59 protein-coding genes and 1 other RNA gene (1 of these 60 cut by a window edge) are annotated in these 56,236 nt (G+C 60.9%); 22 read left to right on the top strand and 38 right to left on the bottom strand.

The genetic code is table 11. The annotated features are described in order from the left end of the window. Nucleotides 1–145: 145 nt before the first annotated feature. The 6 genes from tapB (at nt 146) to yacG (ending at nt 5,772) form a co-directional block, all read left to right on the top strand. Nucleotides 146–1,852 (top strand): PilB family type IVa pilus assembly ATPase TapB, encoded by a 1,707-nt coding sequence (gene tapB, locus J9892_RS05270; RefSeq protein ID WP_041213997.1) that lies wholly within the window; start codon nt 146–148, stop codon nt 1,850–1,852. A 127-nt stretch (nt 1,853–1,979) separates the two neighbouring features. Beyond that, entirely contained in the window at nt 1,980–3,221 is a 1,242-nt protein-coding gene (locus tag J9892_RS05275; protein ID WP_210538041.1) for a type II secretion system F family protein, read from the top strand. 77 nt (nt 3,222–3,298) lie between these two features. Further along, entirely contained in the window at nt 3,299–4,174 is an 876-nt protein-coding gene (locus tag J9892_RS05280) for an A24 family peptidase (protein ID WP_052814465.1), read from the top strand. An 18-nt stretch (nt 4,175–4,192) separates the two neighbouring features. Next, nucleotides 4,193–4,807, top strand: a complete 615-nt coding sequence (gene coaE / locus J9892_RS05285; RefSeq protein WP_052814464.1) for a dephospho-CoA kinase — start codon at nt 4,193–4,195, stop codon at nt 4,805–4,807. 37 nt (nt 4,808–4,844) lie between these two features. Further along, the gene (gene zapD, locus J9892_RS05290; RefSeq protein ID WP_010675825.1) at nt 4,845–5,567 is read left to right on the top strand and encodes a cell division protein ZapD; all 723 of its coding nucleotides are present in this window, start codon (nt 4,845–4,847) and stop codon (nt 5,565–5,567) included. Between the two features lie 10 nt (nt 5,568–5,577). Beyond that, nucleotides 5,578–5,772 carry a DNA gyrase inhibitor YacG gene (gene yacG / locus J9892_RS05295; RefSeq protein ID WP_103858092.1) on the top strand — a complete coding sequence of 65 codons (195 nt, stop codon included), beginning with the start codon at nt 5,578–5,580 and terminating at the stop codon, nt 5,770–5,772. A gap of 57 nt (nt 5,773–5,829) precedes the next feature. Here the strand turns inward: yacG and mutT are convergent, their stop codons facing one another. The 21 genes from mutT to rsmI form a co-directional block, all read right to left on the bottom strand. Further along, entirely contained in the window at nt 5,830–6,234 is a 405-nt protein-coding gene (mutT, locus tag J9892_RS05300) for an 8-oxo-dGTP diphosphatase MutT (RefSeq protein WP_171864957.1), read from the bottom strand. A gap of 8 nt (nt 6,235–6,242) precedes the next feature. Then, on the bottom strand, nt 6,243–7,427 hold the full coding sequence (locus tag J9892_RS05305; protein WP_103858093.1) for a tetratricopeptide repeat protein: 1,185 nt from the start codon (nt 7,425–7,427) through the stop codon (nt 6,243–6,245). Between the two features lie 65 nt (nt 7,428–7,492). Further along, nucleotides 7,493–10,213 carry a preprotein translocase subunit SecA gene (gene secA, locus J9892_RS05310; RefSeq protein ID WP_103261558.1) on the bottom strand — a complete coding sequence of 907 codons (2,721 nt, stop codon included), beginning with the start codon at nt 10,211–10,213 and terminating at the stop codon, nt 7,493–7,495. 57 nt (nt 10,214–10,270) lie between these two features. Then, on the bottom strand, nt 10,271–11,176 hold the full coding sequence (locus J9892_RS05315; protein ID WP_039040495.1) for a M23 family metallopeptidase: 906 nt from the start codon (nt 11,174–11,176) through the stop codon (nt 10,271–10,273). A 140-nt stretch (nt 11,177–11,316) separates the two neighbouring features. Next, complete coding sequence (lpxC, locus tag J9892_RS05320) at nt 11,317–12,240, bottom strand: UDP-3-O-acyl-N-acetylglucosamine deacetylase (RefSeq protein WP_010675831.1); 924 nt, start codon at nt 12,238–12,240, stop codon at nt 11,317–11,319. Between the two features lie 102 nt (nt 12,241–12,342). Then, nucleotides 12,343–13,494, bottom strand: coding sequence for a cell division protein FtsZ (gene ftsZ / locus J9892_RS05325; RefSeq protein ID WP_005305686.1), 1,152 nt, complete (start codon nt 13,492–13,494; stop codon nt 12,343–12,345). A gap of 39 nt (nt 13,495–13,533) precedes the next feature. After that, entirely contained in the window at nt 13,534–14,793 is a 1,260-nt protein-coding gene (gene ftsA, locus J9892_RS05330) for a cell division protein FtsA (RefSeq protein ID WP_010675832.1), read from the bottom strand. Continuing rightward, on the bottom strand, nt 14,774–15,526 hold the full coding sequence (locus J9892_RS05335; RefSeq protein WP_029314839.1) for a cell division protein FtsQ/DivIB: 753 nt from the start codon (nt 15,524–15,526) through the stop codon (nt 14,774–14,776). The genes ftsA and J9892_RS05335 overlap by 20 nt, the downstream gene beginning before the upstream one ends. Nucleotides 15,527–15,623: 97 nt before the next feature. Continuing rightward, nucleotides 15,624–17,078 (bottom strand): UDP-N-acetylmuramate--L-alanine ligase, encoded by a 1,455-nt coding sequence (gene murC, locus J9892_RS05340; RefSeq protein ID WP_041211792.1) that lies wholly within the window; start codon nt 17,076–17,078, stop codon nt 15,624–15,626. 110 nt (nt 17,079–17,188) lie between these two features. Next, nucleotides 17,189–18,256: an undecaprenyldiphospho-muramoylpentapeptide beta-N-acetylglucosaminyltransferase gene (gene murG, locus J9892_RS05345; protein ID WP_010675835.1), complete on the bottom strand. Its 1,068-nt coding sequence runs from the start codon at nt 18,254–18,256 to the stop codon at nt 17,189–17,191. Next, nucleotides 18,253–19,437: a cell division protein FtsW gene (gene ftsW, locus J9892_RS05350; RefSeq protein WP_182721735.1), complete on the bottom strand. Its 1,185-nt coding sequence runs from the start codon at nt 19,435–19,437 to the stop codon at nt 18,253–18,255. The genes murG and ftsW overlap by 4 nt, the downstream gene beginning before the upstream one ends. After that, nucleotides 19,434–20,717 (bottom strand): UDP-N-acetylmuramoyl-L-alanine--D-glutamate ligase, encoded by a 1,284-nt coding sequence (murD, locus tag J9892_RS05355; RefSeq protein WP_052814461.1) that lies wholly within the window; start codon nt 20,715–20,717, stop codon nt 19,434–19,436. Before murD ends, ftsW begins: the two co-directional genes overlap by 4 nt. A 3-nt stretch (nt 20,718–20,720) precedes the next feature. Next, complete coding sequence (gene mraY / locus J9892_RS05360; protein WP_010675838.1) at nt 20,721–21,803, bottom strand: phospho-N-acetylmuramoyl-pentapeptide-transferase; 1,083 nt, start codon at nt 21,801–21,803, stop codon at nt 20,721–20,723. Then, nucleotides 21,797–23,152 carry a UDP-N-acetylmuramoyl-tripeptide--D-alanyl-D-alanine ligase gene (murF, locus tag J9892_RS05365; RefSeq protein WP_052814460.1) on the bottom strand — a complete coding sequence of 452 codons (1,356 nt, stop codon included), beginning with the start codon at nt 23,150–23,152 and terminating at the stop codon, nt 21,797–21,799. The genes mraY and murF overlap by 7 nt, the downstream gene beginning before the upstream one ends. Continuing rightward, entirely contained in the window at nt 23,149–24,633 is a 1,485-nt protein-coding gene (gene murE, locus J9892_RS05370; RefSeq protein ID WP_182721734.1) for a UDP-N-acetylmuramoyl-L-alanyl-D-glutamate--2,6-diaminopimelate ligase, read from the bottom strand. The genes murF and murE overlap by 4 nt, the downstream gene beginning before the upstream one ends. A gap of 95 nt (nt 24,634–24,728) precedes the next feature. Further along, complete coding sequence (locus J9892_RS05375; RefSeq protein ID WP_010675841.1) at nt 24,729–26,495, bottom strand: peptidoglycan glycosyltransferase FtsI; 1,767 nt, start codon at nt 26,493–26,495, stop codon at nt 24,729–24,731. After that, entirely contained in the window at nt 26,492–26,806 is a 315-nt protein-coding gene (gene ftsL, locus J9892_RS05380; RefSeq protein WP_010675842.1) for a cell division protein FtsL, read from the bottom strand. The genes J9892_RS05375 and ftsL overlap by 4 nt, the downstream gene beginning before the upstream one ends. A gap of 3 nt (nt 26,807–26,809) precedes the next feature. Beyond that, nucleotides 26,810–27,748, bottom strand: a complete 939-nt coding sequence (gene rsmH, locus J9892_RS05385; protein ID WP_109421765.1) for a 16S rRNA (cytosine(1402)-N(4))-methyltransferase RsmH — start codon at nt 27,746–27,748, stop codon at nt 26,810–26,812. Continuing rightward, the gene (gene mraZ / locus J9892_RS05390) at nt 27,749–28,207 is read right to left on the bottom strand and encodes a division/cell wall cluster transcriptional repressor MraZ (RefSeq protein WP_039040489.1); all 459 of its coding nucleotides are present in this window, start codon (nt 28,205–28,207) and stop codon (nt 27,749–27,751) included. A 447-nt stretch (nt 28,208–28,654) separates the two neighbouring features. Then, nucleotides 28,655–29,041, bottom strand: an RNA gene (gene rnpB, locus J9892_RS05395) — RNase P RNA component class A. 62 nt (nt 29,042–29,103) lie between these two features. Continuing rightward, on the bottom strand, nt 29,104–29,937 hold the full coding sequence (rsmI, locus tag J9892_RS05400) for a 16S rRNA (cytidine(1402)-2'-O)-methyltransferase (RefSeq protein WP_103244152.1): 834 nt from the start codon (nt 29,935–29,937) through the stop codon (nt 29,104–29,106). A gap of 199 nt (nt 29,938–30,136) precedes the next feature. Here rsmI and J9892_RS05405 point away from each other — a divergent pair, with 199 nt between their 5' ends. The 4 genes from J9892_RS05405 to dolP are packed head-to-tail and all read left to right on the top strand — an operon-like array spanning nt 30,137 to nt 33,423. Further along, nucleotides 30,137–31,927, top strand: coding sequence for a penicillin-binding protein activator (locus J9892_RS05405; RefSeq protein ID WP_223952598.1), 1,791 nt, complete (start codon nt 30,137–30,139; stop codon nt 31,925–31,927). Next, complete coding sequence (locus J9892_RS05410) at nt 31,845–32,240, top strand: YraN family protein (RefSeq protein ID WP_080770042.1); 396 nt, start codon at nt 31,845–31,847, stop codon at nt 32,238–32,240. Before J9892_RS05405 ends, J9892_RS05410 begins: the two co-directional genes overlap by 83 nt. A 9-nt stretch (nt 32,241–32,249) precedes the next feature. Further along, on the top strand, nt 32,250–32,840 hold the full coding sequence (locus J9892_RS05415; RefSeq protein ID WP_010675848.1) for an SIS domain-containing protein: 591 nt from the start codon (nt 32,250–32,252) through the stop codon (nt 32,838–32,840). A gap of 4 nt (nt 32,841–32,844) precedes the next feature. Continuing rightward, a complete protein-coding gene (gene dolP, locus J9892_RS05420) occupies nt 32,845–33,423 on the top strand; it encodes a division/outer membrane stress-associated lipid-binding lipoprotein (protein ID WP_103858098.1) in 579 nt (192 codons plus the stop codon). A gap of 43 nt (nt 33,424–33,466) precedes the next feature. Here dolP and J9892_RS05425 read toward each other — a convergent pair whose 3' ends face one another. From J9892_RS05425 to zapE, 8 genes are all read right to left on the bottom strand, one after another. Next, entirely contained in the window at nt 33,467–33,898 is a 432-nt protein-coding gene (locus J9892_RS05425) for a ClpXP protease specificity-enhancing factor (protein ID WP_185367287.1), read from the bottom strand. After that, entirely contained in the window at nt 33,895–34,524 is a 630-nt protein-coding gene (gene sspA / locus J9892_RS05430) for a stringent starvation protein SspA (RefSeq protein ID WP_039040485.1), read from the bottom strand. Before sspA ends, J9892_RS05425 begins: the two co-directional genes overlap by 4 nt. Nucleotides 34,525–34,611: 87 nt before the next feature. Next, the gene (locus J9892_RS05435; RefSeq protein ID WP_201872170.1) at nt 34,612–35,346 is read right to left on the bottom strand and encodes a cytochrome c1; all 735 of its coding nucleotides are present in this window, start codon (nt 35,344–35,346) and stop codon (nt 34,612–34,614) included. Beyond that, nucleotides 35,343–36,560, bottom strand: a complete 1,218-nt coding sequence (locus J9892_RS05440) for a cytochrome bc complex cytochrome b subunit (protein WP_010675853.1) — start codon at nt 36,558–36,560, stop codon at nt 35,343–35,345. Before J9892_RS05440 ends, J9892_RS05435 begins: the two co-directional genes overlap by 4 nt. A 2-nt stretch (nt 36,561–36,562) precedes the next feature. Continuing rightward, nucleotides 36,563–37,153 (bottom strand): ubiquinol-cytochrome c reductase iron-sulfur subunit, encoded by a 591-nt coding sequence (gene petA / locus J9892_RS05445; protein ID WP_010675854.1) that lies wholly within the window; start codon nt 37,151–37,153, stop codon nt 36,563–36,565. A gap of 299 nt (nt 37,154–37,452) precedes the next feature. Beyond that, nucleotides 37,453–37,845, bottom strand: a complete 393-nt coding sequence (gene rpsI / locus J9892_RS05450) for a 30S ribosomal protein S9 (RefSeq protein WP_005336286.1) — start codon at nt 37,843–37,845, stop codon at nt 37,453–37,455. Nucleotides 37,846–37,859: 14 nt separating this feature from the next. Then, complete coding sequence (gene rplM, locus J9892_RS05455) at nt 37,860–38,288, bottom strand: 50S ribosomal protein L13 (RefSeq protein WP_005336289.1); 429 nt, start codon at nt 38,286–38,288, stop codon at nt 37,860–37,862. Between the two features lie 266 nt (nt 38,289–38,554). Next, nucleotides 38,555–39,649 carry a cell division protein ZapE gene (gene zapE / locus J9892_RS05460; RefSeq protein WP_210538042.1) on the bottom strand — a complete coding sequence of 365 codons (1,095 nt, stop codon included), beginning with the start codon at nt 39,647–39,649 and terminating at the stop codon, nt 38,555–38,557. 139 nt (nt 39,650–39,788) lie between these two features. Here zapE and J9892_RS05465 point away from each other — a divergent pair, with 139 nt between their 5' ends. From J9892_RS05465 to J9892_RS05520, 12 genes are all read left to right on the top strand, one after another. Then, nucleotides 39,789–40,169, top strand: a complete 381-nt coding sequence (locus tag J9892_RS05465) for a YhcB family protein (RefSeq protein WP_010675856.1) — start codon at nt 39,789–39,791, stop codon at nt 40,167–40,169. An 81-nt stretch (nt 40,170–40,250) separates the two neighbouring features. Continuing rightward, the gene (locus tag J9892_RS05470) at nt 40,251–41,609 is read left to right on the top strand and encodes a Do family serine endopeptidase (protein ID WP_042015057.1); all 1,359 of its coding nucleotides are present in this window, start codon (nt 40,251–40,253) and stop codon (nt 41,607–41,609) included. Nucleotides 41,610–41,698: 89 nt separating this feature from the next. Next, a complete protein-coding gene (gene degS / locus J9892_RS05475; protein ID WP_161469869.1) occupies nt 41,699–42,826 on the top strand; it encodes an outer membrane-stress sensor serine endopeptidase DegS in 1,128 nt (375 codons plus the stop codon). 308 nt (nt 42,827–43,134) lie between these two features. Continuing rightward, a complete protein-coding gene (locus J9892_RS05480; protein ID WP_210538043.1) occupies nt 43,135–43,497 on the top strand; it encodes a transcriptional regulator in 363 nt (120 codons plus the stop codon). Then, nucleotides 43,498–43,863 (top strand): SFCGS family glycine-rich protein, encoded by a 366-nt coding sequence (locus J9892_RS05485; RefSeq protein ID WP_049637185.1) that lies wholly within the window; start codon nt 43,498–43,500, stop codon nt 43,861–43,863. Beyond that, nucleotides 43,863–44,159 carry a DUF4312 family protein gene (locus J9892_RS05490; RefSeq protein WP_069785536.1) on the top strand — a complete coding sequence of 99 codons (297 nt, stop codon included), beginning with the start codon at nt 43,863–43,865 and terminating at the stop codon, nt 44,157–44,159. The genes J9892_RS05485 and J9892_RS05490 overlap by 1 nt, the downstream gene beginning before the upstream one ends. 25 nt (nt 44,160–44,184) lie before the next feature. Further along, nucleotides 44,185–44,961, top strand: coding sequence for a DUF4311 domain-containing protein (locus J9892_RS05495; RefSeq protein ID WP_010675862.1), 777 nt, complete (start codon nt 44,185–44,187; stop codon nt 44,959–44,961). 11 nt (nt 44,962–44,972) lie between these two features. Next, on the top strand, nt 44,973–45,623 hold the full coding sequence (locus tag J9892_RS05500) for a DUF4310 family protein (RefSeq protein ID WP_041214029.1): 651 nt from the start codon (nt 44,973–44,975) through the stop codon (nt 45,621–45,623). Nucleotides 45,624–45,824: 201 nt separating this feature from the next. Further along, nucleotides 45,825–46,964, top strand: coding sequence for an amidohydrolase/deacetylase family metallohydrolase (locus J9892_RS05505; RefSeq protein WP_201872166.1), 1,140 nt, complete (start codon nt 45,825–45,827; stop codon nt 46,962–46,964). After that, complete coding sequence (locus tag J9892_RS05510; RefSeq protein ID WP_201872164.1) at nt 46,948–48,063, top strand: DgaE family pyridoxal phosphate-dependent ammonia lyase; 1,116 nt, start codon at nt 46,948–46,950, stop codon at nt 48,061–48,063. The genes J9892_RS05505 and J9892_RS05510 overlap by 17 nt, the downstream gene beginning before the upstream one ends. Continuing rightward, on the top strand, nt 48,063–48,803 hold the full coding sequence (locus tag J9892_RS05515) for a KDGP aldolase family protein (RefSeq protein ID WP_171864964.1): 741 nt from the start codon (nt 48,063–48,065) through the stop codon (nt 48,801–48,803). Before J9892_RS05510 ends, J9892_RS05515 begins: the two co-directional genes overlap by 1 nt. A gap of 103 nt (nt 48,804–48,906) precedes the next feature. Beyond that, entirely contained in the window at nt 48,907–50,811 is a 1,905-nt protein-coding gene (locus J9892_RS05520) for an HTH domain-containing protein (protein WP_201872162.1), read from the top strand. A gap of 15 nt (nt 50,812–50,826) precedes the next feature. Here J9892_RS05520 and npr read toward each other — a convergent pair whose 3' ends face one another. The 9 genes from npr to kdsC form a co-directional block, all read right to left on the bottom strand. Continuing rightward, a complete protein-coding gene (gene npr, locus J9892_RS05525) occupies nt 50,827–51,099 on the bottom strand; it encodes a PTS phosphocarrier protein NPr (protein ID WP_010675868.1) in 273 nt (90 codons plus the stop codon). A gap of 20 nt (nt 51,100–51,119) precedes the next feature. Then, nucleotides 51,120–51,986 carry an RNase adapter RapZ gene (rapZ, locus tag J9892_RS05530; RefSeq protein ID WP_010675869.1) on the bottom strand — a complete coding sequence of 289 codons (867 nt, stop codon included), beginning with the start codon at nt 51,984–51,986 and terminating at the stop codon, nt 51,120–51,122. Between the two features lie 40 nt (nt 51,987–52,026). Continuing rightward, nucleotides 52,027–52,473 carry a PTS IIA-like nitrogen regulatory protein PtsN gene (ptsN, locus tag J9892_RS05535; RefSeq protein ID WP_010675870.1) on the bottom strand — a complete coding sequence of 149 codons (447 nt, stop codon included), beginning with the start codon at nt 52,471–52,473 and terminating at the stop codon, nt 52,027–52,029. A gap of 2 nt (nt 52,474–52,475) precedes the next feature. Then, nucleotides 52,476–52,763 carry a ribosome hibernation promoting factor gene (hpf, locus tag J9892_RS05540; RefSeq protein ID WP_005305957.1) on the bottom strand — a complete coding sequence of 96 codons (288 nt, stop codon included), beginning with the start codon at nt 52,761–52,763 and terminating at the stop codon, nt 52,476–52,478. Between the two features lie 20 nt (nt 52,764–52,783). Next, complete coding sequence (locus J9892_RS05545; protein ID WP_113978266.1) at nt 52,784–54,223, bottom strand: RNA polymerase factor sigma-54; 1,440 nt, start codon at nt 54,221–54,223, stop codon at nt 52,784–52,786. A 65-nt stretch (nt 54,224–54,288) separates the two neighbouring features. After that, on the bottom strand, nt 54,289–55,014 hold the full coding sequence (gene lptB / locus J9892_RS05550) for an LPS export ABC transporter ATP-binding protein (RefSeq protein WP_010675872.1): 726 nt from the start codon (nt 55,012–55,014) through the stop codon (nt 54,289–54,291). 12 nt (nt 55,015–55,026) lie between these two features. Continuing rightward, complete coding sequence (lptA, locus tag J9892_RS05555) at nt 55,027–55,545, bottom strand: lipopolysaccharide transport periplasmic protein LptA (RefSeq protein WP_010675873.1); 519 nt, start codon at nt 55,543–55,545, stop codon at nt 55,027–55,029. Then, entirely contained in the window at nt 55,532–56,092 is a 561-nt protein-coding gene (gene lptC, locus J9892_RS05560) for an LPS export ABC transporter periplasmic protein LptC (RefSeq protein ID WP_069785530.1), read from the bottom strand. The genes lptA and lptC overlap by 14 nt, the downstream gene beginning before the upstream one ends. Next, nucleotides 56,089–56,236, bottom strand: partial view of a 3-deoxy-manno-octulosonate-8-phosphatase KdsC gene (gene kdsC, locus J9892_RS05565; RefSeq protein WP_041211851.1) — the end only. It continues 407 nt past the right edge of the window; 148 of the gene's 555 nt are visible here — the last part of the coding sequence; its start codon lies beyond the right edge, outside the window; it ends in the stop codon at nt 56,089–56,091. Before kdsC ends, lptC begins: the two co-directional genes overlap by 4 nt.

A 56,236-nucleotide genomic window follows, 5' to 3' on the forward strand; every position in this document is an offset into this window, starting at 1 on the left:
CAGGAGTTGCTCCAGATAGTGATTAGCATTAATAATGGTCATAGGCTTCGCGCGTGTTGATTTTGTTTGGCGATAAAATTAGATCACAAACGAAGCCTTTTTTATATCTATTTCAATTGGTTGGCGCTAAAGATCCTGTACATGAATGACCTCTAGCCTCAATAGCGGCCTGGCCACCAGCCTGGCCGCTTCTTCCCTCCTCAGTGAGCCAGACTCACAGCGCTATCTGAGCCAGGCCAAGGCGCAGCGCAAGCCCTTTGTCACCTTCCTGATTGAAAACGACATCCTCGACAGCAAAGCCCTCGCCGATTTCTGCGAGCTGGAATATGGGGTACCTCTGCTGGATCTGGCGGCCTTCGATCTCGCCGAGATCCCGCAGAAATACCTCAATCAAAAGCTGATTGAAAAGCACCATGTCCTGCCCATCTACACCCAGGGGCATACCCTCTATATCGCCATGTCCGATCCGACCAATGTGTCGGCTCTGGAAGATTTTGGCTTCAGCTTCGGCCTGCATACAGAAGCCCTGCTGGTTGAAGAGAGCAAGCTGACCGCCGCCATCGGCAAGCTGATGGAGAGCGAGCAGGATACCCTGGGCATGGATCATATCGACGAGGCCGAGATCTCCGAACTCGAGGTCTCCGACGAGAGTTCCCGCCTCGACGAGAGCGTCAACACCGCGGACGATGACGCCCCCATCGTCAAATACATCCACAAGATCATGATGGATGCCATCAAGCGCGGGGCCTCCGACCTGCATTTCGAACCCTACGAGACCAAGTACCGGATCCGCTTTCGGGTAGACGGCATACTGCACGAAGTCGCCACGCCGCCGGTCAACCTGGCCAACCGCTTCGCGGCTCGCCTCAAGGTGATGGCGCGGCTCGACATTGCCGAACGGCGCCTGCCCCAGGATGGCCGGATCAAGCTCAAGATCTCACGCAACAGATCCATGGACATGCGGGTCAACACCCTGCCCACCATGTGGGGCGAAAAGATCGTGATCCGGTTGCTGGACTCCTCGGCCGCCCGGCTCAATATCGATCAGCTCGGCTTTGACGACCGGCAGAAGACGCAATACCTGCACGCCCTCTCCAAACCTCAGGGCATGATCCTGGTGACCGGCCCGACGGGGTCAGGCAAGACGGTGTCACTCTATACCGGCCTCAACATCCTCAACACCAGCGAGGTCAATATCTCCACCGCCGAAGATCCGGTCGAGATCAACCTGCCCGGCGTCAACCAGGTGCAGATCAATCCCAAAGCAGGGCTCACCTTCGCCAGCGCCCTGCGCTCCTTCCTGCGCCAAGATCCCGACATCGTTATGGTAGGGGAGATACGGGATCTGGAAACCGCCGAGATCGCCATCAAGGCCGCCCAGACCGGTCACCTGGTGCTCTCCACCCTGCACACCAACTCGGCGGCAGAAACGCTTACCCGGATGATGAACATGGGGGTGCCGGCCTTCAACATCGCCTCTTCGGTCACCCTCATCATGGCCCAGCGCCTTGCCCGCAAACTCTGCGATCACTGCAAGGCGCCGGAAGTGGTGCCGGAAGCCGAGTTGCTGGAGCTGGGCTTCACCCAGCAGCAACTGGCCGCCGGGTTGCGGCTGTTCAAGCCCGTGGGATGCAAGGAGTGCTCGGGAGGCTACAGAGGCCGGGTCGGCATCTATGAGATCATGCTGATGTCCGACAACATCGCCAAACTCATCATGCAGGGAGCCAACTCGCTGCAGATTGCCGCGATAGCCCAAAAAGAAGGGATGCGCACCCTGCGTACATCCGGCCTCGAGAAAGCGCGTCTTGGCGTCACCAGCCTGGCCGAAATCAACAGGATCACCACCAACTGAGTTCGCAGTGCCCGAGTCATCTCGCCGGGTGAAGCCGCTGCCATCACCCCGATGACCTTCTTCAAGCCAAGATGAGCCGGACAGGCAGCAGCATCCGGCCACCGTCGCCCAATTGCAGGATGCAGTGATGGCCACATTAGCTCAAAAACGCAACGCACCGAAAAAAGTCTTCTCCTACCGCTGGCACGGCGTCAACCGCAAGGGACAGAAGGTCTCCGGCGAGCTGCAAGCCGACAGCATCACCACCGTCAAGGCCGAGCTGCGCAAGCAGGGCGTCAATGTCACCAAGGTCAGCAAGCAGGGGCAGGGGCTGTTCTCCAAGGGCGGCGCCCGGATCAAGCCGATGGACATCGCCGTCATCTCCCGCCAGATCACCACCATGCTCTCCGCCGGCGTGCCCCTGGTACAGAGCCTGCAGATCATCGCACGCGGCCATGAAAAGGCGGCGGTGCGCGAACTGATCGGCCAGATCGCCGCCGATGTGGAGACAGGTACCCCGCTGTCCGAGGCGTTGCACCGTCACCCCCGTTACTTCGACGATCTCTATTGCGACCTGGTCGAGGCCGGGGAGCAATCCGGTGCCCTGGAGACCATCTACGACCGTATCGCCATCTACCGCGAGAAGAACGAAGCCCTCAAATCCAAGATCAAGAAGGCCATGTTCTATCCGTCCATGGTCATTCTGGTGGCCATCGTCGTCACCTCCATCCTGCTGCTCTTCGTCATTCCCCAGTTCGAGGATATCTTCAAGAGCTTCGGTGCCGAGCTGCCCGCCTTTACCCGGTTCGTCATCGCCATCTCCCGCTTTATGCAGGAGTGGTGGTACGCCATCTTTGGCGGCGCGGCTCTCGCCGTCTTCCTCTATGTGCGGGCCTGGCGAAAATCCCAGAAGGTCAGGGACAACACGGACAAGTTCATCCTCACCATTCCCGTGGTGGGCAACATACTGCACAAGGCGGCCATGGCCCGTTTTGCACGCACCCTCTCCACCACCTTCTCCGCCGGTATCCCACTGGTGGATGCCCTGGTCTCGGCGGCCGGAGCATCGGGCAACTATGTCTATCGCACTGCGACCATGGCCATTCGCAACGAGGTGGTGGCCGGCATGCAGATCAACGTCGCCATGCGCACCGTGGATCTTTTCCCCGACATGGTGACCCAGATGGTGATGATCGGTGAGGAATCCGGCGCCATCGACGACATGCTCTCCAAGGTCGCCGCCATTTTCGAACAGGAGGTGGACGACATGGTCGACGGCCTCACCAGCCTGCTCGAACCCATCATCATGGTGGTGCTCGGGGTGCTGGTCGGCGGCATGGTCGTGGCCATGTACCTCCCCATTTTCAAGCTGGGCTCTGTGATACACTGACCCCCTCGACAGAGGGCCGGGCGGTGCATTTCCCCCGGCCATCTGTCATCCCCGTTCCCGACACAAGCGATTGATCTATGGTGCCTTTGATCGAACTGGCCCAGGGCTTGCCCTGGCTCTATCTCTCCTTGATTTTCCTTTTCTCCCTGATGGTGGGCAGCTTCCTGAACGTGGTGATCCATCGCCTGCCCATCATGATGGAGCGGGCCTGGCATGCCGAATACAGCGACTATTTCGGTGACGGTGAAGAGACTCCTCCTGCAACCGGACGATACAACCTCATGGTACCTCGCTCCCGCTGCCCCCACTGCGACCACCCCATAGGGGCGCTGGAGAACATTCCCCTACTGAGCTGGCTATGGCTCAGGGGGCGCTGCCGCAACTGCCACGCCCCCATTTCGGCTCGCTATCCCCTGGTCGAGCTGCTCACCGCCCTGCTGTCGGTCTCGGTAGCAGCCGCGCTTTCCCCCGGCTGGGGCACCCTTGCCGCTTTGTTGCTCACCTGGACATTGGTCGCACTGACCTTCATCGACCTGGACAAGATGCTCTTGCCGGATCAGCTCACCCTGCCCCTGCTCTGGGGTGGCCTGCTGTTCAATCTGGCGGGCGGTTTCGTGCCCCTGGCCGATGGGGTGGTCGGCGCCATGGCGGGTTACCTGGTGCTCTGGAGCCTCTACTGGACCTTCAAGCTGCTGACCGGCAAGGAAGGGATGGGGTACGGGGATTTCAAACTGCTGGCGGCGCTGGGCGCCTGGCTCGGCTGGCAAGCCTTGCCCATCGTGCTGCTGCTCTCTTCGCTGGCGGGCGCCATCATCGGCATCGGTCTCATCCTGCTGCGCAACCACCACCAGGGCAAACCCATTCCCTTTGGCCCCTATCTCACCATCGCGGGCTGGATAACGCTGCTGTGGGGCGATAGCATCACCCGCTGGTATCTTGATGTCGTGCTCTAGCAAAAGGATCTCTGACCCATGTATGTAGTCGCAATCACAGGGGGAATCGGCAGCGGCAAGACCACGGTTGCCAACCGCTTTGCCGAGCTGGGCATCGAGGTGGTGGATGCGGACATCATCGCCCGCGAGGTAGTGGAGCCCGGCACCCCTGCTCTGGCTGCCATCGCCGCCCATTTTGGCCCGGATGTCGTTGCCCCCGATGGCCAGCTCGATCGCCGCCGGCTGCGAGAGCGGATCTTCACCGATTCGCAGGCCAAGGAGTGGCTCAATGCCCTGCTCCATCCCCTCATCCGCACCGAGATGCTGCGCCAGTGTGCGGCAACCCGCTCCCCCTACTGCCTGCTGGTCGTCCCCTTGCTGGTGGAAAACAGGCTCACTTCCCTCGCCGATCGGGTACTGGTGATCGATGTGGACGAAGCGACGCAAATCGAGCGTACCTGCCGCCGCGATGGCGTCACTCGGGAACAGGCCCAGGCGATACTGGCGTCCCAGGCGAGCCGCAGCGAGCGCCTGGCGATGGCCGACGACGTCCTGGACAACCAGAGTGGTACGAGTGAGACCATCTGGCAGCGAATTTTCGCCCTGCACCAGACATATCTGGCATTTGCCTCTCAACAAGCCCACCAACTGTGAGTACACTAGGCCGGTTTATGGCTGGCCAGGATTAGGCATGATTTACGATTTTCCCCTCAATGAAAAAAGCCGGACCTATCTTCGTCTGGAGTCCCTGTTTTCCCAGATCCGCGACAATCTGGAGAGTGACCAGTCCTGGGCACATATCGCCTTCTTCAAGGGGTTGTTCGATTTGCAGGAGTTGCTGGAGCGTGGTGACCTGCGTGCCGATCTGATCAAGGATCTGGAGCGCCTCGGCCAACGCCTGAGCCACTGGGCCAGTCTGCCTGACGTCGATCTCGAGCAGATCCAGCGGATGCAGCAGGAGAGTACCCAGCTCTCCCGCAACCTGCTAAACTCCCCGCGCCCCGGCGCCCGTCTGAAAGAGGATCGCCTGCTCGGCTCCATTCGTCAGCGCTTCTCCATTCCGGGAGGTCTGTGCGCCTTCGATGTGCCGCAACTGCACCACTGGCTGGCGACCCCGGCCGTCACCCGCCACCAGCAGATGCAGCAATGGCTGAGTGACATCACCCTGCTGATGAACGCCATCTCCCTGTTGCTGCGCCTGTGGCGCGAGTCGGGCAACTTCAGCGACCAGGTGGCCACCAACGGCTTCTTCCAGGATACCGCCGAAGGGGCTGAACTGATCCGCATCCGTCTGGCGGGCACCCAGCCCTGCTATCCGACCCTGAGCGGCCACAAGAACCGCTTCGCCCTGCGCTTCCTGCCGACGACGGAACAGCAGATAGGCGACGTCTCCTTCCAGCTCGCCTGTTGTTGAGGAGCGCCCCATGGTGACCAAGGTAAAGTGCCCGACCTGTCAGAGCGAGATCGAATGGGGTCCGCAGAGCCCGTTTCGCCCCTTCTGCAGCAAGCGCTGCCAGCTGATCGACCTCGGCGAGTGGGCGGATGAACAGAAGCGCATCCCGGGCGAGATCAACCCGGATCTGCTGCCCGATTCGGAACAGGGCGATCCCTGGCAATAAACACTTCACGATCAAAAAAGGGCCCTCAGGCCCTTTTTCGTTGGTATCGATTCCCTTTCAGGCAAGCGAGGCCTGCAACCGCGCGACGATGGGGCCGTTGGCATCCGGGAAGCGGTATTCGTGCAGCGAGGCCAGTGGCACCCAGCGACACTCCTGCCCCTCCTTGCCAAAGGGCTCGCCGTGGAAGCGGGTCACCTTCCAGATATCCAGCAAGACCTGCTTGTCGGGGTAATCGTGGTGCAGCTCCATGAAGGGGGCACAATCCTGCACCCGGATCCCGATCTCTTCCCACAATTCCCTGTCCAGCGCGGTGAGCAGATCCTCCCCCGACTCCACCTTGCCACCAGGAAACTCCCAGCGATCCCCCTGATGGCGATCGGCTGAGCGTTTGGCGATGAAGATATCGCCCCGTTCGTTCTCGATGACGCCCACCGCCACCCAGATCCGTTTCTTCTGTTCCATCATTGTCCTCAGCGTAAACACGGCAAACGGGCGATCCAGGGGGCAAGCCGAATGGCCTGCTGATCCCCCCGGGCCCTGAAGAGATCCTGCCCGACATGCTCATTGCCCGGCGGCGCAACCTGCGGCCAGGGCACCGCACCGGGCGGAGTGAAACAACGATCGTGTACCCGCGCGCTCTGGCGCAGATAGCGCCATAAACAGTCTCGCAAGAACCACTGGTCGATGTTCGGTGTTTCCATGGTACTGGGCTGATAGCTCGCCATCAGCGGCGCAAGGGGAGGCAGCACACCGGCCACACCGCCCCACATGCCGGCCAGCACCAGATCGGTGTGGCTCCACCAGTCACGCATGATATGGAACCAGCGCCCCGATGCAAGCCAGTCATCGACCGCCAGCCGCTCCCGCAGATTCATCACGGAGTCCGCATCGCGCACAAGAAAGCGCCCCACGCCGGGATCATTGGCGACCTGGAAGCGCCAGCAGAGGCGCTGACGCTGGGATTGGCCATCGGGCTGCACCTTTATCTCGGCGCCATGTTCCTGCAGGCAGGCCAGAAACCCCTGAGGGACACTGCCATCCACATAGAAGCGCACCCGCCAGCCAGGATAGAGGTAAGCTGCGGCCAGCACATTGTCGAGCGCTCCCCGCAAATAGCGAGGCTGTGCTCCCCACAAGGAGAAGGCGATGACTGCCTGCTTCTCCCCCTGCTCCGCGAGCCAGTCATCCGGCCCCTCTATCGGCAGCACCCACCCTGCGACAGGCTGCGAGACGGCCTCATCCTTGAGAGTCAGGGCACGGGTTCCCGCTTGTGCCGCTTCTTCATGGCGTCCTAGCTTGGCAAGGGAAGTGCAAAGCCCGTCATGGACCAGATAATCATCCGGCTCGCGCCGCACCAGTTCGACCAGGTGCATCACGGCCCGCTCATGTTGATCGGAGCGCGAGAGGCAGACACAGAGATTGCGCAGCACCTCAGTGTTATCGGGCGCGGATCGGTACGCCAGCGTCAGCACCTGGGCCGCCGAGGCGGGATCGCCGGACAAAAAGAGGTAATAGGCAAACTGCAGTTGCAGGGGAACAGATTTGTTCGTCTCTGCGTTCAGCCTGCTCAGCACACAACGGATCGCCTCCTGGCGTCTCTCCTGCAGCCAGTGCCCATGTGCCTCCCCATCCCATCCCGCCGGCAATCTGCTCATCGTCCCCTCCTTGGTCCGAAAATGAATACACCGCCCGAAGGCGGTGTATTCATCATGGCAGGGTGTCAGGTCAGCTGACCGTGACAGTGCTTGTATTTTTTACCCGAACCACAGGGGCAGGGATCATTGCGCCCGATCTTCTGCTCGTCGCGCACGAAGGTGGTATGGCCCTCGGCCCCACCCGTATCCTCGTCAGCCAGCTGGTTTTCGGCCGTGGCATGGGTGTAGGTACGGGGAGCGGCTTCGGCCTGCTGGCGCTGCTGCTCTTCCATCGCCTCCACATCCCGCTCCTGCACCTGTACCCGGCTCAGGATGCTGACCACGTCGCGCTTGAGGGTTTCCAGCATCTGGGTGAACAGATCGAAGGATTCGCGCTTGTACTCCTGCTTGGGGTTCTTCTGGGCGTAGCCGCGCAGATGGATGCCCTGACGCAGGTGATCCATGGCCGCCAGGTGCTCTTTCCACAGGCCGTCCAGGGTTTGCAGCATCACCGCCTTCTCGAAGTTGCGCAGCACCTCCTTGCCGACCAGCTCTTCCTTGTGGGCATAGAGCTTGGTGGCTTCATCCAGGATGCGTTCGCGCAGCTTCTCTTCATACAGCTTGTCGTCTTCCGCCAGCCACTGCTGCAGCGGCAGATCCAGGGCGAAATCGGACTTCAGACGCGCTTCCAGACCCGGCACGTCCCACATTTCTTCCAGGGACTGGGGCGGGATGTACTCGTCGATGATGGCGCCGTAGACGTCGTCACGGATGACGTGAATGGTCTCGGAGATGTCGTTGGTGTCCAGCAGTTCGTTGCGCTGCTCGTAGACCACCTTGCGCTGATCGTTGGCCACGTCGTCGAACTCGAGCAGGTTTTTACGGATGTCGAAGTTGCGACCTTCCACCTTGCGCTGGGCATTCTCGATGGCCTTGGTCACCCAGGGATGCTCGATGGCTTCGCCCTCTTCCATGCCCAGCTTCTTCATCATGCCGGTCACGCGGTCGGAGGCGAAGATCCGCATCAGGGTATCTTCCATGGAGAGGTAGAAGCGGGAGGAACCCGGATCACCCTGACGACCGGAACGGCCGCGCAGCTGGTTGTCGATACGACGGGATTCGTGACGCTCGGTACCGATGATGTGCAGGCCACCGGCCGCCAGCACTTCGTCATGACGCACCTGCCAGGCCGCTTTCAGCCCGGCAATCTGCTCGCTTGACGGGTTTTCCAGCTGGGCGATCTCCGCCTGCCAGTTGCCGCCCAGCACGATGTCGGTACCACGACCGGCCATGTTGGTGGCGATGGTGACGGCGCCGGTCTGGCCGGCCTGGGCGACGATCTCCGCTTCCATGGCATGGAACTTGGCGTTCAGTACCTTGTGCGGGATATTTTCCTTGGTCAGGATGCCGGAGAGCAGCTCGGAGTTCTCGATGGAGACGGTACCGACCAGCACGGGCTGGCCGCGCTTCACGCACTCGCGAATGTCCTGCACGATGGCCGCGTATTTCTCCTGGGCGGTCAGGTAGACGAGATCGCCCATGTCCTTGCGCACCATCGGCTTGTTGGTCGGGATGACCACGGTATCCAGGCCATAGATCTGCTGGAATTCAAAGGCTTCGGTATCCGCAGTACCGGTCATGCCCGCCAGCTTGTCGTACAGACGGAAGTAGTTCTGGAAGGTGATGGAGGCCAGGGTCTGGTTCTCGTTCTGGATCTTGACCCCTTCCTTCGCCTCAACCGCCTGGTGCAGACCGTCTGACCAGCGACGACCCGGCATGGTGCGGCCGGTGTGCTCGTCGACGATGACGATCTCGTCCTTCTGGACGATATAGTCGACGTTGCGCTCGAACAGGGTGTGCGCGCGCAGGCCGGCATTGACGTGATGCAGCAGGCTGATGTTGGTGGCGGAGAACAGGGAGTCATCCTCGGCCAGCAGTCCCTCTTTCTTGAGCAGCTCTTCCACGAAGATCTGGCCGTTCTCGGTCAGCAGCGCCTGGCGGTTCTTTTCGTCCACCGTGTAGTGGCCGTCGCCGGTGTACTCCTCGGAGTCTTCCTTGTCCTGCTTGACCAGCAGGGGGATCAACTTGTTGATCTGGGTGTACATGGCGGAGCTGTCTTCCGCCGGACCGGAGATGATGAGCGGGGTGCGGGCTTCATCGATGAGCACCGAGTCCACCTCATCCACCAGCGCGTAGTTGAGCGGACGCTGTACACGCTGCTCCGGCGAGAATGCCATGTTGTCGCGCAGGTAGTCGAAACCGAATTCGTTGTTGGTACCGTAGGTGATGTCGGCAGCGTAGGCATCGCGCTTCTGGGACGCATCCATGCCGGGCACGTTGCAGTCCACCGTCATGCCGAGGAAGGCGAACAGCGGGCGGTTGGCTTCCGCATCACGCTTGGCCAGATAGTCGTTCACCGTCACGACGTGCACACCGCGGCCGGTCAGGGCGTTCAGGTAGGCCGGCAGGGTGGCCGTCAGGGTTTTACCTTCACCTGTCTTCATTTCGGCGATGCGGTTGGAGTTCAGCACCATGCCGCCGATCAGCTGGACGTCGAAGTGACGCATGCCGAACACACGGCGGGAGGCTTCACGGACGGTGGCGAACGCCTCCGGCAGCAACTGCTCCAGTGTTTCGCCCTGCTCCAGACGTTGACGGTACTCGGCGGTCTTCGCCTGCAGTTCCTGATCGGACAGTGCCTCGAACTGAGGCTCCATCGCATTGATTTGTTTTACAATTTTGCGCAAAGCCTTGAGCGTTCTGTCATTCCGGCTGCCGATAATCTTGGTGAGCAGTGTGCTAATCATGGGTACCAACTGTTTTGGTTATATAAGCGTTCCGTCACTGGAACCTGAAGAAAAAACCTAACCCCGTCTGGCATTCAGAAAGCGCGCGGGGTTGACCTGACGACCATCTTTCAACACTTCGTAATGCAAATGAACTCCGGTTGCACGACCGGTTCGCCCCATCAGGGCAATCTTCTGGCCCTCATCGACCAGGGTGCCCACATCCACCAGCAACTTGGAATTGTGGGCATAGCGGGTGACCAGACCATTGCCATGGTCAATCTCCACCATGTTGCCAAACTCCGGATGGCGCCCTGCCCAGCTGACAATCCCCTTGCCTGTCGCCAGGATGGGGGTGCCGGGCCTGCCGCGGAAATCCACCCCTTTGTGCATCTTGGCGCGACCGTTGAACGGATCGACCCGCCCACCGAAGCCGGAGGAGATCCAGACACGCTCCTGCTTGACCGGTGAGCCGGGGATGAAACCCGCATCGGTGATATGGTGGTTCATGATGAAGGATTCAAGTACCGACAGCTGTTCTTCGCGGCTGCTGAGCTGACGGCTGAGGTGTTCCATGGAATCTTGCAGTTCACCCAGGCTGACTTCCAGGTCTGCATCGTAGGAAGGGCCGCCCATCGGGGGCAGCTCCTTGAAGTTGAACTCCTCGGGATCGAGGTCCGCCTTCTCGGTCAGGCGCTCGCCGAGGGCGTTGAGGCGACCAAGTTGTCCCTGCATGGTGCCCACCTGGGCGGCCAGCATGGCAAGCTGTTCGCGGGCTTCATCGGCCCCTTGCGTGGATTTTTGCTGCTGCGCCAGGGTCAGCGCCACTTCCAGCGCCTCCATTTTCTGCTGCCAGCTCTGCCAGAGCCAGCCGCCCCCCAAGGCCAATACAGTGAAGAGAATACCGCCGACCCAAGCCAGACGTTGTTTGGGTAAGTGCAACCTGCGGCGCTGCTTACCGTGGAGGATCAGGGTAATACTCATAGAAATCTGTCTTCTCGGTCAGGTGAGGCCAAGGGCCTGCACGGGCAATAAAACCGGGAGATAATCGGTATTAAAGGATGGAATAAACAAATGACAGGACGTCGGTGCGGAGAGATGACCGACGTCCTGTTGCACAGCTATCAGGCCAGAACCAGACCGTTGTCGTAGTAAGCGATAGGCGCTTTGTCGCCCTCACCCTCGAAGGTCACCAGTTCCCAGGCCTCCTGCTGGGCCAGCAGGGCACGCAGCAGCTTGTTGTTCAGGGCATGGCCCGTCTTGTAGGCACGGAATTCACCGATGATACTGCGATTGCACATGTACAGATCGCCGATGGCATCCAGCATCTTGTGCTTCACGAACTCGTCTTCGTAGCGCAGACCATCTTCGTTCAGCACCCGGTAGTCATCCAGCACCACGGCGTTTTCCAGGCTGCCGCCCAGTGCCAGGTTCTGGGAACGCAGGTACTCGATATCACGCATGAAGCCGAAGGTACGGGCACGGCTGATCTCTTTCACGAAGGAGCTGCCGGAGAAGTCCAGCACGCAACGCTGGTTGCGGCCTTCAAACACCGGATGTTGGAAATCGATCTCGAGATCCATCTTGAAGCCGTTGCGATAGGGGTGGAATTCCGCCCACTTGTCGCCGTCTTCAACCCGGATGCTCTGCTTGATCCGCACGAACTGCTTGGGCGCGTTCTGTTCACGAATACCCACTTCCTGCAGCAGATAGATGAACGGATGCGCACTGCCGTCCATTACCGGGATCTCGGGGGCATCAACCTCGACATAGAGGTTGTCGATCCCCATCCCGGCCAGAGCGGCAGACAGATGTTCGATGGTCGACACGCGAACACCGGCTTCGTTCACCAGAGCGGTACAAAGCACAGTATCACGCACCTGATCGGCGTTGGCTGGCAGCGCGACCACAGGATTCAGATCGGTACGCAAGTAAACGATCCCTGTGTTAACAGGCGCCGGACGGAACGTCATAGTGACTTTCCGGCCCGAATGCAGGCCCACACCGGTGGCCTGGACACTCGTTTTCAAGGTTCTTTGTCTAATCATGGGCGTATCCGCTTTAACAGCTCAAATTCCTGACCAGATGGTCGTTGCCGGGCCATCTTAGCACAATCCTTAAGCAACAAACAAACCAGAGCCATCAGAGGCTTAGTCTGCCTGCTTGCGCAGGAACGCAGGAATATCGAGATAATCCGGTTCGCGACGAGCTTGCGGCTCGGCGTTCACCACCTTGGCCGGGGCCTCTTCCATCACGCGAGACTGCAGGGCTTCGCTGATCAGGGGCTGACGGGCCGGACGCTCTTGAACCATGTTGTTCTTGACCAGGGTGATGTCGGGCTTGCGCTCGGCACCGATACCGGTCGCTACTACGGTAACGCGCAGTTCGTCGTGCATTTCCGGGTCGATTACGGTACCCACCACCACGGTGGCGTTCTCGGACGCGAAGGCCTTGACCGCGTTACCCACGGTCTCGAACTCTTCGATGGTCATGTCCATGCCGGCAGTGATGTTGACCAGGATGCCGCGGGCACCGGCCAGATCCACATCTTCCAGCAGCGGGCTGGAGATGGCCTTCTCGGCCGCTTCTTCGGCACGGTCGTCACCGGAGGCGGAGCCGGTACCCATCATGGCGGTACCCATCTCGCGCATCACGGTACGCACGTCCGCGAAGTCGACGTTGATGAGGCCCGGGCGGGTGATCAGCTCGGCGATGCCCTGTACTGCACCCAGCAGCACGTCGTTGGCCGCCTTGAAGGCGTCCAGCAGGGAGATGCCGCGACCCAGCACCTTCAGCAACTTATCGTTGGGGATGGTGATCAGGGAGTCGACGTTCTTGGAGAGCTCTTCGATGCCGTGAGCGGCGAAGCCCATCCGCTTCTTCCCTTCGAAGGAGAACGGCTTGGTCACGACGGCAACGGTCAGGATACCCATCTCGCGGGCCACTTCGGCCACGATCGGTGCAGCACCTGTACCAGTACCACCACCCATGCCGGCAGCGATGAACACCATGTCGGAACCGGTCAGCAGCTCGCGCAGCGCTTCCCTGTCTTCCATGGCGGCGTCACGACCCACTTCCGGGTTGGCCCCGGCACCCAGCCCCTTGGTGATGCCACCGCCGATCTGCAAGGTGGTATTGGCACTGGAGTTGCGCAGTGCCTGGGCGTCGGTGTTCACGGTGATGAACTCGACACCTTCGATGTTTTGACGAACCATGTGCTCGACTGCGTTGCCGCCGCCGCCACCCACACCTATCACCTTGATGACGGCTTCGTCAGTGTGGCTATCCATAAATTCAAACATGTTGTCTCTCCGCTTTATTTGCCTGACTCAGCAAAATCTTTAGAACTCGCCACGCAACCAGTTGCTGACCCGTTTGACCAGCCCACCTACGCTTGCCTTGGCGGCATATTCCTTGTTACTGCCGGTGGATTGGTTGGTGCGGCCGTACTGCAACAACCCGACCGCAGTCGAGTACACCGGTGCCTGTACGTAGTCACTCAATCCCCGGATATTCATGGGCTCGCCTACCCGGACCTGGCTCTGGAAGATCTGCTCTGCGCACTCCACAATGCCTTCGATCTGGGCCGCGCCACCGGTCAAGACCACACCGGCGGCCAGCTGATGCTTGACCCCCTGTGCCTTCAATTCGCTCTGCACCCGCACCAGCTCATCATTCACCATGGAGAGCAACTCGGTGTAACGGGGTTCAATCACTTCCGCCAGTGTCTGCCGTTGCAGGCTGCGCGCCGGGCGACCGCCGACACTGGGCACTTCGATATTGTCTTCCTTGCTGACCAGGCGGCCGAGGGCGCAGCCGTAGCGCACCTTGATCGCTTCCGCATCCAGCGGCGGCGTGCCGAAGGCATAGGCGATGTCGCTGGTCACCGTGCTGCCCGCATAGGGAATCACCTTGGTGTGACGCAGGGCACCGCCGGTAAAGAGCGACATGTCCATGGTGCCGCCACCGATGTCCACCACGCAGACACCCAGCTCCTTCTCGTCTTCGGTCAGCACGGCGTAGCTGGAGGCCAGGGCGGAGAAGATCAGCTGATCCACCCGCAGACCCACCTTCTCCACACACTTCTCGATGTTGCGCGCCATGTCGTTGTGGCAGGTGATGAGATGCACCTTGGCTGCCATCCGCACGCCGGAGAGGCCGACCGGGTTCTTGATCCCTTCCTGATAGTCGATGGCGAACTCCTGGGGCAGCACGTGCAGCACCCGGAGCTCGTCAGACAACCGCACCGACTTGGCGGTGTGGATGACGTTGTCCACATCCTCCTGGGTCACCTCTTCGTCGGAGATGGGCACCATGCCGGTCTCGTTGCGGCAATCGATGTGCTTGCCGGACAGCCCCAGATAGACAGAACTGATCTGGCAGTCTGCCATCATCTCGGCCTCTTCCACCGCGCGGCGCAGGGACTTGACCACGGAGTCGAGGTCATTGACCCCGCCCTTCTCCATACCGCGAGAAGCGTGGCTGCCCATGCCGATGACATTGAGTTCGCCATCAGGCAATACTTCGCCAACCAGTACCGCCACCTTGGTCGTGCCGATATCCAGTCCGACAATCAAATTTCTATCTGCGGTGTTGGTCATTCACTTTCTCTTCGCTTTTCTTCCAGCCAACTGCCATCCCGGTGTCGTATCGAAGATCCACGTAAGCAACCCGCTCACGGGGCTCGATGACCGGAAAGGCATCGATAAACCGCTGCAGACGAAGCGCGATATCCGAGCGCCCCACAAACAGCTGAATGTTGCCATCCAGGGTCAGTTCCCAGGCATGGCGGGGGGTCAGATTCACCCCCAGCAACTTGTATCCCTTGGCCGCCAGCAGCGTTTCGTACTGATGGCTGGCTTCCAGCACCTTGGCGGCCTGATCATCGGGCCCGGACAACTGCATCAGGGGCTTCTTCACCCTGTCCGGTGCACTGAATACCTCACCCTTGGTGTTGACGAAGCGGTTACCGTTCCAGCGAGCCGCCACATCCTGTTCCGTGAGATAGACCTTGATCTTGTTCGGCCACTTCTTTCGTACCGAGACCTGGGCCACCCAGGGCAGAGCGTTCAGACGCGCCTGCAATTCGTTCACATCCAGCTCGAAGAAGTTGCGAAGTTCGGCACCATCCAGCACGGCAGCACGCAACTCATCGGCCTTCAAATATTCGTGTTGCCCCTGCAGCAACAGCTCGCTCATGGGCAACCGACTGGCATCCGTCAGCCAGTCTTTAACATCCAGCGCAGTCTGGTAGAGCCCCCACATGACCAGGATGAAAAATGCCACCCCGGCGATGAAGCCCCCCTTGGTGCGCCCTTGTGCCCTTGCCTCCACCCGATCGATCCCCGTAAAACGCGCCATGCCGGTCACTTGCAGACCGGTTCGCCATTATATAGGCCTCGGCTTGGCGGTCAAAATACTCATTGGGCCCTCAGGCACCGGATTTCATGCTATCCACGCTCAATTTCATCTCGCCGAGACGACGGGCCAGCGCACCGACGTTACCCGCCCCCTGGGTCAATACCAGATCCCCCTCGCCAATCAGGTCGGCCAGCACCGCGGGCACATCGTCCGGCGTTGCGACAAAGATGGGCTCCAGGGTGCCGCGGGAGCGGATGGAACGGCACAGGGCACGACCATCGGCACCGGGAATGGGCTCCTCACCGGCGGCATAGACCTCCAGCATCACCAGCACGTCCACCTTGGAAAGCACATCCGCGAAATCTTCGTAGAGATCCCGGGTACGGCTGTAGCGGTGCGGCTGGAACACCATCACCAGCCGCTTCTCGGGCCAGCCGGCGCGAGCGGCGTTGATGGTCACCTTCACTTCGCTCGGGTGATGACCGTAATCGTCCACCAGCATGGCCTTGCCACGGCCGGTTTCAAACTCGCCATATTGCTGGAAGCGGCGCCCCACCCCTTCAAACTTGGAAAGTGCCTGGATGATGGCCTCGTCGCCGATGCCGTCTTCGGTTGCCACCGCGATGGCGGCGGCGGCGTTGAGGGCGTTGTGGATGCCCGGCAGATTCAGGGTCACCTCCAGCTCACCCGCCCCTGCACGGCGCACCCGGAAGCGGCTGCGATTGCTGGTCTGCACGAAGTCCAGCACCTGCACATCGGCATCATCGCTCAGACCGTAGGTGAGGGTAGGACGGGCGATCTCCGGCAGCATGCCGCGGATCACGGGGTCATCCACGCACACCACGGCCAGGCCGTAGAACGGCAGATTGTGCAGGAAATCGATGAAGGTGGCCTTCAACCTGGAGAAATCGCCACCATAGGTGTCCATGTGGTCCGCTTCGATATTGGTCACGATGGAAACCATGGGTTGCAGATGCAGGAAGGAGGCGTCGCTCTCGTCCGCCTCGGCAATCAGATAACGGCTGCTGCCCAGGCGGGCATTGGTGCCGGCGCTGTTGAGCAGACCGCCGATGACGAAGGTGGGGTCGCGATCCGCCTCGGCATAGATGCTCGCCACCAGACTGGTGGTGGTGGTCTTGCCGTGGGTCCCGGCAATGGCGATGCCGTGACGGAAGCGCATCAGCTCAGCCAGCATTTCGGCGCGGCGCACCACGGGAATACGCAGCTCGCGGGCAGCCAGCAGCTCGGGGTTGTCCTGCTTGATGGCGGTGGAAACCACCACCACGCTGGCACCGTCCACATGCTCGGCACTGTGACCGACAAAAATGTGTGCGCCCAAAGAGGCCAGGCGTTCGGTCACCCCGTTGCGGGCCAGATCAGAGCCGGTCACCTGATACCCTTCATTGGCAAGCACTTCCGCAATACCGCCCATACCGGCGCCACCGATGCCGATGAAGTGGATGCGACGCACGCGGCGCATTTCGGGGATAACGGTACGCAGTTTTGCCAGTTCAACCTTGGTCATAGTTCTTTCTCAATTCGTGGCCACAGGCCATTTTCATTCGGCGACATTCATCAGTTCGAAGACAGAAGCGGGGCCTTGGCGGCACATCTTGGCCTTCCATCTCGTTTGGCTCAGCCGGTGGCGAGCCGTTTGCACTCATCGGCAACCCGTTCGGCAGCATCGATGATGGCGACCCGGCGCGCGGCCTGGGCCATGTTCAACAGGGTTTCCCTGCGCCCGGCGAGCCAGGATAGGCGCGACGCCAGCGCCGCCGGTGTCAGCTCGGACTGGGGCAGGAACTCGGCCGCTCCGCCGTCGACCAGGGTCAGGGCGTTGCGGGTCTGGTGATCGTCCACCGCATGGGGCAGGGGCACGAAGATGGCGGCCACACCGGCAGCGGCCACTTCGGAGACGGTCAATGCGCCGGCGCGGCACACCACCAGGTCAGCCCAGGCATAGGCATCCGCCATGTCCTTGATAAATTCACTCACCTCGGCCTCGACCCCCAGCCCGGCATAGGAGGCAGCCACGGCCTCCCCGTTGCCCTTGCCGCACTGGTGACGCACCTCGATGGGCACACCGGCAGCTGCAACCGCAGGAGGCACCTGCTCGTTGAGGACCCTGGCCCCCAGGCTGCCACCGACCACAAGCAGGCGCAGAGGATCGCTGCTGCTGCGCAGTTGGGGATCCGGCAGCGCCACCACCTCGGGGCGCACCGGGTTGCCCACCACGGCGGTACGGGCATTGGGGGCGAAGGCACCCGGGAAGGCCATCAGTACCCGCCTGGCGATACGGGCCAGCAGCTTGTTGGTCAGGCCGGCGGCGGCATTCTGCTCGTGCAGCAGCAGCGGAATGCCGGACAGCCAGGCGGCCACGCCACCCGGGCCGGAGGCGAAGCCCCCCATGCCCAGCACCACATCGGGCTGGATGGTCTTGAGCACCTGGCGGGCCTGCAGCACGGATTTGATGACACGGTAGGGCGCCGCGAGCAGACGCTTGATGCCGTTGCCACGCACCCCCTGGATGTCGATGAAGGAGATGGGATAACCATGGGCAGGCACCAGCTCCGCCTCCATCCGGTCGGCAGTGCCAAGCCAGTGGATGGTCCAGCCCTGGGCCTTGAGGCGATCGGCGACGGCCAGGCCGGGGAACACATGCCCCCCGGTACCACCCGCCATCACCAGTAACGTCTTGCTCACGCAACCTCCCGCACGCGCGCCTGGGCACTCGCCTGGCGCAACTCGAAATCGATACGAATCAACATGCTCACCGCCACCATCATGATGATGAGACTGGAGCCGCCATAACTGACCAGCGGCAGGGTCAGCCCCTTGGTAGGCATCATGCCGCTGGCGGCACCGACGTTGACGAAAGTCTGGAAGCTGAACCAGATGCCGATGCCGATGGCCAGATAACCTTCATAGAGCCGCTCGGCCACCAGCGCCTGGTGACCCAGCTTGAGCGCCTTCACCGCCAGCGCAAAAATCAGGAAGAGTGCGCCAAGCACCCCCACGTAGCCCAGCTCTTCGCCCAGAATGGCGAACACGAAGTCGGTGTGGGCCTCCGGCAGGTACTCCATCTTCTGGATGGAGTTGCCGAGCCCCTCGCCAAACCAGCTCCCCCGACCAAAGGCCATCAGGGACTGGGTCAGCTGATAGCCGCTGCCGAAGGGGTCTGCCCAGGGGTCGAGGAAGGAGGTCACCCGCCGCATCCGGTAGGGCTCCGCGATGATCAGGGTAACCACGGCGCTCACCCCCACCAGGATGAGACCGATGAACTGCACCAGCCGGGCACCGGCCAGGAACAGCATCCCGAGGGAGGTGACGAACATCACCACCACTGACCCGAGATCCGGCTGGGCCAGCAGCAGGATGGCCACCACGAACAGCACCGTCATGGGTTTCATGAAACCGATGAAGCGTTCGCGCACCTCGCTTTGACGGCGCACCAGATAACCCGCCAGATAGACGAACAGCGCCAGCTTGCCGAACTCGGCCGGCTGCAAGTTGAAGGGGCCCAGCGGCAGCCAGCGTACCGAACCGTTGACGCTGCGGCCCACCAGCAACACCATCACCAGCAGCACGATGGCCAGCAACAACATGGGGCCGTTGTAGTGCTGCCAGCGTGCCATGGGCACCTGCAACACGAACCAGGAGATCCCCAGCGCCATCACCAGGAACATGCCGTGGCGCTTCACGAACATGAAGGGATCGTTGTTGATGGCGATCCCCTCAGGAATGGAAGCGGACGCCACTATTACCAGCCCGACGCCCATCAGGGCGAGGGCCAGTACCACCAGTTGCCGATCGTAGAGACCGGCGGGGCGTGCCGGTAGCAACCAGCGCTGCAAGAATCCCGCAACCATGCGCAGGGCGTTCATAAGCCCATCACCAGTTCGGTGAAGCGATCGCCGCGCGCTTCAAAGGATTTGAACTGATCCAGGCTCGCGCAGGCCGGCGCCAGCAGCACCCAGTCACCAGGCCTGGCGTCGGTCGCCGCCTTGGCGACAGCAGCGTCAAGATCGGCAACCCGCTCGGTCTGTTCGCCCAGGGCCAGCAGCACCTCGGCATCCTGACCAAAGCAGTACATGTGATCGATCTGGCTGCCGAGCAGCGCCTGCACCGGGCCGAAGTCCTGCCCCTTGCCCTGGCCACCGGCCAGCAGCAGCAGGCGGCCCTTGACCGCTTCACGCACCCCGGCCACGGCGGCCAGGGTCGCCCCCACGTTGGTGGCCTTGGAGTCGTTGATCCAGCGCACCCCATTTACCTCCCGCACGAAGCGGGCACGGTGAGGCAGCCCTTCAAAGCGGCGCAGCACGGCAAGTTGTGCCTCGCGGGGAATGCCCACCGCATCGCACAGGGCCATGGCCGCCAGGGCATTGGCCTGGTTGTGGGCACCCACTATCTTCATCTCGTCCACCGCCAGGAGCGGCTCACCGTGCAAAGTCAGCCAGTGACGGCCCTCCAGCTCGCAGCGACCGTAGCCGTTGCAGTCGAGGCCGAAACTCTGCCACACCTGACCCACATCGGGCAGGGTCTGGGGATCGTCGCGATTGATCAGGATGTGCTGGGAGTGCTGATGGATCTCCATCTTGGCGGCGCGGTAATCCGCCATGCCGGTATAGCGATCCATATGATCTTCACTGAGGTTCAAGACCACGGAGGCGGCGGCCCGCAGGCTGTAGGTGGTCTCCAGCTGGAAGCTGGAGAGCTCCAGCACGCAGAGATCCATGGGCTGCTTGAGGAGCGACAGCGCCGGGATGCCGATATTGCCCCCCACACCGACCTTGAGTCCCGCCTCGGCGATCATCTCACCCACTAGCGTGGTGACCGTGCTCTTGCCGTTGGAGCCGGTGATGGCGATGACGGGCGTCTGGGTTTCACGCACGAACAGTTCGATGTCACCGACGATGCGCACCCCGAACTCGGCGGCGGCCTTCAACTCCGGAGTCGCCAGGGCGATGCCCGGACTCGCCACTATCATGTGCGCCTGCTTGAGCCGCTCAGCGTCCAACCCGTGGATGAGCTCCACCTCGGGGGGAAGCTCGTCCTTGCCCGGCGGATTGGCACGGGTGTCCATCACCAGCGGCGTGACGCCGCGGTCGAGGAAGTAATCGACGCAGGAGAGTCCGGTTTTGCCGAGTCCGATGATGATGACCATGGCTTACCTCACCTTCAGGGTGGCGAGGCCAAGCAGCACCAGCATGAGGGTAATGATCCAGAAGCGCACGATGACGCGCGGCTCCGGCCAGCCCTTCTTCTCATAGTGGTGATGGATGGGGGCCATGCGGAAGATCCGCACGCCGCGCAGTTTGTAGGATCCGACCTGCAGGATCACCGAGACGGTCTCCATCACGAAGACGCCCCCCATGATCACCAGCAGGAACTCCTGGCGCACCAGCACGGCGATGGTACCGAGCGCGCCGCCCAGGGCCAGGGAACCGACGTCCCCCATGAAGACCTGGGCCGGGTAGGTGTTGAACCAGAGGAAGCCCAGGCCCGCGCCCACGATGGCGGTACAGACGATCACCAGTTCGGAGGTGTAGGGCACGTAGGGAATGTGCAGGTAGTTCGCGAAGTTGACGTTACCGGTCGCCCAGGCGATCAGGGCGAAGCCCCCCGCCACCATCACGGTGGGCATGATGGCGAGGCCATCCAGGCCATCGGTCAGGTTGACCGCGTTGGAGGTACCGACGATGACGAAGTAGGTCAGCAGGATGAACATCAGGCCGAGCTGGGGCATCACATCCTTGAGGAAGGGGACCACCAGCTGGGTCTGACCATCGTGGGTGGCCGTGGCGTAGAGGAAGACTGCCACACCCAGCGCGACGGCGGACTGCCAGAAGTACTTCCAGCGGGCGATGAGGCCATCGGTGTTCTTGCGCACCACCTTGAGATAGTCATCGGCAAAGCCGATGGCACCATAGGCCCCCAGCACGAACAGCACCAGCCAGACATAGGGGTTATCGAGGCGGCACCAGAGCAGCACAGAAGTGAAGATGGCGGCAATGATCATCAGGCCGCCCATGGTCGGGGTGCCCTTTTTGCTGAGGTGGGATTCGGGACCGTCGTTGCGGATCACCTGGCCGAACTTCATGATCTGCAGGCGACGGATGAGGCGCGGCCCCATCCAGAGCGCCACCACCAGACCGGTGATGATCGACAGGATGGCGCGAAACGTCAGGTAGGAGAAGACGTTGAAGAAGGTGAAGTGCGGGGTGAGCAGTTCCGCCAGCCAGACTAGCATGTGGCTGACTCCTGATGGCCCTTGACCATCTCGACGATATCTTCCATGCGGGAGCCACGGGCGCCCTTGACCAGAATCGAAATTTCCTGATGTGTCTTTATCATTTGCGCAAGCACTTCAAACAACGACGCCTTGTTATCGAAATGTCGGCCAGCCGCGGCATCTGCGGTGTGGCGACTCTGTTCCCCTACGGTCAGCACGGCATCGAGGCCCTGCTCACGGGCGTGGTGTCCGACCCGGGCATGCTGCGCGGCGGACTCCTCACCCAACTCTTTCATGTCACCGAATACCAGCACCTTGTAGCCGTTCATGGCGGTCAGGGCATCGATACCCGCCAGCACGGACTCCACGCTGGCGTTGTAGGTGTCATCCACCAGAGTGAGGCCACCCCAGCGTTGCACGCAGAAACGGCCCTTGACCGGCGCCATCTGCTCCAGTCCCGCCTTGACGGACGCAAGCGATGCGCCCAGGGCCAGGGTACCGGCGGCAGCAGCCAGGGCGTTGGCCACGTTGTGGCGACCCGGAATGGCCAGGGTCAGATTCATCTCTCCCTGGGGCGTCACCATCACGAAGCCGGCACAACCCTGCTCGTTGAGCACGATGTCGCGGGCGTGGAACGGCTGACGCTGATCCTCAAGGGAGAAGGCGCAGTGGATGCCCTTTTCACGCCACTTCGGCCAGAACTCGTTGTCGGCATTGACGATGGCGGTGCCGCCCTCGCCTAACCCTTCGAAGATTTCGCTCTTGGCATGGAACACCCCTTCCAGGGAGCCAAAGCCTTCCAGGTGCGCGGCAGCGACGTTGTTGATGATGGCGGCGTCGGGTCTGGCGAGCGACGTGGTCCAGGCGATCTCGCCCGGGTGGTTGGCTCCCAGCTCCATCACCGCGAACTGGTGTTGCGGCTCGAGGCGCAGCAGGGTCAGCGGCACCCCCACCTCGTTGTTGAAGTTGCCGGCGGTGGCCAGCACCTCCCCTTCACAACGCAGGATGACCGTCGCCATCTCTTTCACCGTGGTTTTGCCACAGCTGCCGGTGATGGCGAGCACTTTCGGATTGATGCGCTCGCGCACCAACCTGCCCAGACGCCCAAGCCCCTTGAGGGTGTCGCCCACCACCAGTTGTGGAATGGCCAGCGGCAATTCGCGCTCCACCAGCAGGGCACTGGCGCCGGCGGCAACCGCCTGGTCGCAGAAATCGTGGGCGTCGAAACGCTCGCCGCGCAGGGCCACGAACAGCGCCCCCGCGCCCAGGGTACGGGTGTCGGTGCTGACCGCCGTGATCTCATGGTCGTCCCCGATCAGACGGGCATCGAGCACCTGCGCCAGGTCGGCAAGCCTGAGGGTCATCATTTGAATGACTCCATTAATGTGTGCAAGGCGGCTGCGACGGTTTCCCGATCGCTGTAGTGCCGCTTGTCGGTTCCAATGATCTGATAATCCTCGTGGCCTTTGCCGGCCACCAGGATGATGTCCTCTTTGCTCGCTTGGCTCAGTGCCAACTGGATTGCCTTTGTCCTGTCATGCTCAATCTGCACGGCGCCGGGATCGCGAAGACCCGCCACCATGTCGGCCATGATCCGGGCCGGCTCCTCGGTACGGGGATTGTCGTCGGTCAGGATCACGCAGTCCGCATGCTGCTCCGCCATGGCAGCCATCATGGGACGCTTGCCGCGATCCCTGTCGCCACCACAACCCACCAGGCACCAGAGCCGGCCGTGACAGTGCACCCGCAGGGCCTGCAATGCCTTCTCCAGCGCATCCGGGGTGTGGGCGTAATCGACCACGGCGAGCGGCGCATCGCCACCGCCGAAGCACTCCATGCGACCGGTCACCGGTTGCAGTCTGGGGGCCGTCGCCAGCAGGTCATCGAAGTCGTAGCCGAGCACCAGCATGGCGCCCATGGCGCCCAGCACGTTGCTGACGTTGAAGCGGCCGAGCAAGGGGGCGGATAATACACCATTCCCCCAGCTGGAGTTAATGCGCGTATCAAAACCTTGTTGGTGGAAATGGGGATCCTGCGCCGTCAGTTGTCGTCCAGCATGGTTTTCAATCGGACCATGAACCCCGAAGGCCACCGCACCGGGATAGGTCGCCAGCCATTGCCGTCCCAGATGGTCATCGGCGTTGATGACGGCGCAAGGCTCATCCACCAGCTTCAGCAGCTCCTCCTTGGCGGCGGCATAGGCCTCCATGGTGCCGTGATAGTCCAGATGATCCCGACTCAGGTTGGTGAAGACTGCCGAGGCAAACGGCAGGGCCGCCACGCGATGCTGCACCAGACCGTGGCTGGAGACCTCCATCGCCACCAGATCAGCCCCCTGCTGCTGCAAGGCGGCCAGATTGGCCTGCACCTGGACCGCGCTGCCCGTGGTGTTCTCTGCTTCGATGAGCTCGCCAAACAGACCGTTGCCTATGGTGCCCATGACCCCGGCCTTGCCCCCCAGCAGGGTGCGCCAGTTGGCCACCAGCAGGGCCGTGGTGCTTTTGCCGTTGGTGCCCGTGATGCCCACCAGTTGCAGCTTTTGCGCAGGGTGACCGTAGAAATGACCGGCCAGCTCGGAGAGGCGAGCGGGAAGATCCCTCATGCCGATGCAGGGGATCTGGGTCGCCGGAGGGACGAATTCTCCGTCCTCCTCAAACAGCACGGCGGTCGCTCCCTGAGCCACCGCCTGTTCGATGAAGCGCCTGCCATCCACCTGATGGCCACGAATCGCCACGAAGAGCGAGCCGGGACCGACCCGCCGGCTGTCGAGCTGGAGATCGGTGAGGGAAAGCGCTGGGGCATCGATGCCGAAGCGGCTCATCAGTTGATCAAGTGTGCGGGGCGGCATGGGAAGCCTCCGAAAATGCGGGAATGCGGGCGCTCGTACACGCCATGGAAAACGCCCCGACAGCAGCGGGGTCGATGGAAAAAGCCGGATGCCCGTCAAGTACGCGGTGCGCCATTGTTGGCCTCCGTGCGGGCAAGTTTGGCGGGTACCTCGGGCGGGATCGCATCGGGACGGATGTTGAAGAGCTGCAACACGCCTCCCATGGCCTCCGCAAAGGGCGGGGTCGCCACGGCACCGCCGTAGTAGGCATCCCCCTTGGGTTCGTTGATCACCACCACCATAACGAAACGGGGATTGCTGGCCGGTGCGAAACCGGCAAACCAGGCCATGTAGTCCTTGCCATAGCCCCCAGCCACGGCCACCTTGGCGGTACCACTCTTGCCACCGACCCGATAACCGGGGATCTGGGCCTTGGGAATGGCATTGCTGACCACGTACTCCAGCGCCTGCAACATGGCAGCGGCGTTGTTGTGATCGATGACCTGCTCACCCTTGGGCGGCTTGGTCACCTTGATGATGGAGAGCGGTACCCGCTTGCCCTTGTTGGCCAGGGTGGCGTAGGCGGAGGCCAGCTGCAGCGGGGTCACTCGCAGACCATAACCGAACGACAGGGTAGCTCGCTCGATGTCGGACCAGCGGCGACGCTGGGGCAGCATGCCGCTGCTCTCCCCCATCAGGCCGCTGCCGGTGTCCATGCCGAAGCCCACCATGCTCAGGGTGTTGATCATCTCCTGGGCCGGCATCCGCAGCGCGATGCGCGACATGCCGATGTTGGAGGAGTAGCGCAGGATGTCGTACAGGTTGGTCGCCTTGTGGATACTCACGTCACGGATCTGCTTGGCCCCGATGAAGAGGGGACCGCCCGGGATGAAGTCCTTCCAGCTGGTGACACCGGCTTGCAAGGCACTAAGCAAAATCAATGGCTTGACCGTGGAACCCGGCTCATAGGTATCGGTCACCACCCGGTTTCGCACCCGGAAACTCTGGTACTGGCCGCGGTTGTTCGGGTTGTAGGAGGGGGTGTTGACCATGGCGAGCACCTCGCCGGTCTTCACATCCAGCATCACCATGGAGCCGGAGGTCGCCTTGTTCTCGTCGGTGGCCCGTTTGAGGGCGCGATAGGCCAGCGCCTGCACCCGCTGATCGATGCTCAGTTGCAGATCGTTGGCGTGCTTGCCCTCTTTCACCAGGCCCAGGCGCTCGATGACGCGGCCCTGCCTGTCCTTGCGCACCCTCATCTCGCCAGGGGTTGCGGTCAGCCACTCGTTGTAGCTGCGCTCAATCCCCTCGATGCCGCTGCCATCGATGTTGGTCACCCCCACCAGGTGGGAGCTTATCTCGCCGGTCGGGTAGAAACGGCGCGCCTCGGGGCGCAGATAGATGCCCCCCAGCTTCAACCCCTTGATGTACTCGGCCACCGCAGGCGTCACCTGTCGCTGCAGATAGACGAAGCGCTTGCTCGGGTTGGCGATGCGATGCTTGAGGGTGTTGATGTCGAGCTTGAGCACGGCGGAGAGTGCCAGCCAGGCACGCTCGTTGTGGATGGCACCGGACTCGTGCACCGTCTTGGGATCGGCCCAGACCGCTTCGACCGGCACGGATACCGCCAACTGTTCGCCATTGCGGTCCGTGATCATGCCGCGCACCGCCTGGGTGGAGGTGGTGCGCAGGGAGCGCATATCCCCCTCCTGGCGCAGTCTGTCCGGATCGATCACCTGGATCCAGGCCAGCCGCAGGATCAGCCCCGCAAACGCGATGCCGATGAAGAAAACCAGGGTACGAAAGCGCCACGGGTAGAGTGAGGGTGCTTTCGCCTTGGCTTTGTCCTTTGCCGGAGCCTTGGTGGCGGCCTTGCGTGTCATGGTTGTGTAATTACCTTTTCAGTGGTCACCAGGGGACGAGCCATCTGCAACTTGTCCATGGCCAGACTCGCCACCCGGGAGTGCTCAGCCAATGTGCCCTGTTCCAGCAAGAGGTGGCGCCACTCGATGTTGAGCCTGTCCTCCTCCGCCATCAGATCGTTCTGCTTGGCCGTCAGACCCCGGGTCATGTTGGTCACCAGGATCACCGCAAAGGCGGTGACCAGCACGGCGACGGTCAACAGGACCTGCAACTTGTGGCGCCAGAGATCCGCAACGATCTCCCTGGCGAGGTGAACGCGCACGTCGCTCATCGTTTACTCCGCAAGACGCTCTGCGACCCGCAGCACCGAACTGCGGGACCGGGTGTTTTCATTGACCTCGTGGTCGGAAGGCTTGAGCGCCTTGCCGATCGACTTCAGCTTGCGACCACCGGCAAGCTGGGCTTCAGTCAGGGGGATGCCGTGGGGTACTTCAGGACCTTTCTCGTGCTTGCGAATGAAATGTTTCACCAGCCGATCTTCCAGAGAGTGGAAGCTGATGACGGAGAGACGGCCGTGAGGAGCCAGCACGTCCAGCGCGCCGTTGAGGGCGGTTTCGATCTCGTCCAGCTCGCTGTTGATATAGATGCGGATGGCCTGGAAGCTGCGGGTCGCCGCGTGCTTGCCCTTCTCCTTGCTCGGGTTGACCCGGGAAATCATCTCCGCCAGTTGGCGGGTGCGCACATAGGGCTCGGTCACCCGATCGTGTACGATGGCGCGAGCAATCTTCTTGGCGAAGCGCTCCTCACCGAAGGTTTTCAGCACCCAGGCGATGTCGTCCACATCGGCACGGGCCAGCCACTCGGCGGCGCTCTGACCGGAGGTGGGATCCATCCTCATGTCGAGCGGGCCGTCCTTCATGAAGCTGAAGCCACGTTCGGCATCGTCAAGCTGGGGGGAGGAGACACCGAGATCCAGCAGGAAGCCATCGACCTTGCCCAGCAGGCCGCGCTCGGTCAGATAGCGGGTGATGCCGGAGAAGGGACCGTGCACGATCTCGAAACGGGGATCCTGGATCTTGGCCGCCTCGGCAATGGCCTGGGGATCCCGGTCGATGGCGATCAGACGGCCGTTCGGGCCCAGATGCTGGAGAATGAGACGAGAGTGACCACCCCGGCCAAAGGTACCGTCGACGTAGATACCGTCCGGCTTGATGGCCAGCCCTTCGACGGCTTCGTGCAACAGCACTGTGATGTGTTCAGCGGCTTGGGTCATTTATAAAGAAAAATCCTGTAGTCGTGGTGAACTTGCCCAGTCGTCCTCGGGCAGGCCCAGGATGTCGTCGTTGATCTGTTGTTGCCAGCGGGCTTCATCCCACAGCTCGAATTTGTTGAGCTGGCCCACCAGCATGACTTTCTTGTCCAGCCCGGCATGGCTGCGCAGCGGCTGGCTGAGCAGCAGACGGCCATTGCCATCCAGTTCGCATTCGGCCGCGTGGCCGAGCAGCAGACGCTGCAGGCGGCGTTCCGCCGGGTTGGTGCTGGAAAGGGTCTTCAGCTTGCGCTCCACCTCTTCCCATTCATTCAGGGGATAAAGCAGCAGACAGGGATGGGCGATGTCGATGGTGCAGACCAGCTGGCCGTCGCACTCGTCGCGCAGCCAATCACGAAATTTGGTCGGAATCGCCAACCGCCCCTTGCTGTCCAGGCTGATGGCGTGAGCGCCACGCAACAAATTGCAGTCCCCGAAAGGTGAGTTATGGGGGCTAGATGCCCAATAAAACCACTTTGATCCACTTTTCTCCACCATGAAGTTTAAGGACGAGCAGGGGGCTTTTCAAGCAAGGATCTCGGGCATGGGGAACATATTGACGCAGCGTGATGGGACTACCGATTAAATGAATTGATTTTCCACAAGTTATTTGTGTTACCCGCAACTCGATTAATTTTCAGCAATTAAAAAACTGACAAATTGCACGAATAAACATCAGCCATACAGGCCGCGCTTCTCCAGCGCCATCACGATATTCAGAACATGGAAAAATTCCACATAACAGATTGATATAAAATACATTTGTTAAACATAGCTAGCCCAACAGTAAATATCACGAGTCAACCGAGGCAGTACTTTATGGTTAATAAAAAGAGCCTTGCGATAAATCGCAAGGCTCTTCAGGAAAGAGGTCGGAGTCGGCCTGTAAGCCGGGTTCTGTACCGGGTTGCCCCGGGTAGCAATCATTCCTCTAGGCCAGCAATCGCTCGCTGGCTCAAGCAACCTACCCGCCCCCAACGCGGGCCGCGCCAATAGGGGCCTATTTGGTCTTGCTTCGGGTGGAGTTTACCGTGCCACGAACTGTTGCCAGTCGCGCGGTGCGCTCTTACCGCACCCTTTCACCCTTACCTGATCCCTTGCGGGCCATCGGCGGTCTGCTCTCTGTTGCACTGGTCGTAGGCTCGCGCCCCCCAGGCGTTACCTGGCACCCTGCCCTGTGAAGCCCGGACTTTCCTCCCCTCCGCCCGTCTGTCCCGAGGGACACAACGACGAAGCAGCGATTGCCCAGCCAACTCCGAGGCGCGGATTATAGCCTCGCGAGACGGACGGGGTAAACCGTCAATTCCGGTTTACGGCAATTAATAGTGCTCAAGACCGTATTTGTAGAGGGCGTTCTTCTTCACCCCGTGGATCTCGGCGGTGAGGGCTGCAGCCTTCTTGAGGGGCAGCTCGCCGACCAGCAGGCCCAGGGTGCGGATCGCCTCCGCAGGCAACTCGTCATCCACCTTGCTGGCACCGGCGACCACCAGCACGATCTCCCCGCGGCAACGGTTATCGTCCTCTCCGAGCCAGGCCAGCATCTCGGAGGCGGGCAGACCGTGGATGGACTCGAAGGTCTTGGTCAGCTCGCGGCACACCACCACCTGGCGCTCGCCAAGGATGCGAGCAATCGCTTCCACGGTATCCTGCACCCGGCGCGGCGATTCGTAGAACACCAGAGAGCGGGTGTCTTCGATGACGGCTTGCAGGCGATCATCCCGCCCCTTGGCCTTGGCCGGCAGGAAACCCTCGAAGGCGAAGCGGTCGGTGGGCAGCCCGGCGGCGGACAGCGCCGTGATGGCAGCGCAGGGACCGGGCAGCGGCACCACCTTGACCCCGGCTTCGCGACAACGGGTGACCAGGTGATAACCGGGGTCGCTGATGAGCGGCGTCCCCGCATCGGAGACCAGGGCCACGCTCTTGCCCTCCTTGATGCGGGCGATCAGCACATCCGCCTTTTGCTGCTCGTTGTGATCGTGCAGGGCAAAGGTCGATACCGAGATCTGGTAGTGGCTGAGCAGGATCCCGGTATGCCGGGTATCCTCGGCGGCCACCAGATCGACGCTGCGCAGCACGTCCAGTGCTCGCTGGGTGATGTCGGCCAGATTGCCGATCGGAGTGGGGACTATATACAGGGTTGGGATGTCACTCATGGGAGCTCCGAGTGTCCCGACAATTGTGTCGCCATATTGGCCCGTTTACACTATGGAGAATTTCAACACTGGTCGGGGAATGAACTTGAACCGGGTTATAAAGCAGCTAAGTGTATCACGACTCTTCGGCATCCTACTCGCGGCAGTCCTGCTCGCCGCCTGTGCGTCGGAGCCCAATCAATCTTCCGGACAACCCGGCATGCCGTCAGCCTTCTCGGATCTGACCAAGAATGCCCAGTGGTATCTGGAGCAGGTGGATCCCGCCAAACCGGCAGAGGCCTTCGTGTGGCAGATGATGGCGGCGCGCAGCTATCTGGCGCTCGGCCAGGCCAAACCGGCTGCCGCCCTGTATCAGCAGTTGCAGAAGCAGGCGAAGAGCCCGGAGCAGCAGGCGCAGTTGCAACTGCTGCAGGCACACCTGCTGCTCGCCCAGGGCAACGCCAACCAGGCGCTGATCCTGCTGGAAGGCAAGCCGGATGTGGTGCTGGATGCCGATACCCAGAAGGACTGGTACCGCCAGCGTGTGGTGCTGCAGCTCGACATCAACAACAAGTTTGGTGCGGCCAAGTCGCTGATCCTGCTGGAACCTTATCTGGCCAAGAATGAGCTGGCCACCAATCACCAGCAGATCTGGTCACTGCTGAAAAGCATGACCCCCTCCACCCTGCAGGCGCTCGAAGAGGAGCCAGCTCCCGATGTGACCACCGGCTGGCTGCGTCTTGCGGCGCTGGTGAACGAATTCGGGGCACAGCCGAGCCAGCTGGCCCGCCAGCTTGCCGGCTGGAAGCAGAGCTTCCCTAACCACCCTGCCCAGAGCGACATGCCTGCCGGCCTTGGGGATCTCGCTATCACGGACAACGGTTCGCTGCAGCAGATCGCCGTCTTCCTGCCGCTCTCCGGCAACCTGGAAGCCCAGGGCGCCGCCATCCGCAACGGCATGTTGATGTCCTACAAGGAAAATCAGAGCCAGTTCACCCTGAACTTCTATGATACCCAGGGCAAGGCGATGGGGGACCTCTACAAGCAGGCCATTCAGGAAGGGGCCAACATGATCATCGGCCCCCTGCTCAAGGATCAGGTGGAGGAGCTGCTCAAGTCGAATCCGACCGTGCCGGTGCTGGCGCTCAACGAGCTGGACAAGCCGATCGTCAACGACAACACCTTCTATTTCTCACTCTCCGCCGCTGCCGATGCGAGCCAGGCGGCCCAGTACCTCTATGGTCAGGGCTACCGCAAGCCGCTGCTGATCGCGGCACAAGGCCGGATTGGCTACAGCAGTATCAAGGCGTTTGAGCAGGCCTGGGCCGGCGTCAGCCAGGAGAAGCCCGTGGTTGCCACCTTCGGGGCGCGCAACGAAGTGCAGGGCATGGTCAAGAACGCTCTGAGCGGCCGTTCCACCGCACGAGCCGGGGAGATTGTCCAGCTGTCTGATGCCGCGCCGCGCAGCATCGACGCCGTCTATGTGGTGGCCAACAGCCTGGAGACCCGGATGATCAAGCCCTATGTGGACATCTCGGTCAATCCCATGGGCAGCCTGCCCATCTACAGCAGCTCGCGGGGATACGACGGCGGGACGACCGAGGTGGCATCCGAGCTCAACGGCATGCATATCTCCGACATGCCACTGCTGCTGGGTGGCTTCGAGACGCAGCGTGAACAGATTGCCCTGCTCTGGCCCCAGACCCAGGGCGACCTGCTGCGCCTGTTCGCCCTCGGCTACGATGCCGTCAGCCTGGCAGGCAACCTGCCGCAAATGCGCAAGGTCAATGCCATGCAGCAACCCGGCATGAGCGGCCAGCTGAGCGTGGATCCCCAGGGCAACATAGTGCGCATGCTGGACTGGGCCACCTACCAGAATGGCAAGCTGGTCAGCGACAGCGCCGCCCCCCAGCTGGAGGATGCGACTCATGAAGAGGCTACTGACACAACTTCACCAGCAGTGGTTGAACCTGTTGCCGTCGGCAGCGACGAGCAAGGGACAACACTTTGAGCAAATAGCGGAACGCTGGTTGCAGGCCCGCGGCCTGCAACCCGTGACCCGCAACTACCGCTGCCGTGGCGGCGAGATCGATCTCATCATGCGCCAGGGGGAGACCCTGGTGTTCGTTGAAGTGAGATATCGCGCCAACGCCACTCATGGCGGTGCCGCCAGCTCGGTCACCCGGCGCAAGCAGCACAAGATCGTGCTGGCCGCGCGCCACTATTTCAAGCAACATGCCATCAATGAGGCCAACCAGGCCTGTCGATTCGATGTGATCGCGTTCGAGGGCGACCAGCCGGACTGGATCCAGAACGCGTTTTAAGAGGACCCCATGACTGATCCCATCAAAGAGAATTACACCGAGAGCATCCAGACCAAGATAGCTGCCGCCGAAGCACTGCCGGATGCCATCCATACGGCAGCCCAGATGCTGACCATCTGCCTGCTCAATGGCCACAAGGTGATGGCATGTGGCAATGGTCCCTCCTCGGCATTGGCACAGCTGTTCATTTCCGAACTGGTGAACTGCTATGAAACGCCTCGCCCGTCCCTGCCCGGTCTCGCCCTGACGCCCGACATGGCGACCATCAGCGCCATCGCCACGGATCACGGTTTCGAAGAGGTCTATGCCAAACAGATACGTGCTCTGGGACAACCAGGCGACATCCTGGTGGTCATCACCACGACAGGCAACAGCCGCAGCCTCATCAAGGCTGCGGAGGCCGCCCTCTCCCGCGACATGACCATCATTGTTCTCGGTGGCGGAGACGGGGGAGAGATCGCCGGTCTGCTGGGCCCCAATGACGTGGAGATCCGCGTTCCTTCCGCTCGCCGTCCTCGTATTCTGGAAGTGAACCTGTTGACCCTGCACTGTCTCTGTGATCTCATCGACCAGACACTTTTCCCGCAACAGGAAGACTGAAACCATGAAGAAGCCTATTCTCGCTCTTGTCCTGCTGACCGGCGTCCTGCTGCTGCAAGGCTGTGCTGCCGTGGTGGTCGGTGGCGCGGCTGGCACCGCCAAGGCGAGCGGCGATCGCCGCACCCTGGGTGCCCAGTGGGACGATCAGACCATAGAGCTGAAAGCCGCCAACCTGTTGGCCGACAACAAGCCCCTGAGCGCCGCCAGCAAGATCAGTGTCTACAGCAACAACGGCCGTGTGCTGCTGGTGGGTCAGACACCCTCTGACGCTTACAAACAGGAAGCGGGCAGAATCGTGAGCCGGATTGAAGGGGTTCGCCATGTCTACAACGAGCTGCGCCTTGGCAAACCAGTCAGTATCGGCGTGCGCAGCAATGACACCTGGATCACCTCCAAGGTGCGGGCCGACATGCTGGGCACCAAGAACTTCGATAGCGCCAAGGTGAAGGTTGTCACCGAGAATGGCGAGGTGTTCCTCATTGGGTTGGTCACTCGCCAGGAAGGGGATCAGGCCGTGGAAATCGCCCGCCACGTCAGCGGCGTTAAGCAGGTGATCAAAGCCTTCGAGTTTGCCCAGAATTGACCATCTGGCAGGATGAAAAAACGCAGCCTTCAGGCTGCGTTTTTTATTTGATGACTTTCAGGGTCGGGCGACCGCTCGGGCGCGGTGGTTCCGGCTCGGGGTCAACCGACGTGGGTGACTGTGCCTGTTCCAGCCAGAGGTCATACCCGGGCTCCGGCGGGAACAGGGTCCCCACTCCGTTCTCCCTGGCATGGATGGCCAGTACGGCCGCCATGGGGATATAGACCTGCTGCGATACGCCACCGAAACGGGCGCTGAAGCTGACAGCGTCATTGTCCATGTGGAACTGGCCCACGGCCCGGGGGGCTATGTTCAGAACAATCTGGCCATCCTGCACGAACTGCATCGGTACCATCACATGGGGAATGTTGGCATTGACCACCAGATGGGGTGTCAGATCGTTATCCAGCAACCAGTCAAAAAACGCCCGCAGCAGATACGGGCGACTGGGTGTCATTGTCGGTTCCATGCTCATACGCCGGCACGGATCTCGCGCTCGGCCTCGGTCAGGGAAGCCTGGAAGGATTCACGCTCGAACAGGCGTACCATGTAAGCCTTCAGCTCTTTGGCGCCACGGCCGGTGAAATCGATGCCCAGGCTCGGCAGACGCCACAGCAACGGCGCCATGTAGCAGTCGACCAGACCGAACTCTTCGCTCATGAAGTAGGGCATCTCGCCGAAGATGGGGGCGATGGCCAGCAGGTTGTCGCGCAACTCGGCACGGGCGGCTTCGGTATCGGTGCCCGCCATGATCTTGTCGGCCAGAGAGTACCAGTCCAGCTCGATGCGGTGCATCATCAAACGGCTGTTGCCGCGCGCGACCGGATAAACCGGCATCAGGGGCGGATGCGGGAAACGCTCGTCCAGATACTCCATGATGATGCGCGAGGTGTACAACGCCAGCTCGCGATCCACCAGAGTCGGTACAGTGTTGTACGGGTTCAGCTCGGCCAGCTCATCCGGCAGGTTGGCAGGATCAACCTGGCAGATATCCACGCTAACACCCTTCTCCGCCAGGACAATACGCACCTGATGGCTGAACATATCGTTGGCACCGGAAAACAGCGTCATTACCGAACGCTTATTGGCAGCTACAGCCATTGAACCCTCCCGTCATTAAAAAGCAGAAACGGCAATGAAGCATGTCTGTCTTCATTGCCGTGCGTCATATTACTCCGATCTGGTCGCTTAGTGAACGTCGCGCCAGAATTCCTTCTTCAACAGCACAGTGAAGATGAAGAAGATAGCGATGAATCCGAGTACCCAGAAGCCCATGCGTTCGCGCTCCTGCTGCACCGGCTCAGCCGAGTAGACCAAGAAGTTTACCAGATCCAGTACCGTCTGATCATATTCTTCGTTGTTCATTTCACCGTTGCCGTCAGATTTGATGCTGACGACTTGCTGCATCTCCACGCCATCCAGGGTGTGCGTCTCGAACTCGGCGCGGGGCGTCCCCTGCAACGGCTCCAGCACATGGGGCATACCCACGGACGGGAAGACGGCGTTGTTCACCCCGAATGGACGGGTTTCGTCCACGTAGAAGGAACGCAGATAGGTGTAGATCCAGTCTGCACCACGCACCCGGGCAACCAGGGTCAGGTCGGGGGGCGGCGCACCGAACCAGCGAGCAGCATCCTTCTCGGACATGGTGCTCTTCATCAGATCGCCGATCTTGGCGCCGGTGAAGACCAGGTTCTCCTTCATCAGATCGTCCGGAATACCGATGTCGGCCGCCACCCGGTTATAACGCTGGTACTGGGTGGAGTGACAGCCGGCACAGTAATTCATGAAGGTGGCGGCCCCCCGTTGCAGGGATGCCTTGTCACTCAGATCGTACTCCGCCTTGTCGAGGGGGAAGCCACCGCCAGAGGCCAACACCAGACCAGGCAGCAGGGCCAGCACTGCAAAAATTATTCTTTTCATTTGAATGTCACCCTCTCCGGCAGCGGCTTGGTGTTCTCATTCTTGCTGTAGAAGAACAACAGGACGAAGAATCCGAAATAACCCAGAGTACAGAGTTGTGCAATCAGCGTCAGGGTCGGGGTTGATGGCAGCACGCCCAGCACCCCCAGGATAATGAAGCAGACCACGAACTGGGCGATGTTCAGCTTGTGCAGGGTGCTGCGGTAACGCACCGAGCGCACCTTGCAGCGATCCAGCCAGGGCAACAGGAACAGCACCACGATGGAGAGGCCCATCATGATGACCCCCAGCAGCTTGTCAGGCACCGCACGCAGGATGGCGTAGAAGGGAGTGAAGTACCAGACCGGGGCAATATGCGCCGGTGTCTTCAGGCCATTGGCCACCTCAAAGTTCGGTTTCTCGAGGAAATAGCCCCACATGTCCGGCTTGAAGAAGATGATGGCACAGAAGAAGAACAGGAAACCGGCTACCCCGATCATGTCCTTCACGGTGAAGTAGGGGTGGAATGCGACCGCATCCAGTGGCCAGCCGTTCTCGTCCTTGTGCTTCTTGATGTCGATGCCATCGGGGTTGTTGGAGCCCACCTCGTGCAGCGCCAGGATATGCATGGCCACCAGCATCACCAGCACCAGCGGCAGAGCGATGACGTGCAGCGCAAAGAAGCGGTTCAGGGTCGCACCCGAGATGACATAGTCCCCCCGGATCCACAGGGTCAGATCGTCACCGATAACGGGGATGGCACCGAACAGCGAGATGATGACCTGGGCCCCCCAGAACGACATCTGCCCCCAGGGCAGCAGGTAACCCATGAAGGCCTCGGCCATCAGCACCAGGAAGATCAGCATGCCGAAGATCCACAGCAGTTCCCGTGGCTTCTGGTAAGAGCCGTAGATCATGCCGCGGAACATGTGCAGGTAGACCACGATGAAGAAGGCGGATGCCCCGGTTGAGTGCATGTAACGCAGCAGCCAGCCGTAATCCACATCCCGCATGATGTATTCCACGGAAGCGAAGGCACCTTCCGCCGAGGGGTTGTAGTTCATGGTCAGCCAGATGCCGGTGATGATCTGGTTGACCAGCACCAACATGGCAAGCGAGCCGAAGAAGTACCAGAAGTTCAGGTTCTTGGGCGCCGGATACTTGGCCATATGGTCGTTGTACATGGCCGTGAGCGGGAAACGATCATCGATCCAGCCCATGAGTTTGGCAAACATGGTCAGGCCTCCTTGCCATCGGCACCGACCAGAATGGTGGTGTCGCTAAGAAATTGGTATGGCGGAATGACCAGGTTCAGCGGTGCGGGTACGCCCTGGAACACTCGACCAGCCATGTCGAATTTGGAGCCATGGCAGGGGCAGAAGAAGCCGGAAGTTACCCCTTGAACCTGCTCGCCGAAGCTGTCGGGCAGATAGGAAGGGGAGCATCCCAGATGAGTGCAGATGCCAACGGCCACGAAGATTTCCGGTTTGATGGATCTGTAGCCATTGTGGGCATAGTCCGGTTGCTGTGGCTCGTCTGACGCAGGATCCCGCAGCTTGTCATCGTGTGCAGCCAGAGCATCCAGCGTCTGCTTGGTACGCTTCACCACCCAGACCGGTTTACCACGCCACTCGACGCGGATTAGCTGACCCGGCTCCAGCTTGCTGATATCCACTTCAACCGGGGCGCCTGCCGCCTTGGCTTTGGCACTCGGATTCCATGACTTAATAAACGGCACTGCGGTAAAAGCAGCTCCTACACCGCCAACGGCAACCGTTGACCAGGTAAGAAATCTGCGGCGACCGGTATCAACTGGCGCATTGCTCATCCAAAAACTCTCCCATGTGGACTCCGCTCATTCTTATAGTGTCCCTGTTTACTTCTCCTCTCCCTCTGACAACTGCAATGGAAGCGGAGTGGCAATTGACACAGAAAGACCATGGAAATATTAAAGAAAAGATAACAATTTGACAAGAAAGGGAGTCGATGGGCAAAAACAATAAATACACAATTTTTTGTCTTTTGTGACGTATGCTTAGCATTGTCACATGTAACATTACCAATAAAAAAAGCCTGGCAAATTGCCAGGCTTTTTTGACACTCCTGAGAGTGCGTACCAAAAGCGAATTAACGCTTGGAGTACTGCGGACGCTTACGCGCTTTGTGCAGACCGACTTTCTTACGCTCAACCTTACGGGCATCACGAGTAACAAAGCCAGCTTTACGCAGTTCGGAACGCAGGGTCTCGTCGTACTGCATCAGAGCACGAGTGATACCGTGGCGGATCGCACCAGCTTGACCGGAGATGCCACCACCGTTAACGGTGATGTACAGATCCAGTTTCTCGGTCATCTCGACCAGTTCCAGCGGCTGACGAACTACCATGCGGGCAGTCGGACGGCCGAAGTATTGCTCCAGGGAGCGCTGGTTGATTACGATTTTACCGCTACCCGCTTTGATGAATACGCGAGCAGTGGAGCTTTTGCGACGGCCGGTACCGTAGTATTGATTTTCTGCCATGTTGCCAGTTCCCGTTAGATATCCAGTACTTGAGGTTGCTGAGCAGCATGAGCGTGCTCTGCGCCTGCGTAAACTTTCAGCTTACGGAACATGGCACGGCCCAGCGGGCCCTTCGGCAGCATGCCCTTGACGGCAGCTTCGATTACCATTTCCGGCTTACGCTGAATCAGCTTGTCGAAGCTGATGGACTTGATACCACCCGGGAAACCGGAGTGAGCGTGGTACATTTTGTCGGTAAATTTCTTACCGGTTACGTGTACCTTCTCAGCGTTTACAACGATGATGTAGTCACCGGTGTCAACGTGCGGAGTGTACTCGGCTTTGTGCTTACCACGCAGACGAGCAGCGATCTCGGTTGCGATACGACCCAGAGTTTTACCTTCTGCGTCCACAATGTACCAGTCACGTTTTACGGTTTCTGGCTTGGCAACGAAAGTTTTCATTAAGTTAAACCCAATTACCTGTTACAGACCCAATTGCTTATGGGGGCTCTCCCACAAACAACAAACGATGGCCTACCTGTACCCCTTCGAATACAAGTAAAGCTTAAAGTGTTGCTGTCTTATCGACAGCTGTAACGTGGGCCGGGCGATTATAAGTGAAGTTGCCTTAAATATCACCTGCTAATTTCACTGCCATGAAGCTAGCAAATGTCGCCCGACCCTACCTGCCGCAGATGCCCATCCGACTGGCAGGCGCGGTATTGTGACTAAGGAAGGTGCACTCTGGCAAGGTATTCGTGCGATTGCATCTCCTGAAGCCGTGAAAGGCAACGCTTGAATTCGAAATTCAGCAAGCCTTCGCCATAGAGCCCGGTCATGGGGACCGCCGCCGATATGATGAGCTTGACGTGCCGCTCATAAAACTCGTCCACCATGGCGATGAAGCGGCGGGCCGCGTCATCCGTGCCGCTGCCCATGGGTTGCACATTGGCCAGCAGAACGGTGTGGAACTCACGGGCCAGTTCGATGTAGTCGCCCTGGGAGCGTGGAGTACAGCACAGCTGTTCAAACTCCATATAAAGCACCCCTTCCCCCACGCCCAGTGCACTCAGTTGGCGATGGTTGACTTCCAGTGCGGTGCCAGTCACCTGCCCAATCCCGGTCAACTGGCTGAAATAACGATCCAGGTTGCTCCTGGCCTGCTCATCCAGCGGGAAGTGATAGATCTCTGCCTGTTCAAGGGTTCGCAGCCGATAATCGACACCGCCATCGACATTGATCACCTCGCAGTGACGCTCGATAAGCGCGATGGCTGGCAGGAAGCGAGCACGCTGCAACCCGTTGCGGTAGAGATCCTGAGGGGGGATGTTGGATGTGGCCACCAGCACTACGCCATGGCCAAAGAGTTCCTGGAACAGAGTACCGAGCAGCATGGCATCCGTGATATCCGAGACGAAAAACTCGTCGAAGCAGATGACGTCGGTCTCATCGGCCAGCTTGCGAGCGATCAGCTTGAGCGGATCGGACTGACCGGTCAGCCCTTTGAGCTCATAGTGCACCCGGTGCATGAAACGGTGGAAGTGGATGCGCAGTTTGCGCTCCCCCGGCAGGCTCTCAAAAAAAGTATCCATCAGCCAGGTCTTGCCTCTGCCCACACCGCCCCACATATATAACCCCTGGACGGGGTCACGGGTTTTCGGCTTTTGCAGCCAACCCAGCAGGCCACGGGATCTGGTCGGAGTCGGGCTTGCGCACAGATCCTGATAGAGTCGCTCCAGGCGGGCGACTGCCATGGCCTGGGCCGGATCGGCCACAAAGCCGGGGCGCTGCAAATCCTGCTGATATTTTTGCTGCGGGGTCATCCTGTAAACCGCCTCCAAGTCCCTGAATGAGGGACAAAATGGTATCACGCTCTCGGGGGGCACGGTATAGTGCCAACGAGGCGTTGCGGTCCATCCGACCGCTTCAAATTCATCGTGTTAGCTGTAACAAGGAGCTTCTATGACTCTGTTTAACGGGATCCTGCTGGCGATCGCCGCCCTGATCATCGGCGTGCTGATCGGCCGCTTCTCTGTCCGTAGCCGGGATGCCGGACGCCTGGAACAGGAGCTGAAAAAAGCCCACAAGGAGCTGGAAAGCTACCAAGGGCAGATCACCACCCACTTCGCCGACAGCGCAGCCCTGATGGAGCAACTGGCCGAACAGTACCAGACCCTTTATCGCCATATGGCGGAACAGAGCAAGTTCCTGGCCAAGGTACAGGAACCACTGTTCCGCGAACCCGAAGTGGAAGAAACAGGCGATGCCGCCAACAGCGAGGAGCCGGGCCTTCCTCCCCGCGATTACGCCGGTGCGTCCGGCCTGCTCAAGCAGCCGGGCTGAACGTCGGTTGAACTAATTACGCTTTATCGTGGTCAGACCTTGACGATTGCACTGCAACTTTTTCTGGGAGCTGTTTCTCATATGCGTAAATCTCTTTCTGTATTCAGTGTCTTAGCCCTCAGTGTCGGTATCGCCATGTCCTCAGCACCGGCGCAGGCCGCACTGCCCCTGATGGCGAACAACCAGGAGATGCCGAGCCTGGCCCCCGTCCTCGAGCAGGTGACCCCTGCCGTGGTCAACATCTCCGTCTCTGGCAAGAAGATCACCCGCCAACGCCTGCCGGAGCAATTCCGCTTCTTCTTCGGCCCCAACATGCCTGACGAGCAGGTGAGCGAGCAGCCCTTCCAGGCGCTTGGTTCCGGCGTCATCATCGATGCCAAGAAAGGCTACGTGATCACCAACGCCCACGTGGTCCACGAGGCGGACGAGATCAAGGTCAACCTGAAGGATGGCCGTGAGTATGCGGCCAAGAAAATAGGGGAAGACAAACAGTCGGATATCGCCCTGCTGCAAATCAAGGCCGAGGATCTGGTGCAGATCAAGTTCGCCGACTCCGACGAGCTGAGAGTCGGTGACTACGCGCTGGCCATCGGCAACCCGTTCGGCCTGGGCCAGACCGTCACCTCCGGCATTGTCAGCGCCCTGGGTCGCAGCGGCCTCAACATCGAAAATCTGGAGAACTTCATCCAGACCGATGCGGCCATCAACTCCGGCAACTCGGGCGGCGCCCTGCTCAACCTGCGCGGGGAGCTGATCGGCATCAACACCGCCATCCTGGGCCCGAACGGCGGCAACATCGGCATCGGCTTTGCCATCCCGTCCAACATGGTGCGCGATCTCTCCGAGCAGATCGTGAAATACGGCGAAGTACGCCGTGGCCAGCTGGGGATCACCGGCACCGAGCTCACCAGCGAAATCGCCAAGACCTTCGGCTACAACAAGAAGGACGGTGCCTTCGTCAACCAGGTCATGCCTGACTCCGCTGCCGCCAAGGCAGGCATCAAGGCAGGCGACATCATCATCAGCATCGATGGCAAGCCCATCCGCTCCTTCGGCGAGCTGCGTGCCAAAATCGCCACCATGGGGGCCGACAAGCAGGTCTCGCTCGGCCTCATCCGTGACGGCAAGGAGCAGACCGTCAAGGTCACCCTGAAGAAAGCGGATGACAGCGAGATCTTGGCCAGCGCCCTGCATCCGGCACTGGAAGGGGCCAAGCTGAGCACCACCACAGACCCCGTGACCGGCGTGGCCGTCTCCGACATCGATCCCCGCTCACCGGCAGCCGCCTCCGGCCTGCAAAAGGGCGACATCATCATCGGGGTCAACCGCCAGCGCATCAACTCCATGGGAGAACTGACCAAGGTGTTGAAAAACAAGCCGGAAGTCCTGGCGCTGAACATCCAGCGCGGTGACTCCTCGCTCTATTTGGTGATCCGTTAAGCCCCTCACACCCGCGGCAACCGCCGCGGGTGATTTTTATCCATCGATAATGTTATTCTCTGCCCGCAGCCTGTACGGACGAGAAAGACATGAAAATCCCACCACTGATCAGCTACTTGGGCAAGTCCGTCGGCTTTGGCCTCGCCATGGCTGCGCTTTTGTTGCTGGTGTTCCCCAATTTTCGCGGCGGCGCTCCCCTGCCGGGCCTCATCACCAATGCCCGCGAGCTGAGCTTCTCCTACGCGGCCCATCGTGCCGGCCCTGCCGTCGTCAACATCTACACCCGCAGCTTCGCCGGCAATCGCGGTGAAAAAGCCGAACTCAGACCCCAGGGGCTGGGGTCCGGCGTCATCATGAACCAGCGCGGTCACGTGCTCACCAACTATCACGTCATCGCCGATGCGGACCAGATCATCGTCGCCCTGCAAGATGGTCGGGTATTCAGTGCAGAGCTGGTCGGCACCGACAAACTGACCGATCTGGCGGTGCTCTACATCGAATCGGACAACCTGCCGGTGATCCCTCAGGACCCGGATCGTCTGCCGGACGTGGGAGACGTGGTGCTCGCCATCGGCAACCCCTACAACGTCGGCCAGACCATCACCCAAGGCATCATCAGCGCCACCGGGCGTATCGGCCTCTCCAGCATGGGGCCGGACAGCAATGGCAGACAGGATCTGCTGCAGACCGATGCCGCCATCAACGAGGGCAACTCCGGAGGCGCCCTGGTCAATGGCCGTGGCGATCTGGTAGGTATCAATACCGCCGCCTACCACCTCAACGGCAATCAGGAGAGCTATGGCATCAGTTTTGCCATCCCCTACAAGCTGGCCAAGCGCATCATGGACGAGCTGATCGCCAACGGCCGGGTCATCCGCGGCTACCTCGGCATCTCCAGCGTCGAGATCAATCCCATCGTCGCGCGCATGCTGAACCTGGGGGACTTGCAGGGGTTGGTGGTGGAGAGCCTGGATCCCAATGGCCCAGCCACCAAGGCCGGTCTCAAACGTGGGGATGTGCTGCTCAAGATCAACGGAGAGGCCATCACCGGCGTGCGTCCCGTCATGGACAAGATCGTCGAGAGCCGCCCCGGCACCAAGCTCACCATCTCGGTGATCCGCAACGGCAAGCCGCTGGACGTCGATGTCATCATCGAAGAGGACCTGCGCTACCAGAATCAGACCCTGCCGACCAGCAGTGCGGCACCCACCACCTGAGGGGCGGATCCTCGCGGGGCCCGACAGGGCCCTTTTTTGTGCCCGCTTTCCTCCGGCGCCCACCTGTGCGTGAGACAGCTCACACATTGCGCCAATGAGCAATCGGGCGAAGGCGCCGTCAAAACGCGCCATCGATCACACTCCCTTGCCGCCAGTTCGCTCCTTTCCTCTTCCTGAACGCCAAAAGGGCTTCTTTTGATGCCTTTTCCTCCGGATTTCCACTTCGAATCGGAAAAAACCTGCCTCCTCCCGCACTCTCCTCCGCTTTATGGTGATCCCATCCTTTCTGCCAGCCTGGAGAGCAGACCTTGAATATCGACACCCATGACGCCCCCCTGACCCCGGACAGCCCGGCACTGCTGCGCAAGACCGACCTGACCCTGGCCCGCATTCACAACCTGCTGGCGGATCAGAGCATACGCCCCAACGACGTGCAGCAACAGATGCTGGCCTCCCACGTCAAGGCCATGGTGTGGCGCTCCTACAGCGGGGAATCCCTGCCGGAGGTCGACCTCAGCCTGTTCGAGGAGATCTCCCCCCTCTCCCTGCGCCTGGCCGAACAGGTCGTCGCCTGGCTCGACCGCCTCGCCTACGAGGAGGCGCACCTCTTGTCCGTCCATTTTGAAGTGGCCAAAGAAAACGAACTCAGCTCAGTAAAAGGAGAAAGCTAAATGACTGCCATCAAACTCGTGATTGGAGATCGTCTCGGCAAGGGACAGAAAGTGGGGGCAGGCGCAGAAGCCGCCGGCGCCACCGTGACCGTCATCCCCGGCATGGCCGCCGACATGAAGCTCGGTGATGTGATGAACAAGGAGCAGGCCGACCTTGGCATCTCCTTCTGCGGCAGCGGTGGCGCGGGCGCCATCACGGCCCAGACCAAGTACGGCTACAAGTGCCGCTACGGCATGCGATCCATCGAAGAGGGTGTCACCGCCATCAACGAGGGGTGCGTGGTACTGGGCTTCGGCTTCATGGACAAGGAAGAGCTGGGCCAGAAGCTGATCGAAGCCTTCGCCAAGAAACACGGGCGCACCTGATGAAAGAGCACTTCACCACCCGGATCACGGTCAACGGCAAGGGGGCGACTCGCCAGCAGGCGTTCGCTGCCGCCCTCAGCCAGGTGCAACCCAGCCTGCTCAAGGAGAGCCCCAAGGTGATGCTGCGCATCGAACCCCTCGAGGTCGAGGTGATCGAGGCCGAGGAGTCGGTACGGGTGGAGAAGTTCCTGTTCTTCTTCCTGCCACGCCAGCGCCACGAGTTCCGGGTCCGGCTGGCGATCACCGTCAAGGTCACCAGCCTGGATGTCGACAAGGTGGATTTCACCCGGGCCTGACCCCACAACCAAAAGGACAAGTTGGATGTTTCTAATCATTTTGATGAAGTCACTCATCATCGGTGGCCTGGTAGGCGTCGGGGTGGGAGCTGGCGCGGCGCGGATGTTCCACGCCCCGACCGTGCAGGGGATGGGCGCGTTCCGCACCCTGGGCGAACTCAACTCCTGCGAAGGGGACCCCGCCTCCCACTTCTCATTCGGTCTGGGCTTCTTCTTCAACGCCTGGGCCTCCACGGTCGCAGCCGGCGCCTTCACTCAGGACGTGGATCACCGCATCCTGCCGAACTGGGGTGCAGCGGCCCTGATGATCAAGAACCGGGATCTCGCCACCACCCTCCATGACCCGAAGAAGATGGCCATCGCCTGCGGCATCATAGGTGCCATCGTAGTCGCCTTCCTCAACAGCACCGCCGCCGCCGTGCCAGCCGCCCTGCAGGTCACCGCGGTCAAGGTACTGGTGCCCGCCGCCAACCTGCTGGTCAATACCGTCATGCCGGTGATCTTCTGGCTGGCCGCCATCGAGGCAGGCAAGAAGTCCGGCTTCTGGGCCACCATCTTCGGCGGTCTGGCCCAGCTCATCATGGGCAACGCGGTACCAGGCCTGGTGCTTGGCATCCTGATCGGCAAGGGGGTGGAAGAGAGCGGCTGGAACCACGTCACCAAGGTGATGATGAGTGCCATCGTCCTGCTGTTCGTGCTGAGCGGCTTCTTCCGCGGCTTTGACATGAAACTCATTGAATCCTTCCACCTGGGCGTTCCCCTGTGGCTGGAAAACGTCCACAACCTCATGAGCGGAAAATAAGGAAGCACACCATGGATGAGAAACTGAGAAACAACTTCTGGTATGCCGACTGGTCCTTCCCCATCTTTGTCGGTCTGCTCTCTTCCGGCGTCTTCGCCGGTACCCACATGTTCTACCTCTACGGGGTCGGCGCCTTCAACGAGGTGGCCTTCGTTGCCATGCTCAAGGCCGGCATGGACACGGGGGCCTATGGTGCAGTCGCCGCCTTCGGTGCCAGCTTCCTGTTCGCCCGCATCATCGAGGGCTCCCTGGTGGGGATCCTCGACATCGGCGGCGCCATCCAGACCGGAGTCGGCCTCGGGGTGCCCGCCCTGCTACTGGGGGCCGGTATCATCTATCCGGTGGAAAACTTCACCGCTTCCCTGATCACCGGCATGGGGATTGGGATGGCCATCGGCTACGTGATCATCCTGGCGCGCAAGTTCACCATCAACCAAAGCAACTCCACCTACGGGGCGGACGTCATGATGGGGGCTGGCAACAGCTCCGGCCGCTTCCTCGGTCCCCTCATCATCCTCTCCGCCATGGGCGCCTCCATTCCCATCGGGATAGGCTCCCTGCTGGGTGCGCTGCTGTTCTACATCTGGGAAAAGCCCATCACGGGGGGCGCCATCCTGGGGGCCATGCTGTTCGGGACCTTCTTCCCCATCGCCCTGGCTTAATCCAAGGCCGTCTCTTGGGCGGCATTCAAGAACCTGTTTGCGCTCTGTCGCGAAAGGTCGTCAGCAAGGTGAAGAGCAGCGCAGGGGCCGGAGCGTATGGATAGACGTGAGAACTCTTGGTTACAAATACGCGCACAGCACATGAGCCTTGGAAGCGGCCTCACAGTAAGAGCGCAAGCAGGTTCCAAGAGGGATATCAGCATGTACGACATGATCATCAGGGCGGGACGCCTGGGAAACGGGCAGCTCGTCGACATCGCCATCAAGCATGGCAAGATAGCGGCGCTGGGTTCGCTGCCAGAAAGCTCGGAGACGAAGCAAACCCTCACTCTGGGTGGGCAGGTCCATGTGAGCGCCGGCTGGATTGACGGCCACACCCACTGCTACCCCGCCTCCCCCATCTATCACGATGAGCCGGACAAGGTGGGCGTGGAATCCGGCGTCACCACCGTCATCGACGCCGGCAGCACCGGAGCCGACGATGTGGACGACTTCCAGCGTCTCGCCGCCACCTGCAAGACCCGGGTGCATGCCCTGCTCAACATCTCCCGCATCGGTCTGCTGCGTCAGAACGAGCTGGCGGATCCGGCAGACATCGATCCCGCCCTCGCCCAGGCGGCCATCCGGCGCCATCCCGGCTTCATCGTCGGCATCAAGGCGCGCATGAGCGGCAGCGTGGTGGGTGAAAGCGGTCTGCAACCCCTGCGCATGGCCAAGCAGATCCAGCAGGCCAATGGCAACCTGCCACTGATGGTGCACGTGGGCAACACGCCGCCGGATCTGGACGAGATCGTCGCCCTGCTGGGGGAGGGCGATCTGCTGACCCACTGCTTCAACGGCAAGCCCAACCGCATCCTGACCCCTGCGGGTGAACTGCGCCAGGCGGTGCGCGAGGCGATGCGGCGGGGACTCTTGCTCGACATCGGCCATGGCGGTGCCAGCTTCAGCTTCGAGGTGGCAGAGCTGGCCATTGCCCAGGGCATCCTGCCCCACACCATCAGTTCAGACATCTACTGCAAGAACCGCATCAAGGGGCCCGTCTACAGCCTTGCCCACGTGATGTCGAAGTTCTTCGCCATCGGCATGACCCTGGAGCAGGTACTCGCCTGCGTCACTCACCAGGCCGCCGATGCCCTGCGCCTGCCCGGTAAGGGGCGACTCGAGGTGGGCGCCGATGCAGACATCACCCTGTTCGAGGTGAGCTGCGGCCCCACTCTCTTTACCGATACCGAGGCCGGCACCCGCAACGGTGATCGGCAACTGCTCCCTCTCGCCGCCCTGGTGGGCGGCGCACTGGTTCTGACTCACTACGGGAAATCACACCATGCCTTCTGTGTATGAGAAATACCGGCTCAAACCGGTGATCAACGCCTCCGGGCGCATGACCATCCTCGGCGTATCCACCCCCGAGCAGGAGGTGGTCGATGCGGTCAACTTCGGCCTCGGCCACTACTTCGAGGTGAAGGATCTGGTCAACAAGACCGGCGCCTACCTGGCCGATCTGCTGGGCGTTGAAGATGCGGTGGTGGTCTCCTGCGCCAGCGCCGGCATCGCCCAGTCGGTGGCCGCCGTGATAGTGCGCGGCGACCCCTATCGCCTCGAGCAGTTGCATGCTCATGCCCACGACGTGCCGAGCGACATCGTGCTGCCCAAGGGCCACAACGTGAACTTTGGTGCCCCCGTCGGCACCATGGTCAACCTGGGGGGCGGCAGGGTGGTGGAGGCAGGCTACGCCAACGAGTGCACACCCGCCCAGCTGGCCGCCGCCATCCATGCCAATACCGCCGCCATCCTCTACATCAAGTCCCACCACTGCGTGCAGAAGAGCATTCTGTCGGTGACCGAGGCGGCCGAGGTGGCCAAGGCCCACGGGATCCCGCTCATCGTCGATGCAGCGGCCGAAGAGGATCTGCGTCTCTACTACAACCAGGGTGCAGATCTGGTCATCTACAGCGGCGCCAAGGCCATCGAAGGGCCCACCAGCGGCCTGGTGCTCGGCAGGCGTCAGTATGTTGAGTGGGTCAAGCAGCAGGCCAACGGCATCGGCCGTGCCATGAAGGTGGGCAAGGAGGGGATCCTCGGCCTGACCCACGCCATCGAGCGCTACCTGGCCAAAGAGAAGGAGAGCGGCACCGCCATGGTCGCCAAGATGACCCCCTTCATCGAGCGCCTCAACCAGCTGCCCGGCGTCAGCGCCAAGGTGGTGTGGGACAGCGCGGGGCGCGACATCGCCCGCACCGACATCGCCTTCGACCACCAGCAGATCGGCATGACCAGGGTGGAAGTGGTCTCCCGTCTGCAACAGGGTACCCCCGCCATCTACTGCCGCGGCTACAAGGCCAACGAGGGGCATATCGAGATAGACGTGCGCAGCGTCACCCTGCCCCAGCTCGACCAGATCCACTCCGCCATTGCCCACCTCGCTCAGGAGAACAACTGATGTCTCTTACCCCCAATTACTACCGCGATCGGGTCTGCCTCAACGTGCTGGCAGGTTCCAAAGAGAATGCCGTCGACATTTATGAGGCTTCCGAGGGCCACGTCCTGGTCGGTGTGCTCTCCAAGAACTACCCGGACATTCCCTCTGCCGTCGCCGACATGCAGGCCTACGCCAAGCTTATCGACAACGCCCTCTCCATCGGGCTGGGAGCAGGTGATCCGCGCCAGTCCGCCATGGTGGCCGAGCTGGCCCGCCAGTTGCAGCCTCAGCATGTCAATCAGGTGTTCACCGGGGTCGGGGCCAGCCGGGCGCTGCTCGGTCAAGCTGACACCCTCGTCAATGGCCTTGTCTCCCCCACCGGCATCCCCGGCATGGTGAAGATCTCCACTGGCCCCCTCAGCGCACAGCAGGCTGACGGCATCGTCCCCATCGACACCGCCATTGCCCTGCTCAAGGACATGGGCGGCAGCTCGGTCAAGTTCTTCCCCATGGGGGGACTCGCCTGCCGCACCGAGTATCAGGCAGTGGCCGAGGCCTGTGCCCGACACGGCTTCTGGCTGGAGCCCACCGGCGGCATCGATCTTGAGAACTTCGAGGAGATAGTGCGGATCGCGCTGGAGGCAGGAGTCGAGAAGGTGATCCCCCATGTCTACAGCTCCATCATCGACAGCGAGAGCAGCCAGACCCGGCCGGAGGATGTGCGTACCCTCCTCGCCATGGTGAAGGCACTGCTGGCATAGCAACCCCACAGGCACCGGTCCGATCACTGGGCGGTGCCTGGCTTGTTAATGACCCCCTTGTTAACATCGACCCACCATGCGCGACAGGAGTCCTCACCCCCTCATGACCAAGCTGCCCCACCCCAGACTCCAGCAACTGCTCGCCCTGCTTCACGCCGAGCCTCTGCCACAGGAGGAGCTGGCCCGCCGTCTCAATGTTTCCACCCGCACGGTGCGTACCGACGTGGCGACCCTGAACGAGCTCATTGCCACCCGGGGCGCCCACCTGATCCATCAGCGGGGCAGCGGTTACCAGCTCAAGATCTACAATCAGGGACTGTTCGATGCGCTGCTGGTCGCCCAGGGGCAGGAGAGCCCTCTGCCTCGCACCAGCCGCGAGCGGGTGCTGCACCTCCAGGTCTTGCTGCTGACGGCGGAACAGGGGATCAAACTCGACGAGCTGGCGGACACCTGGTATCTCAGCCGGGCGGCTTTGCAAGGGGACATGACGGAGGTGCGGGAGCGGCTCGCCCACTTCGGGCTCACCATCGACAGCAAACCCAGAGTGGGGATGCGCATTGCGGGAAGCGAGATGGCGATCCGCGCCTGCCTCACCCAACTGCTCTGCCAGGAGCTGCTGCACCAGCATCCGCTCCAGAGCCTGTTGCCCACCCTCTGCCCCAGCAAGACGCTGGAGGTAGTGGGCAACCACATTCACGAGCAACTCGGTCGCCATCAGCTGCGCCTGGCCGACGAGAGCCTGCAGCAAGTCACCGTCTACTGTGCCGTCGCCCTGCTTCGCCAGGCGTCTGGCCACGAGTTGCGCCAGTTTGCCAGCGACGACATCACCCCTCCCCTGGCAGTGGTGGCCCGCGACATCTATGCCGAGCTGCCAACCCTGACTTCACCGGGGCAGGAAGAGATCGCCTGTCTCGCCATCCAGATCCAGGCTCGCCTCACTGCAGAGACGCCCCTGCTCAGCCCGGCCATGGCGGCCGAGAGCGAGCAGCTGACTGCGCACCTGCTGGGTTACATCCACCACCACTACCCCTATGACCTGCGCGGCGACCCGCAATTGCGAGCCGACCTGCAGACCCATGTCGGCGCCATGCTGCTGCGGGTCAAATACCAGATTGGCAGCCACAATCCCCTGGCGGACCACATCAAGCAGTATTACCCCCTCGCCTACGACATCACCCTGGCGGCCATCTCTGAGTGGATCAGGCAGACCCCCTACCGGTTGACCCACCACGAGATCGGCTACCTGGTGATCCACATCGGGGTCGGCCTGGAGCGCCACTACGACATCGGTTACACCCGGCGCCCCCAGGCGCTGCTGCTGTGCGATGCGGGCAACGCCACCTTCCGGGTGCTGGAAGCACGCATCCGGCGGGAATACCCCCAACTGCAGCTGACCACGCTGGAGTCGGTGCGGGACTATGAGGGACTGGTACGAGTCGAGCAGGATTTCGTCATCAGCACCCTCAAGGTGAGCGAGAAGAATGCTCCCGTGGTGCAGGTCTCCCCCTTCCCGACCCAGTACCAGCTGGAGCAGCTCGGCAAGCTGGTGCTCGTCGATCGCACCCGTCCCTATCTGCTCGACAAGTATTTCGATGCCGACCACTTCATGGTGCTTGATGAACCCATCAGCCAGGGGGCGCTGTTTGATCGCATCTGCAGCCAGCTTGAGGCGGAGGATCTGGTGCAGAGCGGATTCCGGGGATCCTTGCAGGAGCGGGAGCAGATCGTCTCAACCATGCTGGGGGACGGCATCGCTCTGCCCCACTCCCTCGGCCTCCTGGCGCGCCGCACCCTGGTCTATACCGTGCTGGCCCCCCAGGGGATCGATTGGGGTAACGGCGAGAGCGCTACCCTCATCTTCGTGCTGGCCATCGCCAAGGCGGACTATGAGGAAGCCATGGGACTTTATGATCTGTTTCTGGCACTGATGAACGAAAAAGCCAGCAGAAGTCTGCTGGCTTGTCGGGATTTTGCCGCTTTCAAGGCGCTGGCTCGCAGCGCACCTTGAGCACGCCGAGGCGTATTACTCCTCATTGAAGCCCGAGGTGAACAGCGCCACCACGGCGGCCAGGGCCTCTACCTCTTCGGGGCCCTCCACCTGCACCTCCACCTGTTTGCCCTGGGCGGAGTCCAGCATCAGCAGGCCGATCACGCTGTCCGCGTCGGCCTCGACCCCCTCTTCGTTGCGCAGCAACACGTGGGCATCGAACCCCTGCACCAGCTCGAACAGCATCATGGCCGGTCGCGCGTGAATGCCTAACTTGTTTTTGACTTCTACCGAGGCGGAAACGGTCATCTGAGCATCCTGTGGATCTGTCAGGCGGGGTTTGAACGCTTGTCCAACGTGCGATGGCGGATCTGCACGTTCTTGCCAAGCAACCGGAATGCGCTGGCCAGCCGTTCGGCGATGAACACCGAGCGGTGTTGTCCGCCGGTACAGCCGATCCCGACGGTCACATAGCTGCGATTGTTGCGCTCCAGGTGGGGCAACCAGGTCCCCAGCATATTCTCGATCTGCTGGATGAACAGCATGACATCCGGCTGGCTGGAGAGGTAGTTGGCAACGGGCTCATCCTTGCCGGTGAAGGGCTTGAGCTCCGGGATCCAGTGCGGGTTGGGCAGGAAACGGGCGTCGAACACGAAGTCCGCATCCTTGGGAATACCGTACTTGAAACCGAATGACTCGAACACCAGCACCAGCTCGTTCTCTTTCTTGCCAAGCACCCGGGTTTTGATGAGCTCGCTGAGATCGTGAATGCTGAGGTTGGTGGTGTCGATGCGCAGGTCGGCGGTCGAGGAGAGCGGTGCCAGCAGGTGGGTCTCTTCCCGGATCGCCTCGTCCAGCGAAAGCTTGTTGCGGGACAGAGGGTGCAGACGGCGGCTCTCACCGTAGCGTTTGAGCAGGGTCGCGTTGTCCGCATCGAAGAAGAAGCTCGAAAACTTGACTCGCCCCTCGTTGCGCACCTGGCTCAGCAGGTTCTCCAGCCTGTCTGCCTGGGCAGGCAGGTTGCGCACGTCGATGCTGACAGCCAGCTTGTCATACTGGCTCTCCACCGACACGATCAACTGGGGCAGCAGGTTGACCGGCAGGTTGTCCACGCAGTAGTACCCGAGATCCTCGAGCACCCTCAGGGCCACCGTCTTGCCGGAGCCCGAACGACCGCTTACTACTATTAACTGCATCTTGTCCCCTCACGCCAACGTGGCTGTGTCAGACCCGGCCTCAGGCCGACGTCATGATCTGATAGAGTTCTTCGTCGCTGGTCGCCTGGCGCAGCTGGCGGCAGACGGCCTTGTCACCCAGTTTGGATGCCATCAGGGAAAGAGTCTTGAGGTGCTGCTTGCACTCGCTTTCCGGCACCAGCAATGCAAAGAGCAGGTCAACCGGTTGATTGTCGATAGAATCGAAAGGGATGGGCTCGGAGAAGGTCATCAACACGGCGGTCGGCGCGAAGGCGTCGTCAATCCGGCCGTGGGGGATGGCGATACCGGCTCCGATCCCGGTACTGCCCATCTTTTCTCGCGCCAGCAGGCTTTCAAACAGGACCTGGCGGGAAGCGCCGAGGCGCTCTGCGGCCAGTTCACTGATGATCTCGAGCGCGCGTTTCTTGCTGGTACAAGGGACCGCACTCTTGGTGCAGTCCCGACTCAGTATGTGTTCAAGTTGCATAGTTATTTTTGATTTAACTTATCTTTGTGCTTGATGATCTGCCGATCCAGTTTATCCAGCAGGGTATCAATCGCCGCATACATGTCGGCATGCTGCGAATTGGCGAACACCTCTCCCCCGCTGACATGCAGCTTGGCTTCGGCGATCTGGTTCAGTTTTTCGACGCTCAACACCACGTGTACGTTGTTGATATGGTCAAAGTGACGCTCGAGTTTGGCAAATTTGTTGTTCACATAATCACGCAGAGCTTCGGTAATCTCGACATGGTGTCCGGTCAGGTTAATTTGCATAACGTCTTCCTTTTGTTTGCCTAAACCAGGCGTTTGCGCTGATTGGATGGCGGGATCAACAAGGATTCACGGTACTTTGCGATCGTGCGTCTCGCCACCATAATACCCTGTTCGGCCAGCAAATCCGCGATCTTGCTATCACTAAGCGGCTTGGCGGGGTTTTCCGCCGTCACCAGCTTCTTGATCAGGGCGCGAATAGCGGTCGATGAGCACTCTCCTCCTCCCTCCGTATTGACGTGACTGGAGAAAAAAAACTTCAGTTCAAAAATGCCGCGGGGCGTATGCATGTACTTCTGGGTCGTGACCCGTGAAATGGTCGACTCATGCATCTCCACCGCTTCCGCGATGTCGTTGAGTACCATGGGTTTCATGGCCTCTTCGCCGTACTCGAAAAAGCCCTGCTGCTGCTCGACGATGCAGCTGGCCACCTTGAGCAGGGTGTCGTTACGACTCTCCAGGCTCTTGATGAACCACTTGGCCTCCTGCAAATGAGAACGGATGAACTGGGTATCCGTGCTGCTGCGGGCATTGCGCGCCATGGCCGCATAGGCCTCGTTGACACGGATGCGCGGAGCAGAATCCGGATTGAGTTCAACCACCCACTTGCTGCCCTTCTTGACCACGGACACATCCGGGATCACGTACTGGGATTCACTCTGGATGATGCCGTTGCCGGGTCTGGGCTCCAGTTGCTGGATGAGATCCAGCACCTCCTTGAGATCGCTCTCCTTGAGGCGGGTCTTGCGAGCCAGGGTGCGGTAGTCGCGATTGCCGAGCAGGTCCATGTGTTCGCGGATCACCTCTCTGGCTTCCTCGAGCCAGGGCAGGTCCGGCGAATACTGGCCGAGCTGGATCAGCAGACACTCTTGCACCGAACGGGCGGCGATGCCGACCGGATCGAAATGCTGCACCCGCTTGAGCACGGCTTCGATCTCATCCAGTTCGACTTCTACCTCCTCGCTGCTGACTGCAGCCTGAATATCCTCGAGGGTGGCAGTCAGATACCCGGATTCGTCGATGGCATCGATGATGGCAAGCGCGATGGCAGCATCCACATCACTGAACGGGGTGAGCCGCATCTGCCACAGCAGGTAGTCCTGCAGGTTCTCGGTGGTCTCCCCCTGATAGACGCTGTCTTCCCCGTCATGGATGGGGCCTGCACTCTGAGCTGTACCGGCCGAGTAGACCTCGTCCCAGGTGGTGTCCACCGGCAGTTCATCCGGCATGCTCTCCTGGGCCATGGCATCGCTGGAGTCGAGTTGACTGGCGTCCTGTGTCTCTGCCTGACTGGTTTCCTGCGCCTCGTTCTCCTCTTGCTCCAGCAAAGGGTTGTTGTCGAGCGCTTGCTGAATTTCCTGCTGGAGTTCCAGGGTGGAGAGCTGGAGCAGACGAATCGCTTGTTGTAATTGTGGCGTCATGGTCAGGGACTGACCGAGACGCAACTGTAATGTCGGCTTCATCTACGTCGGGATATCCTTATGTTCAGCGAGGCAGTCACCTAACAAAAATGAGGGGTGCCCCCTTACTATAGACTGAATTGATCGCCCAAATAGACGCGCTTGACCTGCTCATCGGCGAGGATATCGGCCGGCGCGCCCTCGGCAATCATCTTGCCGTGGCTGACGATGTAGGCCTTCTCGCACACATCCAGCGTCTCTCTGACGTTGTGGTCCGTAATCAGCACACCCAACCCGCGCTCTTTCAGATGCTGGATGATCTTTTTGATATCGATGACTGAAATAGGATCAACACCTGCGAAAGGCTCATCGAGCAGAATAAATCTCGGTTCTGCCGCCAGCGCCCGGGCGATTTCCACCCGGCGCCGCTCCCCACCCGAGAGGCTCTGGCCCAGGCTGTCGCGGATATGGGTGATATTGAACTCTTCCAGCAACTGTTCGACCTTATCCTCCCGCTCTTCGCGGCTCAACCCCTTGCGGGTCTGCATGACCCCCATCAAGTTGTCGAACACCGACAGGCGCCGGAAGATGGAGGCCTCCTGAGGCAGATAGCCGATGCCATTGCGGGCACGGATATGCATGGGCTGCAGGCTGATGTCCTGCTCGTCGATGGTGATGAGGCCGGCATCTCGCTGCACCAGGCCCACGATCATGTAGAAGGAGGTCGTCTTGCCCGCACCGTTCGGGCCGAGCAGGCCCACGATCTGGCCCGTTCCCACCTCCAGGCTCACATCGCTGACCACCATGCGGCGCTTGTAGCTCTTTTGCAGACCCGTTGCTTTTAACACTGCCATGGCTGTTGTTTCCTACTTCTTCTGATCGGCGGGTTTGTCAAAGTTCTCCACCTGATCCGGCAGGAACACCGTCTTGACGCGCTGGGTGGGCCCCTTGCTCTCGGCAATCATCTTCTGCTTGACGATGTCGTAGCGAATGAGATCGCCGGTCACCTGGCTGTCTTCCTGCTTGAGCTGGCCATTGCCGGTGATGGTCACCAGCCGGTTCTTAAGCTCGTAGCGGATGCTGTTGCCATGGGCATTAACCGGTTTGCCGTTGTCCAGCACCTGGAAGAAGGTGGCTGGGTTGCCATACGCGGTCATGACCTCGGCGCCCTTGTCGCCGGAGCGGATCACCACCACCTTGTCAGCCTTAATCTTGATGGTGCCCTGGGTGATGATGACATCCTCGCTGAAGGTGATGCGGTTGTCCTGCATCTCGGCCACCTGCTTGACAGCATCCACATAGACCTTCTCGGCAAAGTCGGACTCTTTGGCATTCAGGGAACCGCACAGCAACAGGGCCGTGAGGGCCAGATTAACGTTTTTCATTGAAATAAGTGGCATGGCCTTTATCCAGTAACTCGAAATATTTACGTTCCAGGTGACCCTTGAGGCCAACGCCCTCGGTCTGGAACTCCTGGCCCACAATGCTGATGTGCTGGTTGCTTCTCATCCCCTGCGTCACCAGATCCAGCTCCAGATAGGAGGTATCCAGCGTGGAGATGAAGGAGGCGGGCAGCAGACCGTCCAGATGCACCTTGTCACGGAGGATCACATTGTCATCGGTGTTGAGCACCCCGGTTTCGGCCGTCAGCTTCCATTCGGCCGCGCCCTTGTCATCGAACATGTAGACCACCGGCCTGGTGAAAGTGGCCTGCTCGAGTACCTGGTAGTACTCCGCATATTCGGATTCCAGCCGCTCGGTGCGCTTGCCCTGCTCGTTGAAGCGGGTCGTCACCAACTCTCTGGCGGTGAAGTCCGGTTGAAAATTTTCCGTCTTGGTGGTCGGCTCGGGGACCAGCTCGATCTCCCCCAGCTGCCAGGCCGCCAGCGCAGCCAGAAACAGCAGGCCGAACAGCACAGTCTGTTTGTTCATCGCGACGCCTCGGGTTGATAGTCAGCCAATCCCTGGGCCTGCAAGATCAGGTCGCACACCTCGCGCACGGCCCCGACGCCACCGCCAAGCCGCGTCACCAGGTCCGCCTTCGCCAGCACAAGCGGATGGGCGTCGGCAACGGCG

It is taken from the genome of Aeromonas sp. Prich7-2, assembly GCF_017939255.1.
Taxonomy (GTDB): domain Bacteria; phylum Pseudomonadota; class Gammaproteobacteria; order Enterobacterales; family Aeromonadaceae; genus Aeromonas; species Aeromonas caviae.

Excerpts from the sequence above, each read along its gene's own strand:
- tapB (WP_041213997.1), top strand. The coding sequence starts at position 146 with ATGACCTCTAGCCTCAATAGCGGCCTGGCCACCAGCCTGGCCGCTTCT.
- J9892_RS05275 (WP_210538041.1), top strand. The coding sequence starts at position 1,980 with ATGGCCACATTAGCTCAAAAACGCAACGCACCGAAAAAAGTCTTCTCC.
- J9892_RS05280 (WP_052814465.1), top strand. The coding sequence starts at position 3,299 with ATGGTGCCTTTGATCGAACTGGCCCAGGGCTTGCCCTGGCTCTATCTC.
- coaE (WP_052814464.1), top strand. The coding sequence starts at position 4,193 with ATGTATGTAGTCGCAATCACAGGGGGAATCGGCAGCGGCAAGACCACG.
- zapD (WP_010675825.1), top strand. The coding sequence starts at position 4,845 with ATGATTTACGATTTTCCCCTCAATGAAAAAAGCCGGACCTATCTTCGT.
- yacG (WP_103858092.1), top strand. The coding sequence starts at position 5,578 with ATGGTGACCAAGGTAAAGTGCCCGACCTGTCAGAGCGAGATCGAATGG.
- mutT (WP_171864957.1), bottom strand. The coding sequence starts at position 6,234 with ATGGAACAGAAGAAACGGATCTGGGTGGCGGTGGGCGTCATCGAGAAC.
- J9892_RS05305 (WP_103858093.1), bottom strand. The coding sequence starts at position 7,427 with ATGAGCAGATTGCCGGCGGGATGGGATGGGGAGGCACATGGGCACTGG.
- secA (WP_103261558.1), bottom strand. The coding sequence starts at position 10,213 with ATGATTAGCACACTGCTCACCAAGATTATCGGCAGCCGGAATGACAGA.
- J9892_RS05315 (WP_039040495.1), bottom strand. The coding sequence starts at position 11,176 with ATGAGTATTACCCTGATCCTCCACGGTAAGCAGCGCCGCAGGTTGCAC.
- lpxC (WP_010675831.1), bottom strand. The coding sequence starts at position 12,240 with ATGATTAGACAAAGAACCTTGAAAACGAGTGTCCAGGCCACCGGTGTG.
- ftsZ (WP_005305686.1), bottom strand. The coding sequence starts at position 13,494 with ATGTTTGAATTTATGGATAGCCACACTGACGAAGCCGTCATCAAGGTG.
- ftsA (WP_010675832.1), bottom strand. The coding sequence starts at position 14,793 with ATGACCAACACCGCAGATAGAAATTTGATTGTCGGACTGGATATCGGC.
- murC (WP_041211792.1), bottom strand. The coding sequence starts at position 17,078 with ATGACCAAGGTTGAACTGGCAAAACTGCGTACCGTTATCCCCGAAATG.
- ftsW (WP_182721735.1), bottom strand. The coding sequence starts at position 19,437 with ATGAACGCCCTGCGCATGGTTGCGGGATTCTTGCAGCGCTGGTTGCTA.
- murD (WP_052814461.1), bottom strand. The coding sequence starts at position 20,717 with ATGGTCATCATCATCGGACTCGGCAAAACCGGACTCTCCTGCGTCGAT.
- mraY (WP_010675838.1), bottom strand. The coding sequence starts at position 21,803 with ATGCTAGTCTGGCTGGCGGAACTGCTCACCCCGCACTTCACCTTCTTC.
- murF (WP_052814460.1), bottom strand. The coding sequence starts at position 23,152 with ATGATGACCCTCAGGCTTGCCGACCTGGCGCAGGTGCTCGATGCCCGT.
- murE (WP_182721734.1), bottom strand. The coding sequence starts at position 24,633 with ATGCCGCCCCGCACACTTGATCAACTGATGAGCCGCTTCGGCATCGAT.
- J9892_RS05375 (WP_010675841.1), bottom strand. The coding sequence starts at position 26,495 with ATGACACGCAAGGCCGCCACCAAGGCTCCGGCAAAGGACAAAGCCAAG.
- ftsL (WP_010675842.1), bottom strand. The coding sequence starts at position 26,806 with ATGAGCGACGTGCGCGTTCACCTCGCCAGGGAGATCGTTGCGGATCTC.
- rsmH (WP_109421765.1), bottom strand. The coding sequence starts at position 27,748 with ATGACCCAAGCCGCTGAACACATCACAGTGCTGTTGCACGAAGCCGTC.
- rsmI (WP_103244152.1), bottom strand. The coding sequence starts at position 29,937 with ATGAGTGACATCCCAACCCTGTATATAGTCCCCACTCCGATCGGCAAT.
- J9892_RS05405 (WP_223952598.1), top strand. The coding sequence starts at position 30,137 with ATGCCGTCAGCCTTCTCGGATCTGACCAAGAATGCCCAGTGGTATCTG.
- J9892_RS05410 (WP_080770042.1), top strand. The coding sequence starts at position 31,845 with ATGAAGAGGCTACTGACACAACTTCACCAGCAGTGGTTGAACCTGTTG.
- J9892_RS05415 (WP_010675848.1), top strand. The coding sequence starts at position 32,250 with ATGACTGATCCCATCAAAGAGAATTACACCGAGAGCATCCAGACCAAG.
- dolP (WP_103858098.1), top strand. The coding sequence starts at position 32,845 with ATGAAGAAGCCTATTCTCGCTCTTGTCCTGCTGACCGGCGTCCTGCTG.
- J9892_RS05425 (WP_185367287.1), bottom strand. The coding sequence starts at position 33,898 with ATGAGCATGGAACCGACAATGACACCCAGTCGCCCGTATCTGCTGCGG.
- sspA (WP_039040485.1), bottom strand. The coding sequence starts at position 34,524 with ATGGCTGTAGCTGCCAATAAGCGTTCGGTAATGACGCTGTTTTCCGGT.
- J9892_RS05435 (WP_201872170.1), bottom strand. The coding sequence starts at position 35,346 with ATGAAAAGAATAATTTTTGCAGTGCTGGCCCTGCTGCCTGGTCTGGTG.
- J9892_RS05440 (WP_010675853.1), bottom strand. The coding sequence starts at position 36,560 with ATGTTTGCCAAACTCATGGGCTGGATCGATGATCGTTTCCCGCTCACG.
- petA (WP_010675854.1), bottom strand. The coding sequence starts at position 37,153 with ATGAGCAATGCGCCAGTTGATACCGGTCGCCGCAGATTTCTTACCTGG.
- rpsI (WP_005336286.1), bottom strand. The coding sequence starts at position 37,845 with ATGGCAGAAAATCAATACTACGGTACCGGCCGTCGCAAAAGCTCCACT.
- rplM (WP_005336289.1), bottom strand. The coding sequence starts at position 38,288 with ATGAAAACTTTCGTTGCCAAGCCAGAAACCGTAAAACGTGACTGGTAC.
- zapE (WP_210538042.1), bottom strand. The coding sequence starts at position 39,649 with ATGACCCCGCAGCAAAAATATCAGCAGGATTTGCAGCGCCCCGGCTTT.
- J9892_RS05465 (WP_010675856.1), top strand. The coding sequence starts at position 39,789 with ATGACTCTGTTTAACGGGATCCTGCTGGCGATCGCCGCCCTGATCATC.
- J9892_RS05470 (WP_042015057.1), top strand. The coding sequence starts at position 40,251 with ATGCGTAAATCTCTTTCTGTATTCAGTGTCTTAGCCCTCAGTGTCGGT.
- degS (WP_161469869.1), top strand. The coding sequence starts at position 41,699 with ATGAAAATCCCACCACTGATCAGCTACTTGGGCAAGTCCGTCGGCTTT.
- J9892_RS05485 (WP_049637185.1), top strand. The coding sequence starts at position 43,498 with ATGACTGCCATCAAACTCGTGATTGGAGATCGTCTCGGCAAGGGACAG.
- J9892_RS05490 (WP_069785536.1), top strand. The coding sequence starts at position 43,863 with ATGAAAGAGCACTTCACCACCCGGATCACGGTCAACGGCAAGGGGGCG.
- J9892_RS05495 (WP_010675862.1), top strand. The coding sequence starts at position 44,185 with ATGTTTCTAATCATTTTGATGAAGTCACTCATCATCGGTGGCCTGGTA.
- J9892_RS05500 (WP_041214029.1), top strand. The coding sequence starts at position 44,973 with ATGGATGAGAAACTGAGAAACAACTTCTGGTATGCCGACTGGTCCTTC.
- J9892_RS05505 (WP_201872166.1), top strand. The coding sequence starts at position 45,825 with ATGTACGACATGATCATCAGGGCGGGACGCCTGGGAAACGGGCAGCTC.
- J9892_RS05510 (WP_201872164.1), top strand. The coding sequence starts at position 46,948 with ATGCCTTCTGTGTATGAGAAATACCGGCTCAAACCGGTGATCAACGCC.
- J9892_RS05515 (WP_171864964.1), top strand. The coding sequence starts at position 48,063 with ATGTCTCTTACCCCCAATTACTACCGCGATCGGGTCTGCCTCAACGTG.
- J9892_RS05520 (WP_201872162.1), top strand. The coding sequence starts at position 48,907 with ATGACCAAGCTGCCCCACCCCAGACTCCAGCAACTGCTCGCCCTGCTT.
- npr (WP_010675868.1), bottom strand. The coding sequence starts at position 51,099 with ATGACCGTTTCCGCCTCGGTAGAAGTCAAAAACAAGTTAGGCATTCAC.
- rapZ (WP_010675869.1), bottom strand. The coding sequence starts at position 51,986 with ATGCAGTTAATAGTAGTAAGCGGTCGTTCGGGCTCCGGCAAGACGGTG.
- ptsN (WP_010675870.1), bottom strand. The coding sequence starts at position 52,473 with ATGCAACTTGAACACATACTGAGTCGGGACTGCACCAAGAGTGCGGTC.
- hpf (WP_005305957.1), bottom strand. The coding sequence starts at position 52,763 with ATGCAAATTAACCTGACCGGACACCATGTCGAGATTACCGAAGCTCTG.
- J9892_RS05545 (WP_113978266.1), bottom strand. The coding sequence starts at position 54,223 with ATGAAGCCGACATTACAGTTGCGTCTCGGTCAGTCCCTGACCATGACG.
- lptB (WP_010675872.1), bottom strand. The coding sequence starts at position 55,014 with ATGGCAGTGTTAAAAGCAACGGGTCTGCAAAAGAGCTACAAGCGCCGC.
- lptA (WP_010675873.1), bottom strand. The coding sequence starts at position 55,545 with ATGAAAAACGTTAATCTGGCCCTCACGGCCCTGTTGCTGTGCGGTTCC.
- lptC (WP_069785530.1), bottom strand. The coding sequence starts at position 56,092 with ATGAACAAACAGACTGTGCTGTTCGGCCTGCTGTTTCTGGCTGCGCTG.